We start from the raw sequence: 46781 nt of genomic DNA, 5'->3' as shown, positions 1-46781 counted from the left end.
GCTTCACCGCCTTGGCCAACTGGTTGGCCAAGGCGGTGAAAGGGTGTGACGCAAGGGGTCAACTGGGGGGGCAGGGTGCTGTCATCGAGGACGCACAGCAGCTGAAAAATCTTTTCCATAAGTCCACCGTTCAGCGGTGAACTGAAGGCTTCACTTTTGACGGCTTGCACAAAGCCGCAGTGAACGCCATAATCAGCTCACGTTATGTGTGTTGAACAGGTGATCCGCAACCAAACGGCCTGTTCAAGATTTTCCAAAAAGCCCCGCCGGCAAGCGGGGCTTTTTGGTTTCTGCGATTCGTGAATCTACATCGTCGCTTTCCTGCAAATAAAACTGTGCCGGATAGTAACATGGGGCCCTCGCTTTTCGCCCTACAAAATCCGCTGCTTTCAACGAGCTAGGACGCTTTCCTGGCCACCACCGGTCCTGCCGGGCTCGTTGTGCTCAACAGCCGTGGGTAAAGCCCGCGCCGGAACCGCTGAAAATCAGCCGCGTCAAGCCAGACGGCACTGGCCTCCCATGCGTCCGTAATCGCACCGTCGAGCCGATCCTGGCTGATCAGCAGAGACGCTTCGTCATTGCGGCCATTGTCGTTGCGGATAAATTCACAAAGGTGGTTTGTCATTGTTGTCATTCCTTGTACGCGTTTCAGTGCCAATAGCTGGATGCAAACTGCCAGACCTACAGCGCCCCACTGGAACATCCGCTCGGGGTTGGACGCAGTCGGCCCAGGACGCGCAGGATTTCGTTTTCTAAGGCAACTTTTGCTTCGAGGTCGCCCAGCTGCGTATGCCGTTCTGCCACGCACCTCAGCAAGCCAGGCAGGTGACCGTGCCGGGGCAACTCCTGGCCGTTCGTGACCCGATAGCCTTTGTGATACGCCGTCGCGATGTAACCCTGCGTCTCCAATGACCGCAGGGCTTCGCGCACCGGCATCCGGCTGACCTGGAAGGCATTGGCAATGGCTTGCTGCGTAAGCCGTTCACTCGGTTCAAGTCGTCCGTCCATGATGGCTGCGCGCAGCGCTTCTTCAATGGCCTCGCGGGGCAGCGCTATCGGCTGTGCCAGGCCGTGGGCCAGGCGTTCAAGCACCTGCTGAGCGTGCAGTTTTTGCGTTCTGTGGCTAATCATGTCCTTCACCTCTTTAACGGATGCGAACTGGCCCCTGCGCTGTAGCGCTGGGCTCAGCGCTGCACATGATTGAGGGGGTTGTGATGCGTATCAGGGATTGCTTGAGAGCCCCGAAGAGCGGAGCGGGTAGATCAGTCGATCATCAGGCTAGCTTTCTTGCCAGTGGCCGCATATTCCTACCAGTGCGCGATAGCCTGTGCCTGCTTATAGCGTGGGTAGCGAGTGCGAACATCGCCCTGTGCCGTGTGAAGAATGACTAGAAATGTCATTAGGTTGCCCTCAAGAATTAGATTCGACAGGGCAAAGTTAACCCTTATCGGTCAACTCATCAAGAGATAATTAACTTCTATCGGTAAAAAATTGATACGTCCTCGGCAAGGTTGCTGACCTTGTTAAAATCGGCCACCTTTCTGGATAGCAGTGATGGGGTGATGCTAAATTCGCGGCATAGCTCTATCTGCTTGCGGCCCTCGATAAGGTGACCGCGTAGTGCAGCGACGATTGCTTCACTGCGGATTCCGGTTAGGCGAAGCAACGCGGAAAAGTGGTCAGGGTCCACTTCACCAGGTACCAATTTGTGTTTTTCAGCCACCGCGAACCTCAATCAAAAGTTTACCTAATTTAGTTAAATATCCCATGAATGCGTGGACATGAACACCCTGCGCAAGCGAATGCAGTCCTAAAAAACCACCTCCAGGCAAGGAGGTGGTGTAGCCAGACGGCTCAGTCCATGCTCATGCCGTCTTCTTCATCAGGGGATGACAGCTCCGGTGTGCCCGCTGCTTCGGCCTGCCCCTTGGGCGTGGTCTCGGCCACTTCCCGTTCAGGCGCGACCGGCTGCGCTGACCATTCGCGGCGGTTGACCGTTTTGTCCGTGACAGTGCCGTCCTCTTCGATGACCTGCACAACGACAGGCTGGGTGCCCAGGTCTTGCAAACGTACCTGGTCGCCTTGCTTCAGATCTGCGTCGCTCATGGCCTCTTCCAGCCCTACGCCCCACACCGTGCGGGGCTTACCGCCCTCGGGCTTGAGCGTCACGAAATAGCTCATCTGGTTGTCGTCATTGTGCTGATACGGTGCTTCCCCATGCTCGATAAGCGTGCCCTCGATGATCTTGTTCCTGGACTCGGATGACGCTTGAGGGGCCGGGTACAAGCGGTCTTCCACCTCATTGACTATCTGGGCAGCCATCGCCGTCAGGTGGTCCAGGTCATCGACCAACTTAGGTGAGTTTTCGACTTGCTTGTAAGCATCGACAATGCTGGCTTTGAACGCTTCGCGGTAGCTATCGTTTTCCATGTAAGCCGTCAGCATGGCAGCGGCTTCCGGGGTCTTGTCATCCGCCGCAATAAGCCAGATGGCGTGGTCTTTACCTCGCAAGCCCATGACCGTATCAGAGGCTCTGACATCCGCTTCGGACATCGGGAAATCACGACGCCATTGTGCTTCAAGCCTGACCAGCTCGCTGGGGCTCTGCAGGTCCGGATCGTTGGCCCGACTGGTCTGCACTTCAGCTGTTGCTGCGAAATCGGCAGTCGATTGCGCACGCTGCGCCTGCCATTGCGCAAAGGCCTGATCGCCCTTGGGCTCACCACGTTTTGGAATGCCCAGCGTGGTCGCCACCAGTTCGACTAACGAAACGCGCATCCGCTCTGGCACGAAGTCCAGCTCTTTGGTCAGTACCTGGCTAACCTGCTCAGCGGTTTTTCCTTCTCTATATAGCGCCTCGATTGTCACTGTAACGCCCAACTTATCCACCAGGTCCCGTATCTCCCGTGAGGAGTCATCAACGTGCCGAGGCAGGTCGTTGGCATTAGCCGGCGTAGGCTTTGCGGCTTCCGGGTTCACTGGTGCCGGCGCTGGGCTTGTGCCAGCTGAAGTACTCACCGGCTCAGGCGTGCTGGTCTGTGCCTCAGACGTGGCCGGCGCGGTGGAATCCACATCAGGGTGAGCACGCTGTGCCTGCCATTGCGCAAAAGCCTGGTCGCCTTTGGGCTGACTGCGGTCAGGAATGCCCAGGGTGATCGCCACCGTCTCCACGAACGCAATGCGCTCCGGCTCGGGAACAGTGTCGAGCTGGGTGGCCAGCGCCTGGCTAACCTGGTCAGCCGTTTTTCCTTGGCCATACAGCGCTTCGATAGGCACGGTAACGCCTAGGCGATCCGCCTGGTCCCGCACGTCCCGTGTGGCGTCATCAACGTGCCGAGGCAAGTCGGTGGCAGGACCAATGCTCTGGCCATCACGTTCGATGTCCAGCTCTGCACGGCGGTCAGCCAGGCTTTGATTCATGGCCTTGTCGGTGAAATGCACGTCCAGGCCATTCTTGGCCACCGCCTCGATCACCAGCTTTTTGAATTCGGCAGTGCCGTTGATCGTCAGTGTGCTGCCAAACCTTTCCCGGGCCAGCTGGAGGGCTACGGACACCCCGGCTTCGGTGATGCCCGTGCGGCGCATGGAAATGGTGGTACCCGTGTCGACAAACAAAGTCTTGTCGGTCTGTTTGTCCAGGTAATGCACGTTCTGACTGAACTTGGCCTTGCGCGTGTAAAGATCCTTGGCGCTGAGGTCGCGGGCCCGCTCACTGGCGGCGACTGGATCAACCTGTTTGGCGAAGCGATCCATGACCCGCTTCACCCGTTCACGCACGCCTTCGGGGGCAGGTCCCCTCGCGCCGCTAATGCTGAAGCCTGGGTCTTCTTTTTCATCGTCTAAGAGATTGCGTATAGCTGCACTGCCCATGAGATTTACCTCGATGTTGGGTTTCGGGTTGTGGAACTGTTCACGCGCTTTGAGCCGCTCGAACGTCAGCACGGAAACCAGCTGCGCCTTGTCTTGGCGGGTTAAGCGTTGATCGGAGAACACGGCGCGCCTGAGCGCGAAATACTGCTGATCGATCCGGCGTATGGCCCGGCGGTTGGCCAGAGCGATCTGGTTGTGCTGCGCCTGCCGCGTGAAATACGCGGCCACCGTGGAGGCGTGTTTGTTAACGGTCAGGGCCTTGATGGAAGCCCGCTTGAAAACCAGCGCCTTATCTGCGGGTCGTTTGAGCGGATCGAACAGCATCCGGGCGCGCTGCTCGATGTCAGCCACCGTGGCGACCCGGTGGGGGTTCTTGGCGTAGGGCGGGACGACAGAGCCAGGCCGCCATTGGCGGGGAGGGCGAGGCTTGCCTGAAGTCCTGGGCCTACGACCGGCAGTGGAGCGTCCAGGCGTTGCTGTCACAGTCGCTGCCTTGGGCACCGACGTGACGGAAGGTGTTCGGTAGAACACCAGCGCGTTGTCAGAAGGCCGCTTGAGCGGGTCAAACAGGAGTCGGCCCCGCTCCTCGATGTCCGCGATGGTCGCAACGCGGTGCGGGTTCTTGGCATATGGCGGGACTACGCGTCCGGCTCGTACTCTGGCGTTTCGGGATTTTCCAGCTCCGGTCCGGCGTCGGCCTGCAGCGCCTGCTGGCGTTGCTGTTCCCGTTGCTTCCTGAGAAACGGCGGCAGGCCCGCTTCCTCCTCTTCCTCGCTCAGCTGTGGACCCGTTCCGTCTTCCTCGTCCTCCTGCTGGTACAGGTGGTCGCAATCCAGGATCTCCTCCTGGTTGCGACTGTCCCACGTGAACGTGTGCATCACTGGGCAGTAACACCGCACCGTCACGGCTTCGGGTCGGTCCGGCTTGCCGGTGATCTGCCACATGGCTGACGGACAGGTCTTGCACGCCATCGGCAGGCTCGGCAGTGCGTCGCCCTCTAGTTTCAGAAGGACTTCGCTGGTGATCTCTCTGTCGTTGCCCGGTCTGTACGTTGTCATAGGAATCTCCATAAGTTTGATAAAACTTCTGTTCACATTCGTTTAGGATTCGCACCCGATCTTCAGGCGATGACTCCACGTAAAATTTCCGAAAGTCAGGGCCTGCCTTACTGACATACTTAATTTCTTTGGCTCGTTGTGGCCATTCCAGCAAACGGTCACGAATAATATTTGGATCAAGCGGGGGTTTCTTCAATTCACGCCGGACGATGAAGTCATCTTGAAAAATCGTATCTTTAAGATTGGTAAATTTCGCATCGCCAGGCAGCTTGACGGCAATGTACTCATTTGCTTTGTCTTTGTTGCGCACGCGAGTTTCACCATGCTCGGCAACCAGTGCATAGAATCCGGATCGCGTTTGTACACCTTGCTCAATAACCTGCTTGACCAGGTCTTGCTTAAACTGCCGATTCTTTCCGTAAAAGTCATCGCCTTTATAGCGCGATAGAACACTGGCAGCGTCTTTTATATCGGCCCGTACATGCTCTCGCGGCGAAGAAAGGTTATACTTATGATTGACATACTCTTGAAAAGCTTCCAGATACTTTTCAGACTGCGCATAGTTTGAACCTACCGGATCAAAAATATTACCTGACAACAGGTTCCTTTTAGGAATGACAATATGAATGTGCGGCTTGCGCTCTATTTGCTCGCCTGTTCTTTTATCCGCGAGCGTTTTTATTTTGGGCAGATGCGCTTCTGCATAAAAGTTGAATTCCTCCTCCTTATAGGCGTACATCATGAACTGCTTGAATTCTTGCGTAATGTTATCAAGCACTTCATGCGGAATATGATCCTCACGAAACGCGAGGGTAATGGTCAAGTAGCGATCTTGGCCTTTGTCTTCAATGCTTTCGTACACCACGCGGGTCAGGTCAAGGTCGCCGTAGAGAATAACGCGATGATCGAGTTCATCACGGGTAAATTCACGGCCAGACTTTGTCCCTTCTTCCAAATATTCCTGAACACCAGCGTTGTAGCCTCTAACTCTTATCAGCACGGTCCACCCCAGCTAAAAGCAAGTCCCGAATAGACATGAGGGTATTTGAAATTTTCAGGTACAAACCTTCTGAAACAATGCCTCTGTGGTGGGCCTGGTGAACTCGCTTGGCAAGTTGGTTCAGGTTGTTACTGGACTTGTTGAAGATGAAAACCAGCCGCTCCTGGTCCACCGAAGCCGCTTTGAATACCGGAGTTTTGTTGAGCAGCAGCTCGCGGAAGAACACCGAGGACTTGGTGCCCGACTGCTGCATGATTTTTTCAAAGGGTGCGTACTGTTCTTCGGTCAGCCGAAAGGACACTACGCGATCCTTGTTGGGCTTTTTGGGCATGGCTTCACCTCTATCGACAACAACCGACAATGACAAGTGACCGACGACGCTGTACCGCTCTGCGGGGTTTCAAAGGGGTATCCCCTTTGGCACGGACGATGTTTTCAAAAAGGCGAAGCTCTTTTTGTAAACAATCGTCAACGTGCCTGTTTAGCGAATTCGAGATAGGGGGTCAGCAGGGTCAACCCACGGGTTACATCAGAATTGCATCAGAAATGCTCGGTATTACGTCAGTAATGCTTGGCATTGCGTTTTTCTACATCAGTGTTACGCTCGAATACGACAGATTTACATCACATTTACATCACTTTGAACGCAGCAAGGGGCAAATCGTGGCTCAAGAAACCAAAAACCGGCGTGAGGCGTTGGCAGAACTGGCCCAGGACAGCAAAGCCAGGTCCTACACTGCGCAAATCCGCGACCTGTATGACGTGATCGAAAACGCCTTGGACTCAGGTGTGAGCAGGACGGTGATTCATCAGAAACTGGTGGATACCGGGCTGACCATCAGCCTTCGTCACTTCGACCAGGCGCTGTACAGAATCCGTAAAAGCCATAAACGAGCCGGACAGGTTAAACACCCCCTACCTGAAAAAGGCGACAGCGCAGCGGTCAACAAACCCGCGTTGCTGGATGGCGATAAGACCACGCCAAGAGCCAACATCAGGCAAAGCATGAAGCAGATCAGGGAGGAGGTGGAAAACACGAATTGGGCTGAAGTCATCAGTGACGCGAACAGAACTTCCAAGCCATGACAGTGGTATGGTTGTTGGCTCAGTAGTTACTGCGCGAACTGTTTTTTAATGGCGGACGGTAGCGTATCAATGACAGCCTGCTGTTTTTTGTATTCGTGATAAAACCATCGATTGGTTTCATTCACGTCCTGAGCCTTTATCGCTACCCACCCCATTGCACACACCACCGCGATGCTCACGGCCACAAATCCCGACAGGACAATGTAATTGAACCGTGAGGCCTGGGTGTCACGGAAGTTACCGGATAAAGCACTAACCCGCTTTTCCAAGTCATTGATTTTGATCGCTGCGCGCTGCAAAGCAGGTTCAAACACTCGCTCTAAACTCTGGTGAATGGCCGTGGACATTTCCAAAGCAACGTCTACACCTGCTTTGGCAGCAGTCGCTTGAATGACTTCCTTTGTCGTTTCTTGCAAAAGCAACGCGGTGTCTTCCGCATCCTCTACAGCGTCGGCCACAATATCCAGTGAATCCCTCATCGATAGCTCAAGCAACTGCGGAATGCGTTTAACATCATCGTGCAAACGGCCTACGTCGCTCAACAGCTCAATGATCAGAGCATCACGCGCAGTAGTTGGGATAGTTTCATGTTCATTCATTTGATCACCTCAAGGCCAAACAGCGCTGTGAATACCCCATCAAGCTTGCGATTGACGCCTTTACACAAGAGCTTCAGTCCGTACATATCAGACCAACGATCACGCTCTTGTGCGCTGGCCTCTTTGTCCTTGAGAAGTGCTTTGTAGTCGGTGTCATCGTCCATGACGCTCTGCATTGAAATGCGGTGGATAGACAAAGCGTCAAACAATTCTGATTCGAACACGGCACATTCAGTATTCAACGTGAAGGCACTGGCGCGCTGGTGAAAAGCAAAAATAATCGGGAACTCTGTTTTCACGTCTTTTTTGACACGATTGAACAGTACAAGGATCTTTTCAGGGGGTACGCCAAGTGAGGCCAGGCTACTAATCATGCTGACCGTTTCTTTTTGCTCCTTGGTACCCGAGGTGACCGGAATCACGAAATAGTCAACTTCCTCATGGGCTTCATCAAACTCCTCCAGGTTGGCCATGAAATCTTCAACGTTGGACGCTCCAACGTCGATGATGGCGCGATCCTCCAGCATGAGTCGCTTGAACACCTCGCGGAATTCATCGCCGCGAAGTTTCTCAACATCCAAGCCAAGGTTCTCAGCCGTTTCGTTGATTGACTCAATGGCATAGAGCGGCGCGCCGCCCATACGTGGCCACAGCAGGTTTGCCGCGATAGTCGTTTTGCCAACGGTGCCGGTGTAATTGATGACCACGACTTTCTTTTTAATGAATTTCATTTGGGTAATCCTTGAATAGAGGGGTTCGCACCGGGTAAACACCACCCGGTGTGCTTGATCTGAAATTGTTGATGCCGGGCGGTTTGAACACCAAGGGCGCGGCCCTTGTCATCTCGCAACGGCCGCGTTGACCTCGGGAGCGCGGGGCGGTGAAGCTACCCCACACTCCCAAGGTGAGCCTTTTCTGAACGAGGTAGCGTCAAGTGTGCGCTGCGCCCGTGCTTCCGTTCGCCGCGACGATAGAGCGCGTCACGACGAGCCGGGAGCGCGGCACCTGACGTGTTCAAGTCCGAGAATGGGTATGGAACTGGATACTGCTGAGAGCGGTGATCAGCCCTGATGACTGTTCGCGTCGATGTCATCGGTGTTGAGCCGGGCCATCTCCCGTAGCGCGAGTGGAAGTGTCTGCAACTCCCAGTCCGCTTCAAGCGGTGGTACCAGGTGACGCTGTTCTGCGATACACAGGCATTGCAGCAGTGTGGCCAAGGACACGCCCAGGCTTGCCCCTGCATGACTGTCATGGAACTCGAACACTGCCGCCAGATCTGGCGGCAATAGGTGTGTCATTCGGGTATTGGACATTGAATCCCCCTCTTTGCAGCGATATCGTGAGCCAGTGCCAACAGCGTTTCATTACGCCAGGCTCGCTCAGGTGGCACATGGATCAGCGCTTCGAACCGATCAGGGTCAAAAACGATCTGTGTTTCATACACTTTCGGGGCCTTGGCTGGCTCGTTGAAGCGGGTGAAGTCTTGAACCCTCAGTTTCAGGGTTTCGATCAGGCTTCCATCCTCAGGATCGACCGCTACTCGGTGATGCAGACATTGCAGTTCGAGCTTGAAGAACTGCTTTTTTTTGTCACTGGTTAGTTGACCCTCTTCTGTCAGCATGGCCGCCGGGACCTTTGTACGAATCCCCTGCGCTAACTCTGCGTTGTTACCCACGTACTGACCGTATAGGCTTTGCGCGGGTCCAAAATACGCAATCATCCAGGGCAGGTTTCGCAAGTGCGCCCCGGTGTAAAGGTAGCCTTCCGAGTCCAACCACTGATCAAGCATCCGACCCGCAAATCTGTCCGAGAATGAAAAGCCAAAGTCTGTGCGCAGGATCAGCACAATCCGATCAAACTCAGTGATGGCCAGGTCGATGAGTTCCTGCGAAACCGGCCCCGGCGCACGGCGATTGCTTTTGCTGCGGGCAGATGCCTTGATCTTGTAGGGGCAGAATTCAAGGTCGAGTCGATTAAAGACAAATCCATCAACGGGCTCTCCAAGGTGACTGCCGTACCTTCGGGCGCGCTCTACCGCTTCCTTGTAAACACCCTTGAGCTGAATGGCGTTATCGCAGTAGGGGCAGACGGCATAGTGCCGATCTTCGCTCCGGTGTTTCCCGGGCCTGAACCACGGTGCGCGCCGCCCCAGCAGCTCTTCAACATTGTCCCTGTTGACCCTGTGGGCCGGAACGCGTCCTGGCGTGACCTTAAAATGTGCAACCATCGTATCTCTCCACCCGTGCCCACCAATGCTCTGACAACGGTGCCATGACAGCTTGCTGTTGAGCAAACCGAATCGCCTCCATCACTGAGCCGTAGGTTAGATTCAATTTCTGGCCGGCTGCACTTTCCAGCTCGAACACCAACGAACATGCACAGGCTTCGCCTTGCACCTCGGTAACCCCCACCAAACGGGCGATGGGTAGGCAGTCTTGCTGATTGAAGCTTTCTGTCTGGTCCATTTGCATACCTTGCAAGTAGGCCCGGCACAAGGGCGTGCCGAGCGTTGGTTATGGTCAGGGAGATTGCTGCGAGGGTGGGTCAGACCAGCATCCAGCTGAACCGGTAGGGGTCCATGAAGGGAATATCGTCATCTCCGGCTCCAAAATCCCCGGCGGGTTGCGGTGCAGGCGCTTTGGCCTGTGTCTGCTTGCCTGATGCACGTTGAGGTTTTGGTGCGGCTTTGCCTTTGCCGGACGATTTTTCCGATGCCGCCTGCTTAGGAGCTTGCTGCCGAGGGGCTTCTTGGTGATCGCTGTCACTGCTGCCGTGACCGTTCTGCCCTTGTTGGGAGTCGCCCTGTGGACGGCCACCCAGCAACTGCATCGTGCCCTGCATGTCCACGACGATTTCCGTGGTGTAGCGCTTGATACCGTCCTTTTCCCATTCACGGGTTTGCAGCTTGCCCTCGATGTACACCTGCGAACCCTTGCGCAGGTATTCACCGGCGATTTCGGCGACCTTGCCGAACAGCGACACGCGGTGCCATTCGGTCTTCTCGACCTTCTGCCCGCTCTGCTTGTCGGTCCATTGCTCGCTGGTAGCCAGGCTCAGGTTGGTTACCGCCGTGCCGTTGGGCAGGTAACGACAGTCCGGGTCTTGTCCGCAGGTGCCTACCAGGATCACTTTATTGATGCCACGCGCCATGATTGCGCTCCTTCTTCAATGAGTTTGTTAAGGGGTGTCTTCGTTTGGGTCAAACACGAATATCGTGCTCAGAAGCTCACGGCCACGGGCTGTGGACTGCTCAGCTGGGCCCAGCAACAATGCCGTTGAACCGTCTGCCGACAACTCAAACTCTGCAAAGCAGTTGTCGCAATCCACTGGACGCCAGGTCATTTCCCACGCTTTGACGTTGACGATATCCACGGTCGCGGGGGTTTCGCAGTTGGGGCAGTGCGCCGTCATCGTTTCACCGGCTGGCCACTGCGCCGCCTTGGGCTGTTGTTCCTCTGGCATAGCTAAAGCCTCCTTTGGAGAGAGGGGGTCACGCGCGCGTGGGCTTGCGGCTGAATACGAATTCCAGCTTGGCTTCGTGATTGAGCTTCAGGGCCGCTTCAAAGGACTTGCCGGTTTTCTTGCTGTGAAAACCCTTCAGTACGCCGGTCTTGCCATTCGTCAGCAGCGCCTCGATCTGGCCAGGCGACAACATCTTGCCGCTGACTTCCGGATGGAACTTGAAGGCGCAGGCGCGACATCCGATCACTCGCGGGGTAACAGCCAGTTCACCCCCACACATGGGGCACTGGGCGTTCAGGCTGTCGAGTACCGGCTTACCGTCGCCTTGCACGTTGCCCAGGTCGATGTTCTGCACCTGGTCTGCAATGAAGGCCTCCAGTTCGTCCAGGAACGCGTCCACGGTCAGTTCACCGGCCTCGATCATCTGTTGCTGTTCATGCCAGAGCGCGGTCATGTCCGGCGTGGTCGCAATCGCTGGCAACGCGGCGATGAACTCCAGACCCAACGCGGTAGGGATCAGTTTTTTCTTCTCTACCGCGTAGAAACCCCGCTCCTGAAGCTTGGCCAGCACTGCGCCACGGGTCGCCGGGGTGCCTATGCCGCCGTTCTCACCTTTCTTGCCCTGGTCACGGTCGATCAGCAACTGCTTGATGCGCGGGTCTTTCACATACTTGGCGACCCGCCGTAGGTCCTTTAGCAGCTCGGCTTCGGTGTAGAGCGGCAGGGGCTTGGTCTTTTCCTTGGCCACCGTGATGCCGTCGCACACTCCGGCGTCACCGACTTTCAGATCCGCCAGTGCATCGAAGGGGCTCGCGACCTCGGCGGCGTCCGACGCGTCTTCGTCTTGCTCGTTTTCTTCAGTGACCTGCGCCGTCCACCCTGGCTGTGTCACTTTGGTGGAGCGCGCAACGAAGGTGTGGCCATTCACGCCAAAACGCACTTCGGCACTGAGGTAGCGTTTTTCGGGCAAGAACTGCGCGACGTAGCGTTTGACGATGGCCAGGTAAACGGCGCGTTCATCGGCGCTCAGCTGGGCGATATCGATCTTTACCGCCGTTGGGATGATCGCGGTGTGCGCCGAGACCTTGCTGTCGTCGAAAGCCCGGCTTTTGCGTTCCGAATTCACCTCGGTGAACATCCCGGCCAAGTCGGGCAGGGCTTCGCTGAGCAGGCTCAAGGTCTGCGGAGCCTCGGCAAACTGCTCCTCGGACAGGTAACTGCAATCGGAACGGTTATAGGTGATGGCCTTGTATTTCTCGCGCAGCGCCTGGGTCAGGGCCAGGGTCTTTTCGGCATCAATGCTGTGGGTCTTGCTCATGTACACCTGGAGGTCGAGCAACGCGAACGGCAAGGGTGCCGGGGTTTGCTTCTCCTCCACACGGGCCTCGATCACGTCCGCAGGCTTCATTCGGCACGCGTCGGCTACCTGCGTGGCATACGCCTCGTCGATGATGCGGTTCTTGTCATCGATGGGGGCATCCGCGGCCACCACGAGGCGGCCCTGCGCACGACGGCTACCAAAGGCCAGGCTTGCCGCAACCGTGTAGTAAAACGCACTGGCGTGACCTTTGTTGGCCAGGTAACGATTAACGATCAGTCCCAAGATCGGGGTTTGCACGCGGCCCACTGACAACACGCTTTTGACGCCCTTGGCCCTACCGGCCAGGGTGCAGGCGCGGGTCATGTTGAAGCCGTACAACTGATCACCAATGCTGCGGGCCAGTGCCTTCTGGAACAGGCCGTAAAACTCGGTGTTGTCGCGCAGGCCGTCCAACGCTTTGCGGGCGGCATTGGCGTTCATGTCGTTGATCAAGATGCGTTTGACCGGCGCGGTGTTGCCGAAATGCACCAGGACCTCGTCGACCAGCAACTGGCCTTCGTCGTCCGGGTCACCGGCGTGGACGATTTGCGAGGCGCGACCGATCAGCTGCTGGACCACTTTGAGCTGGTCGCGAGTGCGCGCAATGGGCTGGTACTTGGCCGGGCGCAGCTTCAGGGGCAAGTCGGCCTGAACCCAGTTTTTATAATCGGGGTTGTGAACCTCGGGCGGGGCCAGTTCAAGCAGGTGGCCCACGCACCAGGTGACGATATCGTGGCTGCCGCACTCGAAATAGCCGTCCTTGCGTATGACGGTGCCCAGCGCCTCGGCAATGACCTGGCCCAAGGCGGGCTTTTCCGCAATGAATACTCGCATGGTGTTCTCCTTGTCAGGATCTGGGGCTTAGCCCCGGACCTTGCCGAACTTGTCGTTGATTTTTTGGGTGTAGCTCTGATCAGCACCGGGGCAGCTGTTGAGGTAGTCCTGGCGCGCCGTGGCGGTCTGGCTCCATTTGATGTTCCCGTGCTTCTTGACCAGGATGCTGAAGTAGTCCTGTTCGGCGCTGCGGCATTCGCTGCCACCGCTGTTGCCGGTGAATTTGCCGTAGAGGCACAGCACGGACTTGCACGGGTCACCGGCGAAGGCTGAGCCACTGCCCAGCAGGCACACTGCGAACAGTGCGCAGACCCGCGTTTTGCCGCGACCGGGCACGGCGTTGCCAGCGGCATGACCCTGGCGGTCAGCCGTTTTGCAGTAGGTATTCATGTTTTGCTCCTGCAGACGCATGGGTGCGCCGGTGGGGGGACTACATCGGTTCCGAGGTGTCGTCAGCCTGAAAAGGCTCTGGATCAGGCTCGACCTCAACTGGCTGTGCCTTATCCGCTTCGGCCTGAGCCACTTCGGACGCTTTGTCTTTGGGATTCCAGCGCTGTCGCTGTTCGGCCTGCATGGGCTTGGTGTCTGCCACTGCGACCTTGGATTCGATGGTGCGCACCGGCACGGTTAACGCGTCGATCTTGGAGGCGTCACCCACGGGTAAGGGCGGCGGCGGCAGCTTTTCTCGTGACTTGAACACCTCTTCCTCGTAGTAATAAATCTTGCGAGCCAAAATTTTCAGGGCCGGGGTGGTTTGGGTCCCCTGTACGAAGATCAACTGTTTGTCATAAGGCAGCTCGTTGACCTCTTGGGGCAGCATCAAGGGCCGGGGTTGTTCGCTGTAACTATCTGTTTGGCCTCGAGCACCTATCTCGTGCTTCTGCCTGTTCAATGACTGGTTATGGACGCGCACGGTGGTATTGCCCAAGCGCCTGCTGTACTCCTCGGCCAGCTTGATGTCGCCGGGGGCGAACACGATTTCGTTGTGAATCGCCTTCATGATGCCGTTGGCAGCTTCCTCGCCATAAATAGCGCGCAGCTGATCCTTGCCCTGGAAGATGAAGAAAAACCTCAGCCCCGCGCCTCGGGTCAATGCGGGCGCGGTCTCCAAGATTTCAATACGGCCCATGATGGCCAGCTCATCCATTAATAGGGCAAGCTGGTACTTGTACCGAAGCGTGCCGTCTGCACAGTGTCCGCCTTGCTCCGGTATGACTTTGGAATTGAGCCGTATTGCCTGAGTGAAGAACAGGTTCATCAGAGGGCCATACTTCTTCAGCGAACCCTCGGTGACGCTAAAGTACGCGGTCATCTTTTCTTCCCGGGCTTTAGACAGGTCGATGTCATCCCCTGACACTGCCCAGGCCACCGTCTTCTCGGCATACACCGACAACACGTCGCGCACGATGTCCACGGTGGTGGACCAACCGCTGCTCTTGTTTTTCGAGGCCTCGAATACACCATTAAGCTCGCGAAGGGCTTCAAAGGAGAGCGCATTAGGGCCGGTGCTGCGCAGCTCGATGATCTGCTGAGCCCACGTCCCCATCCCTGTCCCCAATGAGCCAATTTCGTAGGCCTGGGGCAACGTGAAGGGCATGTCCGGCGTTTCCATCAGGTACAGCAGCATGGCGGTGAAGACGTTGCCCGCCTTGTTGTACCACTCCTGGTTCTTGGGGTTGTCGGAGACAAACAGCACCCTGGCGATCGTGCGAATCTCCCCCAGCCGGTAGAGCGGATCGCGGTTGATTGCGCTCAGGGGGTTCCAGCGGTGCGTCTCCAGACGCTCAGGTGAAAAGCGATAGACCTTGTGCCCTGCAGCAGCCCGGAACCCCGAGGTGATTTCCCAGTTTTCAAATTTCGGATCGTTGACCACCATTGAGTCGGGGTAGCTGAGCAGGTTGGGGATCACAGCCCCGACCCCTTTCCCGGTGCCAGGTGGTGCGGCCAGCATCACGAACTGTTGCCCGTAGCTGGCCAGAAACGAATCCTCAGTGGGGTGCTTGCCCAAGAGGAAAGCGGGATGCTCCTCGATCCGTTTTTGAGGGTTGGTCGGGCTGATGGGTTTGGATTTAGCTCTGGCCATCAGCGGACACCTGCTCGACGCTCAATCGCCTGGGCGTCGAGGCGTTGTTGCAGGGCGATGGCCACCTGCTGATTGGCCTGGATCTGCCTAAGCGACTCACTGATCTCATCGAGCTGGGCGAGTGCGATACCAATCCCCAGCCAGGCTGCAATGGCGAAGACAACGCCCAGTGCAATGGGTAAGGGCAAACCCAGTAAGAGAAGGGGTTTCGATTCTTGTAAATTTTCCATTGGACTCTCCTGCAAGTTACTCCGGACACAGCTCGGCCCCAGTCGGCAATGAGCGACTGCGTGGCTGTGCATAAAGGGGTTTGTTAGTGCGTACTTGTAAACGCCAGACAGCTAATTGCCGACTGCGTAGCGGTGCATTGGGATGGTTTGAAAATGCGGGAGTATCAGACGGCGATGTTGGTGCAATGCCTACTTGCTGGTGTTCTTGTATTCGCCCTGGTACTCGAACTGGCGCAGCTCGCGGTTGTTGGCAAAGCGGGCATCACCGTGCAGCGAGGTTTTGGGCTTCAAGCGCACGAAAAGGGCCATCAGCGTGATGCCTACTGGCAAGAAGGTGAGGGCAGCCGTCACACACCAAGACCACGGCACGTACAGCATCCGCCGGTCGTTCCAGGCCAGCTTGCGGGTCTCCCATAGCGTGTCCCAGGCCAAACCCGCGAAGTGACCTTGGGTCAGGTGCAGATACATAGCCCCCCCTGCGTACAGCCCGATAACGAAGCACACAGCCATCATGAACACGATTGATAGCAAGATTTTCCACCACATGGCGTTCTCCTAGGCAGCTCGTTGACGCTGGCCATTGAGCAAGGCCAGCTTGTGTTCGGGTTCGTAATGCACTTCTTCGATGTAGGTGTTTTCCATGTACACGACCACGTCAAATGAGGTGCGCACCAGGCGCTCGATGTACGCGTAATCCAGACCGAGGCCGATTGGTGACTGCTTCACCAGGCCGCACACACGGGCGTAGCCTGCTTCACTGTCATTGGCGTGCGCAGTGGTCACGGTGCCCTTGGTGCCGGTGTTCAGAATCTCGATGTAGTGCCACACCTCGTCACCGGTCAGCTCGGCCAAAAACAGGTGGTCAGGCTTCATCCGCATCGCGCTGGCCACCAGGGCTTTGGGCGTCACCACATGGCCATAGAGCAAATGCACATGGTTAGGGTGGAAGGGCATGGGGTCCTCCAGTATTTCCTGGATCGTGATCATGCGGCGGTTAACCGGAAACATGTCGATCAGCGACTTGCCGTAAGTGGTTTTACCCGACCCTGGCCCGCCAAAAATGATGATGTTCTGGCGATTAGCGATGGCGATTTCCATGAATCGGTGCCACTCGCCGGCTGCGTGGGCTTCCTGCATGTCGCGCTGCCAGGCTTTCAGGGTCAGTATCGGTGAAGCGATGGCCCTGGCTCGGTCATAGCGGCCACTGTTGACGTAATCCATATGGGTGAAGCGATCCAAAGAGGGTTTTCGAAACGTCATCGACAAGGTGCCCTCTTCGCACGCCGGGGCCATGACGATCTGGCCCCGCTCCCCGCCAGGTAATTTCACAGTGTGAATAGGTGAGTGAGGAGCCAGTACGCGGTATCTCAGCGCACAGAGCGCATTGGCCAGCCGCCAGCACAGGTTGTAGGTGAGCCAAGGCGCTTCTTCGTGTTCCCAGCCGTTTGGACCGTCCACCCACAGCTCGTAAGGCCGGTTGATGGCCACGTCCTTGGTGCCCTGACGATTTAGGCGCTCGGTGGCACCTGCCTGGTCGAGGAAGTCCAGGACCAGCGTGTCTTCGGTAAGTCCTTGCTCTTCAGTCATGAATACTCCTTAGCGGTTCTCGAAAACCGATGAAAAGTCGATGTCGCGGGCCACGATGACAGTGATCACGGTGCCCGGCAGCAGGTGTGCGGTGTCCGGAATGTTGATGGTGCTGTCCAACGCCTTGTTGGCCATGCTCTCCACGTTCTGCTCGCTGTTGTTCACCGTGTAGCCTCCGGACCCCGAGCTTTTCTGCGTGGTGTTGGACGCGGCCTGAAGCGCGTCCTGGATGAACGACAACATCACTGCACCGCCAAAGCGCTGCATGTAGTGGCGATTGATCCAGGCTTCAGTACCGCTGGCTCCCATGGGGCCTGCACCGAGACTGTCCAGCTTGGCCCGCACTCCCGATTGGGTTTCAAGTTCTTGCCAGGTGGTAAACACGCTGGTTTCACCTGGCCCTACCTGAACTGTCTGCTCGCCGGTCAGCTTGTCCCCGGCCGCAGCAATCACTGTGGAGCCATCGGCGGAATACAGCGGATCGGTCAGACGACAATCCACCATCCCAGGGTGGGTACTGATGATTTCGGTGTACAGCGCGCAGCGCGTGTAGGTGTTGTGACTGACCAGGTACTTGCGGTTCGGTGCCAGGTACGCCTTGGCCGCGGTGAAGGTGGTGCCGCCCAGATTGCTCAGGCTGCTGCGTTTTCTGGTGGACGATTCACCACCCAGACCGCTGCTCGATCCGCCCTGAATGTCGCCCAGCATTGAAGGCGGCAGGGATGGCTGCTCGCCGGACGGCAGTTGCGGCTGAGTATTCCCGGTACCAGTACCCTGCGCGTCTTCCGAGGTGACCAACATTTCACGTCCCAGTTTGCGTTGCCGGGGGGTCTGTTCTACGGGCGGGTTCTGGCCGGGAGAGCCGGGTGGTGGCGGCGCACTACCGGCATGGTCCTGACCGGCTTTTCCGCGCTCGGCATCCTCTTTATCCTTTTGCTCCTTGGCCAATCGCTCCCTTTCCGCTCGGGCTCGCCTTTCCTCTTCGGCTTTGTCAGCGGCCAGTTTGGCTTCCCGTGCCTTTTTCATGCTGTCGTCACTGCCCAGATTCACGTCCAGGGTCGCGTCCTTCTTGACGTGGGTCTCATCGACCTCGGAGCCGGTGGTTTTCATCTGGGAAATGGTGAAGTACCAGAGTCCGCCAATCATCAGCAGCCCTACAAACACCAGCCCGGCCATGCCCAGGTAAAGCGTCTTCTTGTTTTGGGTATCGCCTGTGCGTTTGGCCCGCACATCAAAGGCCCCACGGGCCTGGGTGCTAGCGGGCTCGGAGGCCGGTGCCTGTTCCGGGGCTGCTGTGGTCGCTGCTGATTCGGGCGGCCCGATGCTGTCCGGCCCTGGGGTGCTCTCCGGAGTTTGGTCATTGTCATTGTTCTGCATGCTTGAGCTCCCGAATCTCGCCGGTGGTGGTCCCGTTGAAGTTGTACCCCGTGTTCACCTGAGCGGTAGGCCGGGCCTCTACAACCAAGCCGTTTAGGCGGAACCGAAACAACCGGCTGACCCCATGCACCACGACCACGTTCTGTTCGTTGTGCGCGTCGGCCACGGTTTCGGTGCCATCGGGCAGTACCTGGTACAGCACCGGGCGCGGCCCGTTACCGGTGAAGCGGAAGCAGGTCAGCATGCCGTTGTCCCAGCCCTCATACGGCCCTATCGACTTGCTCTCTGCGTTCGAGCGCTTTTGATAGGGGCCGTTTTGCACCGGGCCGTCGCAGGGGTTGCCGGGGTCACGGCGAGCCGCGACGGATTTTTTCGGCGGCTCGGGGTAGGTGAAGCGCAGCGCGTAGGTCATGTCCGCAGGCTCACTCACCAGTTTCAGCTCCAGCAGGTAGGTGTGCCGGTTGGTGTTGATCACCAGGTTGGTATTGGGCTCCTGATCGGTGATGGGTTTGATGGCCACCAGGTTACCGGCCTTGTTCGGGCCGATGGACCAGGCTTTCGGATCGCCAGACACCATCAGGCCTGACGCCTCGTTGATGGTCTCGTTGGCCGGAAGCTGAACCAGCGAGGTACGACCTATCGAGGCCTGGATGCGGTACACGTTGTCCGGGCTGTAAACAGCGGTCTGCACGCGCCGGTCCAGCGCAGAGCTGCTACCCATGCTCTCGGCTAAGACCGGCAGGCCGAACGTTAGGAGTAACAAGGTGGCGAAGCTGGAAACTGCTTTATTTCCCATTGGACACCCCCACTTCCTGGGTCATCGTATAGGCCCTGACCCCGAAGCCACGGGGGTTAAGCCACTGGTCACCGGCTTTTTTGGCCGGATTGTTGTAGTCGTAAGTCACTGTCGCAACCCACGTCACAGGGGCCAGCTGGGGATCGGGGGTGCCGTTGCGATCCAGCACGGTTTTGGTGATCCGCACCTGGGCGGTGCCTGCCCGGTCTTTACGCTCAAGGAAATTGATATTGTTGATGTCAGTACGAATCTGCCGGTTGGTCCCCAGCACTTCCAGATAGCCTTTAGAGGACAATTGGAAGTTGCGGTACTCGGTAAACGTCTCGTCATAAGACATCAACTTGACCATGCTGTAATTGGCATCGTTACTCGAAAAGTTGTAGCTCTCGCGAAAGCGCGCATAGGCAGAAAGCCAGAACTCGTCATCGATCTGCTCCTGTGGCTTGCCTTTGTCGTTGGCCCACACGACGTCCGTGTAGCCGGAGTTGTTATCGACCCGCACCAGCCCGAGCTGCACGGTCTTGAGCGGGGTCAGGCCCAGCACAGCGGCGATCGACATAAAGGTCAGCACACCGAAGAAGCCCGCCAGGCGACGGGCGTTTTTGGTCTTGGCCTTCTCTTCGGCGGCGATGTTCTTCTCGAAAAACCGCGCTGCGTGGGTAAAGGCCTGCTCAGCCAGGCTGATTTCTTGTGCGGTGGCCGCATCGATGCTGGTACGGGCGGCCAGTTGGCGCTCCTGGTCAATCACGTCCTGTTTGGATTTTCGTAGCTTTTTCATAAGTCACCTAAACCTGGACAAACACGTGCTGCGCGGATCAGTTCGCGGAGCATTTGGAATCGTTGGGCGGGGCCTCGGCAGGCTTTGCCGGGGACGCGCTTGCCGGACGCTTTGAAGGGGTGGTCTTGAGCGACTGGGCCTTGGGCGCAGGGCTCGCTGCTGGCAGCACCCGGCCAGGCGCGGGAGCAGGCGTTGCCGCGGGAGCAGCGCGAGGCGCAGGGGCATGGGTGAAGGGCATGTCTTCCCATTGCCCTTCCGGTTCGGACAGTTTGGGTGCAGAGCCACACCCTGAAAGCAAGGCAGCCGAAAGCAGCCCGCTCAAAGCAAGTTTGAAATTCATAGTGGAGTACCTAAGAGAATCGAGGGTGTTGCAAGTAAGGAGAGGGCGTAGCCGGTGAAGCGTTGTGTTATTTGATGTTGTTGCGTCCCCTCCGCAGTCTTGAAATGCCGGCAGCGACACCGCGTGTCATGCCTTTAGCTGCGCTAAACCCTGAAATACGGCTGACCATTCCGCCTCCGGAGGGGCCACCGCCCATGATGGAGGCAGCTTGCCCAGGCAGCTCGATGACAAGCGCTGTGAACGTGCAGAAGACAATCAGCATGGTGAGATTGCCCGCCAGACTGGTGTCCATGACGCCACTTTTAATCATCACGGTGTTGATAAAACCGATTTCGATAGCCAGCACGACCGATATCAGGACCTGAGCCAACATAAAACCACCGATGGCTGCAACCCAACCCCAAAAATACTGTTTGGTCTGGTCAAACAGTAAAAAGGCGATGAACAAAGGCCCTACGGCCACGATAGCCGTTGTCGATACTTTCAGGACGAAGAGCGTGGCGACGGCGGCAAGCAAGAACGGGATGCCTCCCAGCACATAAAACACCACTGCTTGAATCCCCAACCAAATATCAGCAAAACTGGCGTCGAAGATATCGAAGTTCATGGCTCCTATCAGGGCGTCTAGGTTTGAAGCGTAAGCAACGATCAGGCTGTCGATCTGGTTGATTTGCGTGCCCTCCTGACCGGACAAATTCCCCCCCATCCAATTGGGGAGGCCGGTGATAAAAGGCACAATCGTCTGGACATACCATTGCAGGTTGAATGCACAGCCTGCAATGAACGCCATTTTCGCGATTTCTTTGGCCACATCCTCAAAGGCAACGTTCATCCCACGGTACAGCCACTGCATGTTGCGAAGCGTGAAGTGGATCAACCACATGGTGCCGAAGAGCGCCCCAAGCCCCAGCATCACCTTGGCCATCCCGGTGACCAGGGCGCTTTGCAGAGCGGCATCAACGAAATCAAACAACGTCTTGGCTATGTTTCTGATGTCCATGCCGCCTCCGTTATTTTGCTCGGGTATAGGTGGTGCTGTCGTAATAGATGATGTCGCCTTCCAGGCGCATGCTTACAAGACCGCCACGCATACTAAGTACCGTATCCGACTCCGCCTTGGCTTCTAAAAGCTTCATGCTTTTTCGTTTTTCTCCAAGACCCAAAGTATCATTCGTGGTTTCAAGGTTTACGTGGAAGATTTCTCCGTCTTTTGAGATATCCATGACAAAGGTTGGTTTACCCATCCTTTTCATGTTTTCTCCAGTCCATCGCCCCACAAATCCATCCCCTTTGCTTTCAAAGCAACCCGACAGCGCCAGTGCAAACAACACCAAGCAAGAAAAAGCCGTCATTTTTTTAAACATAGGTCACATTCCCTTTTTGAAGTTATTGGTTAATCACTCATAGCTAGGCCGCACACTCGTTTTACCCCTCATGTAGTCACGGAACGCTTGTGCCCGTTTTTCGTTTTCCATTTTCTCTTGCTGCTGCTGAAGCATCTGCATGTTGGCCAGCCGCATCTGCTGGTTTTGCTGCTCGATCAGCTCCTGCTGGTAACGCAGCTGTAAATCCTCCTTCTGCTGTGGGGTCTGCACCTCGTTTAACCGGGCCCTTAGCAGCTCGGCGTTCTTGACCCGTTCAGTGCTGGCGTTGTAATTGCGCTCCAGCGCATCGGCAGCCGACATCATCTGATCGAATTTCGCCTGCACGCTGGCATTATCCGAAGTTAAGCCGTAGCGGTCACGCAAACTGGCGATATCCCGTCCAGTGCTATACACATCGGCCCAGTCCCCCAGAGGCATGACCTTGTTCAAGGCGGGATCGTTCAGGAACCCACCCAACATGTCGTTGCCGGTGATGATGCTTTTGTAGTGGTTGTATTGCTGCGCGGTCTGTGTGATCGCGTCTTTGGCCGTGCTCAGCGCGTCCATCGCCTGCTTGGCCTGGGCCAACGCATTCGCCTTCAGCGCGAGCAGGTTAGACGGATCCAGGACCGGAACGCCTGGTACTGCCGCATGCGCAGCAGGCAGGACTGTGGTCAACATGAGCGCGCTAAGCGCGTAAGCCATCACGTGATTTTTCATGGCTAAACCTCTATTTCATTCTGTTCCTGAAGGGCTTTCCAGGCTTTTTGAAAGGCTGGCATCCAGCGCTGTGCTTCCCGCGTGTTCATGGACTGGCGCAAGCCCTCGGCATAGTCGAACGCAGGCAGCCACACGGCGGGATCGTCGGTGTTCAACCATTGGCGCACGGCCTCGGCCACCAGGAACGCATCGACCCACACCGTGGGATCGGTCGTGCCCAGGTGTTGCCGAATACGCTCAGCGACCGCCAGGTTCTTTTTTGTAGCTGATAACAGCGGCAGCCAATACTTGAGCGGGCCGTCCAGCTCCATCTTCAGCTTCACCGACTGGTTACCCTGCTGCACCACCATTTCCCGGCTCAACGGCCCCATATCACGCACGGCCTCGAACAACTTGCCCGTGACGCCGAACTTCGCGTAACTGTCAGCCTGGGCATTTTTGTTTGGCAGCCAGATGGGGGTCGTCACTTGCTGAATGACTGCCGCAGCGTAAGGCGTTGCCAGCGCTTGCTCGGGGTACTGGGTGTCCATGATCAGGATTTCCCCGCGCATGCGTCCGCTCTGCAGGACCTCCTTGATTGCATCCGCTGTGCTTTTGAACGACAACGGTGCCCAGTACTCGGCCACTACGTTCAGCAGCAGGTTGCCGGGTCGGGCCTGATGCATTTCGCGCTTCATGTAGAACAGCGTGTTCAGAAACGCTTCCATGACTTCCGGGTGCTTATCGGCATAGTCGTTCTTGAGAAGCTGCGTGCAGTCAAAGGCCAGACGCCGGTAGGTTTGCGCATTGAACTGGTTGATGGGCGAGTCCAGAACCCAGGCGTACTGACCTTCGCGGCCTTCACCGGCCAGACGGCACCATTTCGATAGCCGGGTGTGCAGGCAATTGCCACCCCGAAGAGGGATGTTTTGCAGCAGCAGCGACATGCCCCGAAGACGCACATTGGTGTGCGACATGACCGCTTCGACCGAATCCTTGATCGTGCGCTGGTCGGCTTCATCGGTCTTCGCAGGACCACCGGCGCAGCACAGCACCAGGTCATTCAGCATTTGCCGCAACCCAGGACTGTCGTGAAACTGAAACGGGTTGATGCCGGTGAAGTGCCCAGGCTGCACGGTGTAATACTCGGCCCCTAATGCACACAGCAGGTGTTTCAGCGACTCGTTGTAGTCGATACCGAAAATCAGCGGATCGAAGCGGCTGAGAAAGGTCAACAGGATGGCCTCATTGGTGGTTTTACCGACCCCTGTTTGGCCTGTGTAAACCGCATGACCTGGCAACATTTCACCGAGGTTGTTCTGGCCGGGCGGGCTGTCATGCACGTTGAGGACATATAACGCCTTGTTGGCCGTCAGCACGGGCATCAACCCTGTGCCATCGCCAATGGGGTTGCCCTTGACCTTGCCCGTAGGGGTGGAGTGCAGTGAAAAGCTGTCCGCCAGGTTCTCGGTCGATTTCATCATGGGGTACATGGCCTCGGTCACACCTGGGAACTGCGTGTACCAGGTATCGACGTTGCTCATGGTCGAACGCACAAAGGTCGCGTCACGCACCGTAAACACCGACGCCATTTTCGTGCCGTTCTCGATGGCCTGGTCCGGGGTCTTGCCGTAGACGATCAGAGAGGCGTGATAACGACCGAACGCCTTGTCACCCAGGGTGATGTCTTCGATGGCTTTTTCAAGCTCCTTGATTTGATGGGAGTCGTTTTCGACGGAGCCCAGATCCGCCTTGTGTTTCTGGAATTTGTCCTTGGCCTTGTTGCGGTCCTCGAACAGAAACGTTTGCACCAGGGTGAACTCGAATTGCTGCTCGTTGGCTTCATCCCACATGCCCGGGTAAGTCCCACCACTGGGGTAGTCGCGCAGGTCAAAGGTGGTCGCGAAACGCTGACCGCCTCGGTTGGGCCGGTTCTCCACAAAATCGTAGTTTTCAAAGTTGGTGACGCTATCAATGATCGCGTCGCCCAGACGGGTATCACTGACCAGCACGTCTTTTTCGTGCCCGTTGATCAGCAGGCTGTAGTAGCGCCCGATCTGCGAGAACAATGCGCCGTGTTCGTTCTCCTCCAGGCCCATGATCGCTGGGTCATATTCGGCCAGTAGGGTTCTGGTCAGTGACAACAGGTCGTTCATGCGCTGGATTCCGTCATCCAGCTCGCGGTACTTGAGAACCAGGGCAAGGCCGTAGCCCACCTGGTAGAAGGTGCCGTTGCGAAACGGTTCGGTATAAGCGTCCACGAAGTCCTGCAGGGCAGGCAGTGGCATCGTGTACTGCGTATCCAGCTCGATGCCTGTCTTGGTGGTGTAGGTGTGCACCAACAGGTTTTTTCCTTCTTTCTTGCCCAACGCCAGAAAGTAGCGGTTGCGGGTCTCGCACAGGCGGATCAGTTCTTCATCACTGCGGGTCTCTGGGGAGACCCCCTTGAGCTGGATCAGGCTCACCAGGCGATTGCCTGACAGGGTTGTCATGAGCTCGTCTACCGGATAGCCCATCAGCGGCACTTTGTCCTCCGCTGGCATAACGCTTTTGTGAAAATCGTGCGCCATAGAATTTGCTCCATTGCGGATTAATGGGGGTCAGCAACAACGGTTTGCCGTACTTGAGGTTCAGCCGGAGACGCCGCAGTGCAAAGCGGACGCGGCGTAAATATTGAGGATCGATCAGGCCAACAACCCTCAAGGCGATAAGGGCAATCAGGAATGGAGAGGCAACGACCAGGCCCCACACCCAGGACAGCAGAAACGTCGCGGCAACACCGAAGATCAAGCCGCCCATCAGCAATCCCACCATCGGCATGATGGGGATGTTCCAGAACATCGCGGGCCGACTCATCGCGTTGTAGCTTGGGGAAACCTCTTTTTTGAGCACTTCGTTACCGGCCATAAGCGCTCCTGGTCAACCCGGCACGCCGGTGCCGAATACCTGCCAAGCCGCTGTGCCGAGGAGCACAGATCCACCAACGACCAGCAGCACACCTACCTGCTCTAGGTAGTCCATGAAGGTGTGCGAGCGGTCGCCCGTGGAGCGAGCAATCAGCCATTGGGCACCTGACCAGATCAGGCAAATCAGGCCCAGGGTGCCCGCCAGGGTGTAGAGGCCCAGGCGGATATTGCTGCCCCACTGGTTTAACGTGGTCAGCCAGTCAGCGGAGGCGATACCGGGCAGGCAGGCCAAGGCCACTAATAAAATGCCCAGCTCGCCTTTGTTGGGCACAAGGGTACGTTTGATCATCATTGATCCTCTTTGGGGGGAGTTGAGGCTTCTTCAGGGGATGCAGCTGGTGGAGCTGGGGAAGCCGGTGGAGCAGAAACAGACGGTGGTGCAGGTGGCAGATAGCGCGGGTACTGGCGCAGCACGTCCCAGCTTTCATAGGTCGGCTCAACGGCGGACGCCGGGGCCTGAGCGCGCTGGAGCTTGTTCGGTTCGGGTGATCCGCCTTCCAGCGCGGGGACCGTCACGGTGGCCGTGCCTGCGTTGGCCAACACACGTTGCACATGGCTGCTGCCGCCAAAAGCTGCCTCAGCCTTGAATCCGCCTTTGGGGTTGCCGCTGTAGTAGCAGGAAATAGCCTTATGCAGCGCGGCCTGCCGGTTAGGCTCCTTGGCGCTGACCACTGCATAGCACTGTTCAAGAACAGCAGCGGACATGCGCAGGTTGGTGCAGGGTTCGAACACGGGTTCGGGTCGGCTGACATCGAAATGCTGCCGGTTGATCTGGCCCAGGCCAATGCTGAAGTCAGCGCCCTCTGCGACCAGCTTTTTCACCGCCAATACGGCTTCATCCAGGCTTTGCGGTTGACGCGGCAACACTCTGCCGACCACGCCAATGGCATAAGGATTGAAGGAGGATTCTGTCTTGACGATGGGAGTCAGCGTGTCTGGGTGTATCGAGGGAGCGCATTGCATAGCCAGGGCCAGAAAGGCACTGGTGGTGAGCATTACAGGTTCCTTTTAATCTGGGGCCGTAAGAGGTTTGCCGGGTACCGTTTTTTTGGAATCTTCAATCAGCTGCCCAACGGCCATTTCAAGAAAGTTATCGATCAGATACCGGGCAAGCTCCGAGGGTGAAATCTGCCTGGAGCTTTGGGTTTCATAGCTCACCCGTATCGCAGCTTTATTCAGCGCCTCCACCCTGACCGCTCGGATATAAACGCTTACTGTCTTGGTGGTTGCTTCATCTTCGGATGACGCCATGGGAACTCCTAAGGGCTGTGAGAACGCAAAAAAACACCGCCTGGCTAGACCAGACGGTGAAATGGGAAATCGTGGGAAGTGGTAAAAGCCTAGGCAGCATTTACCATCGAGTAGCAAAGGGTTCCGGATCGTCTAACAAGGCGCTCCAGCGCTGCGTCCTGAGCCAGGAGCGCTAAGAACGCTGCTCGGCGCGCAGCTTCAGATTTCATGTCGATGATCAAGCGCAGCGTCTTTTCCAGCTCAGTCGGCAAATTACGAAACTCGATGCAATCAAGCGCTCGGTTGGCACGAACCAAAGCCGCCGCCTTCAAGCCCTCTACTGTGCTGTCCTGCATGACACACGCTTGACCGCCAAACTCACAGGTTTGACCGCCGAAATGAACGAACCCATGAGCACCATTCAACGCTGTGATGGTGGTGGTATGCGTCACTTGGGGATCGAAGCGCAGCAGCAGATACCCCGGAAACAAGCGCACCTCTTTCTCTACCGATGAGGGACGATCCGTGCGTTTGCGAGAGGTTTTTCTGGTGGGGGAAAACACCTCTACATCCAATCGCTCGATCGACGTGATAAGTGACTGATAAACAGAAGAATTGTGCATCAAAACACGCCAATTTTTCATATTCAGATCCTTTTGATCAGGCGCTCTTTCGAATTCCCAAACCGCTGAGCGCAGGGGCGAGTGATTTGCTGATGGAAAATCAGCTCCGTCTATGACTGGGCCGAGATGGCCAACAGGTGACGGATTTGTAGTGAACAAAATAGAGCAAGCAGAAAAAAAAGTAAACAGAATTCTATCTATTAGATAGACATCTTTCTTTTATGAAAGCCAACCTCATGAAATCATGGAGTTTTATGGGTAGAAAATGGACACGCTTCGAACCTTCGTAGGAGCAAAAATCAAGGCTCTTCGTAAATTGTCAGGAATGAGCCAAGCCGCTCTGGCTGAGAAAATAGGCTGTGATGCGCCACTGGTAGGTTGCTATGAAAGGGGTATTTACCTCCCCGGTGTCGAGCAGTTGATAAAAATTTCATTGGCATTTGACGTAGCGCCTGGGGAACTGCTACCAGGCGGCCAAGACGTACTGAGGACGCGCCTGATATCGCTTAGACAGGCAATCGCTGACAAAGCAATAGAAGTTGATTCGCCAGAATCTCTAGAAGAGATTCTGGCATTCATGAACAAATTCACGACCTGCAACAAGTCAGGTGAAAAAATATAAAACCTCAATTCAACCCGTATTTACGAGAAATTTCCATAATTCTAAAACGACGTTGATAGTTGAATTCAACTGCCTCATCATCTATAGGAAAAACACCATCAGACAATAAAGACAAAAATCTTTCGTCTAAGCGTATCAGCTCGATCAATTCTTTAATTTCTCTCACTTCATCTTTTTTGATTATCATTATTTTTCTCCACATACTGTGCACACAGAGCCTATGAAAAACATGAAAAAGGGAGCCTTTCTTCAGTTTTTGTAGGTGGAACACTTGCCACCTTGATCGAATGCGCTAGCCACTATTAACAAAACTGCTGATAAAATTAAAATTAACACTACACCATCTGTTGAGTGCGTCGGAGAACTAGAAACTAGCGTTAACGCTCCAAGTGGGGCTAGGCCTCCAGCAATTGCAGTACCAATCTCACGACCTGTACCTACACCTGATGACCTTGTATTTGTAGGAAATTGACGACTTAGAAAAGAGCCTTGTGGGGCAAACATCATCGGAGCAAGTACACCAGTTGCAAAACCGATACCTACATAGATCCACAAATTCTGGCCTGTTTCTAACAGCTGCATGAAAGAGTACGCAAAAACTGCCGAAAAAGCCCCCCCTGCCATCAACACTTTTTTACTGCTCCAACGATCACATAAAGCACCAAAGCAAGGTACCGCGAAGATGGCTATTAGACTAGCAATGGTCACAGCAAGAGACGTGGTGTTTGCAGACACCCCCTTGTACAAGGTGAGATAGGCAAGTGAAAAAGTCTTAAATATATAACTTAATGCGTTGTACCCGATTGCTACAAGAAGCACGACGATGAGACCTTTAAAGTCTTTCTTAAGCAAAGTCAGCAAAGGCGCTTTTTCTATCCCGGAGTTGGAGGTGGCCTGTGATTTGTTCTCTTCACTAATCTCCTGGAATGCAATCGTTTCAGGAATGCTTCTGCGCACCCACAATCCCACCATCACCAGAACGATACTGGCTATAAATGGTATTCTCCATCCTCCAGCAAGCAAGAACTCTTCACCTTGCATCGTCAGAAGATAGACCGTCAGCGACGATAAAAGCAGACCCAGATTCAACCCCAGAGCGGGCCACGCGCCCTGGCTTCCGCGCTTGTTCTCTTCTGCATGCTCATACGCCGTCACAGCTGCTGCGGCGAGCTCAGCGCCTGCACCCAACCCCTGGAGGATGCGGATGAATACCAACGTTATTGGTGCCCAGATACCCAGGGTGGTATAGCCAGGAATTAGACCGATAAGAGTGGTACAAACCCCCATGAGACAAAAGGTTACTATCAACATTCTTTTGCGACCAAATTTGTCCCCTAAGTGTCCGAACAAAACCCCTCCAAAAGGGCGAGCTATAAAGCCTATTGCAAATGTCGAGAACGATAATAGCGTGGCATTTTGCGCATCCACTGGATTAAAGAAAACTTTGGAGAATACCGTGGCAGCCATCAATGCATATAAATAAAAATCGTACCACTCCAGCATGGAGCCTACAATGGTTGCCGCAGCAACTTTTCGCAATCGAACTTTTCGCTGTGCTGGGCTTTCATCACCCATAAACTTAGTATTTTTATTCATGGTCGCGTCCATTCATTTTAGTCTGATTTGTATCAATTAGATTCCAGTACCGCTTAACTTGGAAACTATCATTTCGGCAATCGGCATAGCAGATGTTGCAGCAGGTGATGGCGCATTACAAACATGTAGCATTCTTGGAGTTTGTACAAACAAAAAGTCTTGTACAAAATTTCCTTTTTTAGTTACTGCCTGTGCACGTATTCCAGCCTCTAATGGCTGCAAGTCCTCAAGAGTGAGCGAAGGATAATAACGACGACATTGCTCTAAATAGCTTTTTTTGCAAACAGTGTTTCTAATCTCACTTAAGCCAGAGCTTAAGTTCTTACCGAGAAGCTTCCAAAATCCCGAGTATGCCCCATACTGCAAGACATCCCGCGCATTGAATGCAAGCTTCGCATAACCCTCACGGGACAATCCCAGTACAGCATTGGGACCTACAGTAACTCCTCCGTCTATCATTCGAGTCAAATGAATGCCAAGAAAAGGTAGCCCCACCTCTGGCACTGGGTAAATTAGGTGGTTGATGCTAATGTTTTTTTCTGGCGGTAGACGGAAGTATTCGCCACGAAAAGGTATAATTTGGAAGTCAACATTTAGACCCGCCAAAGCTGCCAAGCGATCTGATTGCAAGCCTGCACATACAACTAGTTTCTTCGCGCTCCATGTTGTTTTATCCGAAGAAATTGATACATGACTTGCATGCTCTTGTATGGCAATTATCTTTTGTTCAAGTTCTAGCTTCCCACCTTTCTTTTCTATCAGATTAGCCATGACACTGGAAACTATTCGATAGTCTACAATACCGGTACTGTCTACAAATAGTGCACCTAAACCTGTGATATTGGGTTCGCGCCTACTGAGCTCCGAAGCATCAAGTCTTGCAACATTAAGACCATTTTTTCGAGCCCTTTCTTCCAACTTACTGAGCAGTGAATATTGCCGAGTGTTAGATGCGACCAGCATTTTTCCGCAGACTTCAAACGGAATCTTATGTTCTGTACAGAATGATTTCGTCAGCTCTGCGCCTCGCTTGCACAGTGTGGCTTTTAAGCTGCCGGGATCGTAGTAGACCCCAGCATGGATGACGCCGCTATTGTGGCCAGTCTGGTGCTTAGCTATAGCGGTCTCTTTCTCTATAAGCACGAGCGACGCGCCAGGGTGAATCTCAAGCAGTTGCAAGGCTGTGGCCAGTCCTACAATCCCCCCCCCGATCACGCAGAAATCGTAAATCATAAATGCCCTATATGTCAGGTTGTCTGACAACTAATTGGAGTTGCAAATGATGTACTCATTGCCCTACTCCGCCACGTCAATATTGAGCCGAAGTGCGGCAGCCTTCAAATGCAAACGAGCACAGTGGGCAGCTTCAGCCGAGTTTCGTTTTTCGATTGCATGATAGATTTCACGGTGCTCACGGATAGCACCGCTTGGCCCAACAGCAAGCCTTGAAGAGTTTTCCCAAGCCAAGAAACGGGCCTGGACTAACTGACTGCCTAGGAAATCATGGAATGCTGCTAGGTACTCATTTTTGCACGCGGCTACGATGGCACTGTGAAAATCCACATCCGCTTGAGAAGAGATGGTGAAATCGCCTGCTTTACTTTCCATCAACGACATTGCGTCTGACAGCCGCTCCAGATCTGGGGTTGTACGCCGCTGCGCAGCTATTGAAGCTGCTTGTATCTCAACCCATGAACGCAGCTCAAAAAGTTTAGCCAAATCCGCCGGATGACTCTCGTTGCTTGGCAGCCGAAAAACGGTTCCACACGGTGTTTGAGAAACATATGAACCACTGCCTCGGCGAATCACTAATATGCCATCAGCCTTGAGCTGCGAAATAGCTTCTCGCACTACTGACCGACTCACACTGAACTGATCAGCTAACTCATGCTCGGTGGGCAACTTCGTGTCTGCTGGTAGCGCCCCGCTCGCAATTTCTCTGCGAATTGCAGAGACAACGCTTTCAACGAGCGAATGAGGGCGTGAAATATTAAACATAGATGCATGGGTCCGGTTGTCTGACAATCAGGCTAGTGAAAACAGGATCCAATTACTATCCTAGCCGACGAATGGTCACCGATTCATGTCCCTGATTAACCGGGCACAACAGGCCAACAATTACAAAATAACTGGTGATAAAATACGTTATCACCACTTATTTCGGATTTTTCAGGGTCGTGTACGCTGCTGGGCATTGGCGTATTTTTGGTGAGCGAAATGACGATTCGTGTTCGTCGATGATCCAAAAGGGGGGTTACACATGCAGGAAGTGACAAAAATAGTCTCCGACGACCACCGCAGGCTAACGGCGGTCGAATTTCAGCAGCTGGCCAGAGTCCCGTCAGCGGTCGAGTGGTTTGCCAACCTGGACAACCCGCGCACACGCCGTGCTTATCAAAATGACCTGACGGATTTCTCTTCCTTTATAGGGCTCGCCAGCGCCGATGATTTTCGCCAGGTCACCCGGGCGCATGTATTGGCCTGGCGCGCCGATCTGGAACAACGCGGCCTGGCCGGGGCCACCATCCGACGCAAACTGGCCGCGCTGGCCAGCCTCTTCGATCACCTCCTGGAAAACAATGCCGTCGCCGGGGGCAACCCGGTGCACGGGGTCAAACGACCGAGGATAGAAAGCAACGAAGGCAAGACACCTGCGTTGGGTGATCACCAGGCAAAAGCCCTGCTCGAGGCACCGGATGAAAGCACGCTGAAGGGACTGCGTGATCGGGCCATGCTGGCCGTGCTGCTCTACCATGGCCTGCGCCGCGAAGAGGCCGCGCAGTTGCAGGTCAGCGACATCCAGGAGAGGCGCGGTATCCAGCACCTGAAAATCCACGGTAAAGGCGGGAAGGTGCGGTTTTTACCGCTGCACCCCGTCGCGGCCGGACGCATCCATCTCTATCTGGAACGTTCGGGTCATCACCTGGACGACAAGAAGGTCCCACTGTTTATATCGCTACGAGGCAAATCGACCGGTGCCGGCGTTTCGGCCAACGGCATCTATACCGTGGTCGAAGCCTACGCCAAGAAGGCCGGGATTGAGGTGGCCGGGCTGGGCGTGCATGGCCTGCGGGCCACAGCCGCGACCAATGCCTTGGAGCACGAGGCCGATATCGCCAAGGTCCAGGCCTGGCTCGGACATGCCAATATCAGCACGACCAAGATCTATGATCGGCGTGAGAATCGGCCTGAGGATTCACCGACATATAAGGTGAAATATTGAATTTGCGGTTAGGAATCAACCTAATGATTATAATTCGATAAAAAGAAGTTCAACGTAACCCGGGGCGATTCAAGCCTTGACCTTCCCTTCAGTCTCGGCTTTGAAGAGGACAATTCCTGCGCTGGCCTTGGCCCCGGCTTCACCACCCACGGTGCCCTTGAATTCTGTCGAAGTAGTTCGTTCGGCCTCGCCGCCAGCGCTGGCTAAGACTCTCGTCCACAATTCAAGTGCGTTCTTCAGGCCGGACGCAGATATCCGTATGTATCTACGAGCCTCCGCCTTGGTATCAACGAAAACCGTTTTGCCGGACTTGGATGGCCCTACGACCCTGATCAGGGTGCCTCCTTCTTCGATGGCGTCATCGAATGAGATGCTGGCTGCCGGTGCCACTGGCTCTCGGACTAGGGTGTGGGTGGGAATGCCCTTTGGTTTAAATACGTCTGTGGCGCGCAATTGTCTTAATCTTCCATGTTGAGTGTCGCCGGGTTATCTCATATTGCATGCCACTGAGCCAGTCTCCGTCTTCCTTCTGGGCCATGAGGTCGTGACGTAACCCTAGCTGGAATCAACAGGATGGCGTCTAAATGAGTAATCAACCTTGAAATAACACTCAGGCAGGTCAAAGACCGAGGGTCTGTGGCCCATGCAACTGGCAGGCTGCCAGTGACAATGCAACGCGGATCAGATGCTTGAATTGCCCAGGGCGAAGCGAAGTAGCGCGGCGGGTGGTCATACGGCCTCTCTGTCAGGATTTACGGGAATCGTGCTAAATCTTGAGAGAGTCGGGGCGGGGCCTCCTGACAAGGGTATCAGCAGGCTCCAGCTGTTGTTCATGGAAAATGCTACCGCGCATCACTATTTGACTTGAGAGTCCCTTTCTTCGAGCGCGTCTAAGGCCAAGCTCACTAGATCACCAAGGACTCTGATACCGCGTCTTTCGGCCATCTCATAGAAACGATCATGACAAGCTTCTGTCACCTTGATGTTGAGCTGTTTTTTTGGCGAACTGGAGTTAAACCGTGCACGCTTTGCAGGCTTGGCTTCCGGCGCCGCCCGCGAAGGAAAATTGTTATCTTTAGATATCTTTTCGATAACCTCAACGTCTGCCGGACGCTGCTCCTCCCCTTTCGGCTTGAAATTACCCAAGTTCGCAAAAGGGTCGATTCGTTTATCAGTCATCACTTACCTCCCCCACCGGTTGGAGTTTTGATACGAGTTCTGCAGCGAATGCATCAGCGTTAGCGACAGCCTTATCGATGCCTGGTACCTCAGAAGCATTCAAGTCACCCAAAGGCTGTTGAAAGGAGAACATCGCTCGAAAGGCTTCACGCTCTGTCATTACCGTTTCGAACATAGGAATCTGCTTCTCCACAAGACTCCTACGTAGATTGGACATAGTTCGGGTTTGGTAGGCAGGGGGTGTGCGTGTCAGCAGAATTGAGAATGGCAGGCTATAGCCTGGCAGATGCCTTCTCATAGCTAGCTCTTGATCGTGTATCAGAGAAACCGCCCTGCCCGCCTGCTCTGCGTCCAGTAAAGACCCTTGCATCGGCACAACGACAAAATCTGCCTCCTGTAACGCTAGCACCACAATTTTGGCGGCAGTACCTTCCAGGTCGACAATTACGAACGGATCGAGATTTGCAGCTTCACGAATTTTGCTCGCGATGTTGTTTTCCGTCACTCCGGAGATAACTGTCATATTGGAAGGACAATGCCCACCCGCCGCCCATTTGGCGATCGGGTAGTTAGGGTCAGCGTCGATTACTGTCACACCTACTCCTCTGGCGGCTAGCTGGGTAGCTAGAGCTAGGCATGAGGTGGTTTTACCTACCCCACCCTTGGGGCTGATAAAAGGGATTGTTGGCATATCGATATCTCCGGATACCTATGGCTATCAAAAGCTATCTAATGATAGATATTCAACTAAACATAACAAGGTACCTTTAAAGTATCAACAGATATCTCATGATATCCGAAAAATATCCTAAGATAGCAAGAGATATCAAGACGTATTACTTAGCTAACTGAGCGTAGTGGACTACCGAGGGCTGGGAGCAACGGAGCAAATACCAACGTAAACGCCATGGCTGATAAGCTCGGCCCGTTTAGGTATACCAAAATGGGCCATATGATGACGACTCTCAATGTTGCGCGGGTGTACCTGCGTGTCAGTACAGAAGACCAGGACTTGCAGCGCCAGGAAGCGATCATTGGCAATGCGCGAGCATCGGGCTACTACGTGGCCGCGGTCTATCGCGAAAAAGCATCGGGCGCTCGATCAGACCGTCCCGAGCTGTTGCGCATGATCGAGGACCTGCAACCAGGTGAAGTCGTCATCGCTGAGAAGATCGACCAAATCAGCCGTCTTCCCTTGGTCGAAGCAGAAAGGCTTACGGACGCGATCAAGGCTAAGGGCGCACGCTTGGCGGTGCCCGGCATCGTCGATCTATCGGAATTGGCCGAAGCATCCAGCGGCGTCACCAAGGTGGTGTTACAAGGCGCGGCGTACAAGACATTCTGTTGCGTGTGGCCTAACAAATAGCGCGTGACGACTTCGAGGACCGGCGAGAGCGACAAGGCATAGACTTGGCCAAGGATGCAGGTCAATACCTTGGTCGTAAGCCGGATACCAAAATGCATGAACGAGTCATCGCGCTTAAAAGCGGTGGATGCAGCATTGCGGAGACTGCTCGGCTGGCCGGGGTCAGTGTCAGCCAGGTCAAGCGTGTGTGGGCACAGAACCAAGCCAAAGCGAAGTTATGAACGTAGCAATAACCATTATTTTTACGCCCGGTCTTCCGTGCGTCGCACGTTTGCTGTTCCGTCGCCCACACACAACATTTCGCGCTTTAGCTACATCGATTTAGACTCCGACTCTAAAGCCCTCGTCGGACATGACGTGCAGGACGCATGATTTTGCAACACACAAAGGAACCTCGTGGCCTAGACTTGATTACAATAAGCCATCATTCAAGCAAGGAGCAGTATCGATGGCCATTGAAGACATTAAGCAACTGCGTACTGTCAACGGGCAGCAGCAAGCTCAGACGCTGCTGGATGACGGCTGGGTAATTTTGGCGGTGTGTGTGATGCAAGATGGCACCAGTCAGTACGCCGAGTACCATTTGGGCCGGCCCCATACCGCAGCTTCCCCCAAGGGCGCCGCAGGTGTGCTGCTGCCCAAGCGTCTACGCCCAGAGGTTGCTGAAGGCGGGGATCACTGAGCTTTACATGACCAAAGGAGCGTTAAGGATGGCGGATTTTTTTATAAGCAACGTTAAGCAGGTGCGCGAGCTGGAGCTGGAGCACGAAGTGAACCGGCACCTGCAAGACGGCTGGGTACTGTTGTTGGTGCGGCCCGGTGTGAGCCATGAACGCAATCTCGAAACCGGTCAATGGGAAAGTCTGCCCAGCACCGAGTATGTGCTCGGCTGGATTGGTGAGACCGAGCCGAAGACTATCGCGCAGTACGATCAGGAGGCTTACTGATGCAGCTGCATGAGGTCGACGAAATCCAAGAGCTGTTTGACACGGGAGAGGTCAACGAGGCGCTGGCAACGGGCTGGCGCATCGTGGCGGTCGTGTCATCGGTGCAGCCGCGCGGTGATCTGCCGGTGGCCTGCTACGTGCTGGGCCGTTACGTGAAAAAGGACCGGGCGTTGCCAACGGCAACTGATATAGCGCGGGCCAACGGCCTAGGCTGACACGTACCCCCGGAACGAGCCTAACGAAACCCGCAGCCTGGATCTGAATGCTTTTGGCCACCCATCAAGGAGCTGTCAATAACGAGGCTGTATTCAATCGGCCCCCTCGCTTTCAGCAGGCAAGGGGGCTTTTTTACGTTCTGAAAACTAGTCCCCCAAAGTAAATAAACTGCCAATCGACCGTTCGTCACCGATCCGCAAGTCCAATCGATCTTGCCTGTCGTTTGGATCCTAAAAGTTATTTTTTCTGATAAAATATATCTGTCAGCCATTCATTTGGCGGACAACGGATTTGCCGACTGCACCACAGAGAGCAAGTCAGGAAGAGTTTGCCGGTCGACCGGTGTAACTTTTTCAACCCCAACCCAAAGAGGAAGTATCGATGAAACCTTTCCTGAATCCCCTAACATCTATCTGGAGGGACCCACACCGTGGCCCACAAAAAACGCGACATCAACGAAAACACCCGTAAACCACTGAACATCCGTTTCTTCCCTGAAAAAGCAGTTGTGAAGGAGATGAAAAAGTTACCCGATAGGGAACGAGACCGCTTCCTCATCAACATCAACCTCAAGGCAGCAAACGAAGACCTAACCTGTGATTCAAGCCCGTTGAGCTCTTTAGGGCATGGTGTTTACGAGCTTTGCATCAACGGGAGCCCCGCTTGGCGATGCATCTATTACACGGGCGTATCAGGGCAGCTTGTTGTGTTACATGTCTGTGAAAAAACCACGAATGGACAAGATCGGCAGATCAAAAATGTGGTTGGAAAGCGCCTAAAAGCTTTGGGGAGCGAACCCAAAGCTGCTTGAGCGTGAGGATAGCGATGCTTTAGAGCATCGCTTTTTTCAGATTCATGACTAGCGGCTGGGTTTTATTTTCGGGATCGAAGTCCGCGTCAATCTTATAGCCGATCCGCACCAGCATCTGTAGCAGAGCATCAATTGAAAACTTTTCCAAATATCCCTTGAACAGGTTACTCATGCGAGGCTTTGTGATATTCAGCTCTTGAGCTGCTGTGGCTTGATTCCAACCCTTCTGACGGATCAAAGCAATCAATACCATGAAAAGCTGAGTTTTCAGGTGCTTCATGTTGAATTCCACAGGATCGTCTGTGAACAGTTCGAAAATATTTTGGCTCATGGTTGACCCTCCTATGCGAAATGGAGGCTAGGTCTCACTGGTATGAAAATTCAGGGTTAGCATTACGGTCGGGGTTGGGGGCAATCGAAAGTTGACATGCGTGTCAACCGATTACGCGATTATTCGACCTTACGCATACTATTATCTTTTCTGGTAACAATGCAACAGCATAATTATTCCAGCTTTGCGTTTAGACATCTGAGTAGGTAGCCGTTTAGCCATACGTTCGAGGCCATTTCTCAGCGTTTGGCGTTTGTATTCAGCAGATTAGACGCTTCCTAAAAATCTCTTCAGCAACGGCAGAACTACCCGGTGATCCGACGAACAGCCGTCTGCGCCAGCCACTTGCACCCAGTAGGTATTCATTTTTTACAGGCCCCCCCCCCAACTATGGAAATACACCGCTGATGAAGCTCGACAAAGACCTAGTGCGAGAAATCCTGCTGGCTATCGAAGCATACGCTGAGCCAGAAGGGCTCATCGTGCTGGAAATCGACGATCGACCTTCCGAAGAGGTCTCCTATCACGTTCGGCTCTTGGATGAAGCAGGTCTGCTGGCGGCTCTAAATACTGGCGGAATGGACCGATTCAGGTGGCAACCTCAGCGGCTGACTTACAAGGGGCATGAGTTCCTCGACACTATTCGCGATGGCGAGGTGTGGCGGCGCACCAAGGCCGGTGCAGAAAAGGCAGGTGTTGCAGGCCTAGGGGTATTGCTGGAGCTCGGGAAGGCTTATGGCAAGGAAGTGCTCAAGGAGAAGCTGGGCATCGAGCTACCATGAACATATCCCATTCTTACGAATAGTACAGCCGCAGTGGGTATCCAAGGCAGTCATCAGTCGATCTGAACTCACCGGCTGGCTGGCTGCGAACAGGTCATCGGTAAACTCGCCTGGCTGACAAATATCCATCAGCAGCACTTCCGCTTTGCTGTACCTGGAACCTGGTCGAAAAATCCGCGAAACCGCCTCGGTCGCATATTTGGTCATCAGCCGCACATAGTTAGTGGGGTAGGGGAGCTGGACCAGTGCGCCGTTCGCATACTTGGCCTCATCAGGGTTGAAGGGGGGAATAGAGAAAACGGACAAAATCGTACGCTAAGCATTCTACATGCCAGGTTGAAACCATAAAGATAGACGCCTCGGCGTCAGAAAATGCAGAAAACGGCCCTAGTCTGACGCGGTGCCAGTGAGTAGCCTGACGCCGGGTTGAGGTGTACTTCAAACGAACACGCATAAAGACCATAACTCTTTGAAAAGTATTGTGATCTTGCTAAAAGTCTGACCGAAAACGATGGCCTAACATACGATTTTGTCCGAATTCTTCGGGCTCCCCCATTCTATCTCTACGCTGGAGCTAACCTCACGTTGGCGGATACGGACAGCGCAAGGACGGCTTACATGAAAATATTTGCTGTAGTGATGATAACAGTTGGAATGCTGTGTAGCGGTGCTGCGATGGCTGTAACGGGAACCGAGCTTTCCGAGCAATGCCAGGCTTTAATCAAAGACCCAACACCTCCATCCAAATATTTTGCATCAGGTGTGTGCGCGGGGTACATAAATGGAATGATAGACGGAATCCGCATAGCTAAGGTACTTAGCCCTGATAGAGTGAATGTCTGTTTTCCTGATGATGGCTTTACCAGTTTTCAGGCTGTAAAGGTGGTTCAACGATACCTCGACACCCACCCCGAAAAGCTGAATGAGGACGCGATGGTCCTGACCTCAATTGCCTTCAAACAAGCGTTCCCATGCCAGTGAGAGCTACGAAGACGGAAAAAATTGTACGCTAGCGTGAATCCTGTCAGGTTGGGGTGCTAGAAGCTGACTGCTACCCGTGAGGATGATGCTGGTTTGCCCAGCTTCTAGGCTCGCGCATCTATCAACCGCACCGTCAATTGGACTGTACTTTATTCGGACACAGCCCAAGCTGCACGAGGGCTTGCCTCCTGCCGACGTTGCTTACCGTACGATTTTTTCCGTATTCTGTAGGCTCTCCTATATACGAGAGGGCCTTGAGCAGAGGCTACCTTGATTTCGACCTGGTGACCAACGAGCGCCGCCGCTTATGAGTGATGGCCGGACCGTGCTTGCGGTCGCTCACTTCGCAAACCTCGACGAAATCCGGAGCTTCAATCTGGATACGCACAGCCCCCTCTGAAACGCTTAGGACTTGGACCTGAATTGCATCGCCAATCATAATGTTTTCACCTTCGCGGCGAGTGAGAAGGAGCATACGATTTTCCTTTTTACTAGGACAACTGGGCCAACACTCTATTACCTTGGGTGCTCATGGCTCACTTCATGAACGGCTGCGGTACCCGTGATTGTCACATAGAGAAATCCACCGTTGCCAAAGACGCCGATAGCGGTTGTCACCTGTACACCGAAAAGGATTGTTGTCCCACGGGGTGCACTGGCCATGAATGACTCATACGCTTCCGACCACTCGTTGCGGTTTCGATCCATGAACGATTGAATCAAGCCTTTTTGAGTGATCTGGATCGTGCTAGTCACGGAAATCACACCAAGATTTTCGACAAGCCTGTAGCCCAAGGGGAGGGGGGTAGTCAGTAATTCCATGGTAATTCTCTTCATCTGATGATGGAGCAATGGTCACTGTGTCTCTATAGAACTGAGTTCAACACGCGAGAATTCCAGAGTGGTGCCGGTTGAAAACTTGTAGTTCTCATTCGTTCCAATACCCTGGCCAACCGCCAAGGCGTTGCCGACAACGTTATCTTCCGAATCATACAATTTGAAAGTCAACGCAACGAAGCCCAAAGGGGCCCCGCTCACGTTGTGCGCTGTGCCCTGGATATAGTGAATTTTTCCGGACGCGGTGTCTGTCACTGTCAGGTTGGATACTTCCACCTTATCAGCCGCATTAGCGCCAACCATGATGGCCAATGTAAACACCCCAAGGATCGGGTACCATTTCATAAATTGCTCCCTTATTGTCGTGTGATAACTTCGTTCAATCCTGACAACGGTTTTATACCGTCACTTAGCATGAATACCTTGTCGGGCTCGCTCAGAAACCAAGCGAATGAGCCCCAAGCAAGACCGCTAATGGTCTTCTTAAAACCTTGTGTCTGACGGTCCGCGTAGGCCGTGACGAATGCTACGCTCGATCGTTTGAACCCACCTTTGTCCGTGAGCGAAAATAAAGCCTCTTGTCTGCGTTCTGTAATCGCACCGTCGGTGGCCACCACCTCGACGAACACGATCAGCGGATGAACCGGTTCCAAGTCAACCAGGATCAAGTCAGGTAAGTTTTTTTGCGCTTCGATATCCAGGCCTATGCTGGAAGCCATGCGTAAATCCTGCATAGCCACTTTGTTGCTGGACTCGCTCAGCCAAAGGACAACAGGCTTCGCCAGGAATTGCTTTGCGAAGACCTCTACCACCGCCCGGGATATCTCCGAACTGGGGCCAGGGGCTAACGTACGGGTCTCCCCATTGGGAAAACGGACCAGAACCCCCTCCTTGTCAGCTCCTCCAAGGCGCATCAGAGCAATCCTTGCAAGCGCCCCTTTGTTCAGGTGCTCCTCTTGCCAACGCAGGATGGCGGATGCCAACTCGTCCCCTTTCAATGATGGAGAAAACAGCGCAGCGAGCCCATTTCTGAGCGCATAACGCGGAGCGCCCGCAGTCGTGGAAACGGTCTTGTCCTCGATGACTGCACCAACGGCGATCAGCCCCTCGCGCAAGGTCTCATCCCGAATGGGTTCGCGCGTGTTGTCGGCGTACCATCGCTTCCCAGGAATGGTGAAATTGCGCTTTCGCAAATTCGACCTGTAGTTGTGACGCGCTTCGTCACTGCCATCCGCTGCCTGCTGATCCGTCATTCGATAAACGTGCACCGGCCCCAATAGAACGCCAGATCCCTCCACTGCTCCGATGTAGAGCATTGTGAATACAGTGCTGGCCGCCAGTTCGCGCGTGCAATACGTTCTATTGGGCGTCCCTTCCGGGAAAATTAGCGGTAGACGTTCGGCAACCAAGTCCCTTGCTACATACGGTGGCAGCACTACCTATCCCCTTCAAACAATTTAGTGCAAGCGGCTTCGATTGCTTGACGATCAGCCCCTGCATTTACCAAACGAGTCAGTTCGCCCAGGTCGTCTGGTGCAGGCAACGGTAGCGATTCCAGCTCGTAGGCCGAAACAGCCACCGAGCCGCTGACGCAGCGAAATGCGCGATCAGCTGCCCCACTGTTAATAAAGGCCGCCAATACCTCTGCACTGACCTCCGGCACCTCGCTGATCGGCCGGATCATATTGATATGGTTTTCGATAACGACACCTCCGTGTGTCTTCAAGAACTCGGCAGGCAACGCGGCAGCGATTAGTCGCCGGCTCTGCTCTTTGGCGGTGGTCCGCTGCAAGATCACGCATGGTTTGGTCGTCACCATCCACCCGTCATTGGCTTGCAGTTCGAAGTAAGGCGCGTGATTTCGCTTTTCAGCACGAAATACGAAATGGCCATCCGCAGTAATTGCTTCGGCCCAAATGAGCGGTAACCGCTTGCTGCTTGGACGGTGTGCCAGCTGGCTCTTGTATCGATTCCATACAAGCGGACCGGTGCTCACCGTATAGCCCCAATCGGCCAAGCGGTGCGGCATTTGCGTCAAACGCTTCACCAATGCGCCTTGTTGGGCAGTACGGGGCAAAAGCCATGGCAACGAAGGATCAGCAGGAAAATCAATCACACCGGTTTGTTGGATCGCCAAGCCGTCTGTTACCGGTGAAATTTCTGCCACCACCACCGGTGCACCAGCAGCACCGCGCCGGTAAGTGGCCAATGCTGTTTCCTGCAGCACATCATCGAACATGCCTTTGCGCACAGTGACAAAATCGATGGATAACGGTGGGGCCGATCGGCCAAGCAAAGCCCGTAGGTTTTTAAAATAGACACCAGCAAGAAAGGAGGTCGGCGTAACGTAGGCGATAACCCCACCCAGTTTGGTATGACGCAACGCTAAATCCGTAAACAGTCCGTAGAGGTTGGCGTGGCCATAGAGCGAACGTTTATAACGATCGCGCGTTTCTGTATCAAGTTTTGCTCGGCCATAGGGAGGATTCCCTATTACCAGGTCAAAACGATCTCTCACAGGGCTTCGACGCAACGAATCACAGACGGTGACCATCACCGGAAGCCGTCTGCCTGCGATGCGGCTCACCGGGAGTACCACCGCGTCCAACGTAACCTGCGTAAGCCACGCACCGAAAGGATCAATCTCGTAACCGCGTAGACGGTTACCTATGCTTTGCATCAGCAGCTTTGGACTACAGGTCTTCGCCTCATTGATAATTCGCTGGGCGATGGGCACGAGAAAAGCGCCCCCCCCGCAGGCCGGATCAAGCACACGGCACGTTGCCCAGTCTATGCCAGCTGTGGTCACTTTCTCGATCAATCGGGCTGTCAAAACGGGGGGCGTGTAAAAAACACCGTATGTCCCGCGGTGTTCCGCAGGAAGCATCCCCGTGTAGGTGAGTCCTATTTGATAGGCGGCTGTCTCAGCATCAAAGCTCGCGGCAATACGACCAATAGTCTCCGCCAGTGCAGCAGCGGCTTGAGGGAGCACTTCCACAGTGAAAGGCTGGAGCGGCGCTCTAAGGTCTGGAGAAACGATGTCGATGCTGGTCAGTTCATCCCACCAACTCTCTATTAGACGAACACCGAAAGCCCGTGCCAAAGCTAACTGGTGCTCAATCGGAAACGTACTGGCTAATGCACGGGCCATAATGCGTGCAGAGGCCAGCATCTGACTCGGAGACTCCGTCGCCGTAAGGCCTATCTGCCGTATAAGTTTTGCCTGTGCCATATGAGCGATGTCTCCCTGTTTGCGCGGCGTAGAGTCTATATTACTTGGGGAAGCCATAGATTTCGGAAAAAATCGTACGACAAACACTGCTGACCGGAGTCAGCCCCTCATGTCCGCCTATACTTTTTCCGGTTGGAGTACACCTCAAGATTGATCATGTGTTTACTTAGCCTTTACAACCCACAGCTGATCAAGCCGCGTCGTGTAGCTCTGACTCATCTGCTCACGGCGCATGCCCCAATCTGGAACGACCGGCACTGATCCTGTACGCAGCGTTCCGCGTCCCCACTTGCCATTGATCAAGTCCAAAGCAGCCATCAGCCTATCTGAACTAATCGGCTGGCTGGTTGCGAACAGGTCATCGGTAAACTCGCCTGGCTGGCATATATCCATCAACAGCACTTCCGCTTTGCTGTACCTGAAGCCTGGTCGAAAAATCCGCGAAACCGCCTCGGTCGCGTACTGAGTCATTAGCCGCACATCGTTTGTGGGGTAGGGGAGCTGCACTAGTGCGCCGTTTGCGTACTTGGCCTCGTCTGGGTTGAACATGCCGGTACGAATGCTGACCCTGATCTTTTTGCACACCGAACCCTGGGCTCGCAGCTTTTCAGAGGCGCGCATCGTGTAGGTGGCCACCGCCTCTTTAATCGGACCCAGCTCGGTCAGTCGCTTGCCGAACATTCTGCTGCAACAAATCTCCTGGCGTGGCGGTTCGACTTCGTCCAGCTCCAGGCACGCAGTACCCGCCAGCTCGCGTGCCGTTTTCTCGATCACGACGCTGAACATTTTGCGCAGCATCCAGGGATCGGCCATGGCCAGGTCCTTGGCCGACAGGATCTGCATGCCCTCCAGATGCGCTTTCATTTTTCGACCGATGCCCCAGACCTCCCCAACAGAAGTATTGCGCAGCACCCAATCGCGTTTCTCAGGGTCACAGATGTCCACGACGCCGCCCGTGTGCGCTTGCAGCCGTTTGGCGGTGTGGTTGGCCAGCTTGGCCAGCGTTTTGGTGGGTGCGATTCCCACACCCACCGGGATACCGGTGCAGCGGTAGACTTTTGATCGAATCGATCTTCCAAGCTCGGTCAAATTGCCAGGCATGCCGGAGAGGTCTGCGAACGCTTCATCGATGCTGTAAACCTCAACCGCAGGGACCATGGATTCTATGATGGCCATCACGCGCTGGCTTAAGTCGCCATAAAGCGCAAAATTGCTGCTGAACGACTGGATGCCGTGACGACGCAGCACGTCTTTGATCTGGAAATAAGGCGCGCCCATCTTCACGTAAGGTTTTGCATCGTAGCTGCGGGCAATAACACAGCCATCGTTGTTGCTGAGAACTACGATAGGGACCTTAGCCAGGTCAGGTCGAAATACGCGCTCACAGCTCGCGTAAAACGAGTTGCAATCGACCAGGCCAAACACCGGCGTGGGCTTCTTATTCAAAACTAGTCACGCCATGTCTCACAACGCCCCATATCGACAGTTCTTCGCCCTCCAGGACATGCCGAGGCGGATAGGCGGGATTGGCTGACTTCAGCACGACATGATCACCCTGCAGGATGAGAATCTTACACAGCGGCTCGTTGTTGAGGGCCGCAATCACGATGCTGCCACTGGACGGCTTTCGGGATCGATCCACCACGACCAGGCTGTCATGAAAAATCTTCGCACCCTCCATGCTGTCGCCGTCGATCTTGGCCACGTAGATATGCGGCGCACGCAAATCCATCAACCGGTCGAATGAAAAGTCCTGCTCGATGTGGTCCGCCGCTGGATTGGGAAAACCGGCAGGGATTTTAAAGGTGTAGAGGGGTGTGACCTTTCCGGACCCGCACAACCGACCGAGTATTTTGACGTTCATGATGCAAACCTGGCTGGAAACAGAGTTAACTGTATGGACGTACAGTTAACGTCTCACAGACTCAGCACGTCAATTCAGGCCGACCAACAGCACGCAAGGAAGTCGCTGCACGCACTGAGTTTGTATGCCCACTCCCCATCATGAACCATCCTCATGTTCTTTTTTAAAGGGCAGTCCGGCTTGCGGCCCCTGCGGGACCGCAGATATCTGATGTACACCATGTTGCACACTTAAGACGGAGCCATCAGCAGGCTGACCTACAGGGGCCTGAACGGGTGGCGTCGAGGGTGAACGATCTTGCCTAGGTGGTACGGACACAGCCTTACGGCTGCCCCTGAGAACGCTCACAGTGGCCGGTTGGGAGACTTCAGTGAGAATGTGCGTGTAGCTGGACACCGTTCTTACCGAAACGCCGGCGAGTGTTGCAATGGCAGAACGTGCCAACGCCTTTCCCTGGTCTTGAAGCTGCCGGCACGCGGCCCGGATCTTCGATTCTGTGGCTTTGTGCCGCAGTTCATGAGTGCGCTTGGCCGCCAGGCTCTGCCGTTCGGTGAGGGACAAGCTGCTATCGAGCTGCATGGCCCCTCGGTGGCAACGGCGATCACCGGTGTAGCGATCCCACGTCCAGCGGCCTACGGATTTGACCGTGGCGCGTATCGACGACAGCGGCAGGTTTTCGGAAAAACCCTGCTTTAGAAAGCTGTTGTGGTTGTAGGCATACGCATCAAGCGAGCGCATGAACGACTCGAACGACCCCAGCTCGCGCTCACGATTGACGATGCTGTACGCAAAATAACGCAGCTGCTCGAACAGGATGCAGTGCCGCGAATGGCTGACCTGGTCAAGCCTGGGGCCGGTGGCCCACGGTTTGACAGTCAACTCCACCGCGCTCGCCAGTTCGCCCAGTTCATACACGTGGCTGTGGAACTCGGTCGTCTCCCACCAAGGGTGACCCGGTGTTTTGGCGACAGGGCCACCGTGATAGTCCACGTCCGCGTCGAGGCGAGCGGCAAACGCGGCATAGATCGCTTTCATGTACTGGATCGGCTTGGCCCGTGCGTTCTCGGTGGTGCACACAGACGGCACGGCGTAGAACAGCTGGGAATGACCGCTTTTGCGGTTACGCACCATCAGGTTCGGCGCAGGTAAACCGGCATCGTCCCAGGCCAAGGCGTTGGCATGGTCCAGGTCGAACACCAGCCAGGACACCATGCCAGGACGATTGACCTGCATGTAGGGGTAACGCAGCGCGTATTCACGAGGACGAACGCGGGTCGCGGTTTTGTCGTCGCTGCACCGCGCCAGGTACGGCGCTTCCAGCAATAACCGATTGAGCGCGGTGCCGTCTTCGAAAAACCGCGCTGGCGGAAGGTGAGTGCTGCTGGCCAGCGGATCGGCGTTGGCCGTGGGTGAGGTCGCGCGGGCAAGACTGATCGCGTTGTCGTGGCTCAT

At 55.0% G+C, this 46781-nt stretch carries 58 protein-coding genes and 2 pseudogenes; 12 read left to right on the top strand and 48 right to left on the bottom strand.

Annotated features, from left to right (window positions below; translation table 11 throughout):
• Nucleotides 1–397 precede the first annotated feature (397 nt).
• The 5 genes from MME58_RS27420 to MME58_RS27400 all read right to left on the bottom strand — a co-directional run bounded on the left by MME58_RS27420 (nucleotide 398) and on the right by MME58_RS27400 (nucleotide 4928).
• Nucleotides 398–625 (bottom strand): hypothetical protein, encoded by a 228-nt coding sequence (locus tag MME58_RS27420; protein ID WP_055007031.1) that lies wholly within the window; start codon nucleotides 623–625, stop codon nucleotides 398–400.
• A 56-nt stretch (nucleotides 626–681) separates the two neighbouring features.
• Nucleotides 682–1131, bottom strand: a complete 450-nt coding sequence (locus MME58_RS27415; protein ID WP_055007030.1) for a GntR family transcriptional regulator — start codon at nucleotides 1129–1131, stop codon at nucleotides 682–684.
• Nucleotides 1132–1477: 346 nt separating this feature from the next.
• Nucleotides 1478–1690, bottom strand: coding sequence for an adhesin biosynthesis transcription regulatory family protein (locus MME58_RS27410; RefSeq protein ID WP_233590997.1), 213 nt, complete (start codon nucleotides 1688–1690; stop codon nucleotides 1478–1480).
• Between the two features lie 164 nt (nucleotides 1691–1854).
• Nucleotides 1855–3753 carry an LPD7 domain-containing protein gene (locus MME58_RS27405; RefSeq protein WP_325052491.1) on the bottom strand — a complete coding sequence of 633 codons (1899 nt, stop codon included), beginning with the start codon at nucleotides 3751–3753 and terminating at the stop codon, nucleotides 1855–1857.
• Between the two features lie 755 nt (nucleotides 3754–4508).
• Nucleotides 4509–4928, bottom strand: a complete 420-nt coding sequence (locus MME58_RS27400; RefSeq protein ID WP_055007028.1) for a hypothetical protein — start codon at nucleotides 4926–4928, stop codon at nucleotides 4509–4511.
• 220 nt (nucleotides 4929–5148) lie between these two features.
• On the opposite strand from MME58_RS27400, the gene MME58_RS27395 reads away from it, so the two are divergent.
• Nucleotides 5149–5376, top strand: a complete 228-nt coding sequence (locus MME58_RS27395; RefSeq protein ID WP_147479857.1) for a hypothetical protein — start codon at nucleotides 5149–5151, stop codon at nucleotides 5374–5376.
• Between the two features lie 174 nt (nucleotides 5377–5550).
• Nucleotides 5551–5961 carry a hypothetical protein gene (locus MME58_RS27390; protein ID WP_055007026.1) on the top strand — a complete coding sequence of 137 codons (411 nt, stop codon included), beginning with the start codon at nucleotides 5551–5553 and terminating at the stop codon, nucleotides 5959–5961.
• Here the strand turns inward: MME58_RS27390 and MME58_RS27385 are convergent.
• A complete protein-coding gene (locus tag MME58_RS27385) occupies nucleotides 5912–6259 on the bottom strand; it encodes a plasmid mobilization protein (protein WP_024690819.1) in 348 nt (115 codons plus the stop codon). The two genes, MME58_RS27390 and MME58_RS27385, sit on opposite strands and share 50 nt — an antisense overlap.
• A 215-nt stretch (nucleotides 6260–6474) precedes the next feature.
• Here MME58_RS27385 and MME58_RS27380 point away from each other — a divergent pair, with 215 nt between their 5' ends.
• On the top strand, nucleotides 6475–7014 hold the full coding sequence (locus MME58_RS27380; RefSeq protein ID WP_055007025.1) for a hypothetical protein: 540 nt from the start codon (nucleotides 6475–6477) through the stop codon (nucleotides 7012–7014).
• Nucleotides 7015–7040: 26 nt separating this feature from the next.
• Here MME58_RS27380 and MME58_RS27375 read toward each other — a convergent pair whose 3' ends face one another.
• From MME58_RS27375 to MME58_RS27250, 26 genes are all read right to left on the bottom strand, one after another.
• A complete protein-coding gene (locus MME58_RS27375; protein ID WP_055007024.1) occupies nucleotides 7041–7613 on the bottom strand; it encodes a hypothetical protein in 573 nt (190 codons plus the stop codon).
• The gene (gene stbB, locus MME58_RS27370; protein ID WP_024690816.1) at nucleotides 7610–8344 is read right to left on the bottom strand and encodes a StbB family protein; all 735 of its coding nucleotides are present in this window, start codon (nucleotides 8342–8344) and stop codon (nucleotides 7610–7612) included. The genes MME58_RS27375 and stbB overlap by 4 nt, the downstream gene beginning before the upstream one ends.
• Before the next feature lie 330 nt (nucleotides 8345–8674).
• The gene (locus MME58_RS27365; protein WP_055007441.1) at nucleotides 8675–8926 is read right to left on the bottom strand and encodes a hypothetical protein; all 252 of its coding nucleotides are present in this window, start codon (nucleotides 8924–8926) and stop codon (nucleotides 8675–8677) included.
• Nucleotides 8908–9840, bottom strand: a complete 933-nt coding sequence (locus tag MME58_RS27360; RefSeq protein WP_060409508.1) for a hypothetical protein — start codon at nucleotides 9838–9840, stop codon at nucleotides 8908–8910. The genes MME58_RS27365 and MME58_RS27360 overlap by 19 nt, the downstream gene beginning before the upstream one ends.
• Nucleotides 9824–10078 (bottom strand): hypothetical protein, encoded by a 255-nt coding sequence (locus MME58_RS27355; RefSeq protein ID WP_055007022.1) that lies wholly within the window; start codon nucleotides 10076–10078, stop codon nucleotides 9824–9826. The genes MME58_RS27360 and MME58_RS27355 overlap by 17 nt, the downstream gene beginning before the upstream one ends.
• A gap of 79 nt (nucleotides 10079–10157) precedes the next feature.
• Complete coding sequence (locus MME58_RS27350) at nucleotides 10158–10763, bottom strand: single-stranded DNA-binding protein (protein ID WP_053480973.1); 606 nt, start codon at nucleotides 10761–10763, stop codon at nucleotides 10158–10160.
• 27 nt (nucleotides 10764–10790) lie between these two features.
• Nucleotides 10791–11075 carry a hypothetical protein gene (locus MME58_RS27345; protein WP_031598159.1) on the bottom strand — a complete coding sequence of 95 codons (285 nt, stop codon included), beginning with the start codon at nucleotides 11073–11075 and terminating at the stop codon, nucleotides 10791–10793.
• Nucleotides 11076–11103: 28 nt separating this feature from the next.
• Complete coding sequence (locus MME58_RS27340; RefSeq protein ID WP_055007021.1) at nucleotides 11104–13269, bottom strand: type IA DNA topoisomerase; 2166 nt, start codon at nucleotides 13267–13269, stop codon at nucleotides 11104–11106.
• A gap of 27 nt (nucleotides 13270–13296) precedes the next feature.
• On the bottom strand, nucleotides 13297–13659 hold the full coding sequence (locus MME58_RS27335; protein WP_055007020.1) for a TrbM/KikA/MpfK family conjugal transfer protein: 363 nt from the start codon (nucleotides 13657–13659) through the stop codon (nucleotides 13297–13299).
• Nucleotides 13660–13699: 40 nt separating this feature from the next.
• Nucleotides 13700–15352, bottom strand: a complete 1653-nt coding sequence (locus MME58_RS27330; protein WP_055007019.1) for a type IV secretory system conjugative DNA transfer family protein — start codon at nucleotides 15350–15352, stop codon at nucleotides 13700–13702.
• Complete coding sequence (locus MME58_RS27325; RefSeq protein ID WP_055007018.1) at nucleotides 15352–15582, bottom strand: hypothetical protein; 231 nt, start codon at nucleotides 15580–15582, stop codon at nucleotides 15352–15354. The genes MME58_RS27330 and MME58_RS27325 overlap by 1 nt, the downstream gene beginning before the upstream one ends.
• A gap of 189 nt (nucleotides 15583–15771) precedes the next feature.
• Complete coding sequence (locus tag MME58_RS27320) at nucleotides 15772–16128, bottom strand: hypothetical protein (protein ID WP_010217013.1); 357 nt, start codon at nucleotides 16126–16128, stop codon at nucleotides 15772–15774.
• Between the two features lie 9 nt (nucleotides 16129–16137).
• Nucleotides 16138–17169, bottom strand: coding sequence for a P-type DNA transfer ATPase VirB11 (gene virB11 / locus MME58_RS27315; protein WP_003436829.1), 1032 nt, complete (start codon nucleotides 17167–17169; stop codon nucleotides 16138–16140).
• A 9-nt stretch (nucleotides 17170–17178) separates the two neighbouring features.
• The gene (locus tag MME58_RS27310) at nucleotides 17179–18546 is read right to left on the bottom strand and encodes a TrbI/VirB10 family protein (protein WP_055007054.1); all 1368 of its coding nucleotides are present in this window, start codon (nucleotides 18544–18546) and stop codon (nucleotides 17179–17181) included.
• Nucleotides 18533–19342: a TrbG/VirB9 family P-type conjugative transfer protein gene (locus tag MME58_RS27305; RefSeq protein WP_055007053.1), complete on the bottom strand. Its 810-nt coding sequence runs from the start codon at nucleotides 19340–19342 to the stop codon at nucleotides 18533–18535. The genes MME58_RS27310 and MME58_RS27305 overlap by 14 nt, the downstream gene beginning before the upstream one ends.
• Complete coding sequence (locus tag MME58_RS27300; RefSeq protein ID WP_011152912.1) at nucleotides 19332–20120, bottom strand: VirB8 family type IV secretion system protein; 789 nt, start codon at nucleotides 20118–20120, stop codon at nucleotides 19332–19334. Before MME58_RS27300 ends, MME58_RS27305 begins: the two co-directional genes overlap by 11 nt.
• Nucleotides 20121–20157: 37 nt before the next feature.
• Complete coding sequence (locus MME58_RS27295; protein WP_011152911.1) at nucleotides 20158–20460, bottom strand: hypothetical protein; 303 nt, start codon at nucleotides 20458–20460, stop codon at nucleotides 20158–20160.
• Nucleotides 20461–20527: 67 nt separating this feature from the next.
• The gene (locus MME58_RS27290; protein WP_011152910.1) at nucleotides 20528–21460 is read right to left on the bottom strand and encodes a TrbL/VirB6 family protein; all 933 of its coding nucleotides are present in this window, start codon (nucleotides 21458–21460) and stop codon (nucleotides 20528–20530) included.
• Between the two features lie 10 nt (nucleotides 21461–21470).
• A complete protein-coding gene (locus MME58_RS27285; RefSeq protein WP_054081656.1) occupies nucleotides 21471–21824 on the bottom strand; it encodes a hypothetical protein in 354 nt (117 codons plus the stop codon).
• 33 nt (nucleotides 21825–21857) lie between these two features.
• Nucleotides 21858–22544: a P-type DNA transfer protein VirB5 gene (virB5, locus tag MME58_RS27280; RefSeq protein WP_011152909.1), complete on the bottom strand. Its 687-nt coding sequence runs from the start codon at nucleotides 22542–22544 to the stop codon at nucleotides 21858–21860.
• 2 nt (nucleotides 22545–22546) lie between these two features.
• The gene (locus MME58_RS27275; RefSeq protein WP_228409383.1) at nucleotides 22547–25039 is read right to left on the bottom strand and encodes a VirB4 family type IV secretion system protein; all 2493 of its coding nucleotides are present in this window, start codon (nucleotides 25037–25039) and stop codon (nucleotides 22547–22549) included.
• Entirely contained in the window at nucleotides 24942–25430 is a 489-nt protein-coding gene (locus MME58_RS27270) for a VirB3 family type IV secretion system protein (protein ID WP_080434040.1), read from the bottom strand. The genes MME58_RS27275 and MME58_RS27270 overlap by 98 nt, the downstream gene beginning before the upstream one ends.
• A 12-nt stretch (nucleotides 25431–25442) precedes the next feature.
• Nucleotides 25443–25778, bottom strand: coding sequence for a hypothetical protein (locus tag MME58_RS27265; protein ID WP_054081668.1), 336 nt, complete (start codon nucleotides 25776–25778; stop codon nucleotides 25443–25445).
• Nucleotides 25778–26485, bottom strand: coding sequence for a lytic transglycosylase domain-containing protein (locus MME58_RS27260; protein WP_055007052.1), 708 nt, complete (start codon nucleotides 26483–26485; stop codon nucleotides 25778–25780). Before MME58_RS27260 ends, MME58_RS27265 begins: the two co-directional genes overlap by 1 nt.
• Nucleotides 26486–26497: 12 nt before the next feature.
• Nucleotides 26498–26740 (bottom strand): hypothetical protein, encoded by a 243-nt coding sequence (locus tag MME58_RS27255; RefSeq protein WP_054073137.1) that lies wholly within the window; start codon nucleotides 26738–26740, stop codon nucleotides 26498–26500.
• Between the two features lie 89 nt (nucleotides 26741–26829).
• A complete protein-coding gene (locus MME58_RS27250; RefSeq protein WP_055007051.1) occupies nucleotides 26830–27363 on the bottom strand; it encodes a transcription termination/antitermination NusG family protein in 534 nt (177 codons plus the stop codon).
• Nucleotides 27364–27607: 244 nt separating this feature from the next.
• Between MME58_RS27250 and MME58_RS27245 the strand changes: the two genes are divergently transcribed.
• The gene (locus MME58_RS27245) at nucleotides 27608–27964 is read left to right on the top strand and encodes a helix-turn-helix domain-containing protein (protein ID WP_054073135.1); all 357 of its coding nucleotides are present in this window, start codon (nucleotides 27608–27610) and stop codon (nucleotides 27962–27964) included.
• Nucleotides 27965–27968: 4 nt separating this feature from the next.
• Here the strand turns inward: MME58_RS27245 and MME58_RS27240 are convergent, their stop codons facing one another.
• The 4 genes from MME58_RS27240 to MME58_RS27225 form a co-directional block, all read right to left on the bottom strand.
• Nucleotides 27969–28151 (bottom strand): hypothetical protein, encoded by a 183-nt coding sequence (locus MME58_RS27240; protein ID WP_052810478.1) that lies wholly within the window; start codon nucleotides 28149–28151, stop codon nucleotides 27969–27971.
• A 62-nt stretch (nucleotides 28152–28213) separates the two neighbouring features.
• Nucleotides 28214–29560, bottom strand: a complete 1347-nt coding sequence (locus MME58_RS27235) for an MFS transporter (RefSeq protein WP_080434044.1) — start codon at nucleotides 29558–29560, stop codon at nucleotides 28214–28216.
• Between the two features lie 36 nt (nucleotides 29561–29596).
• Nucleotides 29597–30793 (bottom strand): L-2-hydroxyglutarate oxidase, encoded by a 1197-nt coding sequence (lhgO, locus tag MME58_RS27230; protein WP_055007066.1) that lies wholly within the window; start codon nucleotides 30791–30793, stop codon nucleotides 29597–29599.
• A 63-nt stretch (nucleotides 30794–30856) separates the two neighbouring features.
• On the bottom strand, nucleotides 30857–31558 hold the full coding sequence (locus MME58_RS27225; protein ID WP_054073083.1) for a FadR/GntR family transcriptional regulator: 702 nt from the start codon (nucleotides 31556–31558) through the stop codon (nucleotides 30857–30859).
• A gap of 262 nt (nucleotides 31559–31820) precedes the next feature.
• Here MME58_RS27225 and MME58_RS27220 point away from each other — a divergent pair, with 262 nt between their 5' ends.
• The gene (locus MME58_RS27220; protein WP_055007049.1) at nucleotides 31821–32783 is read left to right on the top strand and encodes a tyrosine-type recombinase/integrase; all 963 of its coding nucleotides are present in this window, start codon (nucleotides 31821–31823) and stop codon (nucleotides 32781–32783) included.
• Nucleotides 32784–33638: 855 nt separating this feature from the next.
• On the opposite strand, the gene MME58_RS27215 is transcribed toward MME58_RS27220, so the two are convergent.
• The gene (locus MME58_RS27215) at nucleotides 33639–33962 is read right to left on the bottom strand and encodes a hypothetical protein (protein ID WP_007253135.1); all 324 of its coding nucleotides are present in this window, start codon (nucleotides 33960–33962) and stop codon (nucleotides 33639–33641) included.
• Nucleotides 33955–34653, bottom strand: coding sequence for a ParA family protein (locus MME58_RS27210; protein ID WP_005734862.1), 699 nt, complete (start codon nucleotides 34651–34653; stop codon nucleotides 33955–33957). The genes MME58_RS27215 and MME58_RS27210 overlap by 8 nt, the downstream gene beginning before the upstream one ends.
• 264 nt (nucleotides 34654–34917) lie before the next feature.
• Here MME58_RS27210 and MME58_RS27205 point away from each other — a divergent pair.
• The 5 genes and pseudogenes from MME58_RS27205 (at nucleotide 34918) to MME58_RS27185 (ending at nucleotide 37302) form a co-directional block, all read left to right on the top strand.
• Nucleotides 34918–35549, top strand: a pseudogene (locus MME58_RS27205) (recombinase family protein).
• A 227-nt stretch (nucleotides 35550–35776) separates the two neighbouring features.
• Entirely contained in the window at nucleotides 35777–36010 is a 234-nt protein-coding gene (locus MME58_RS27200; RefSeq protein ID WP_055007047.1) for a hypothetical protein, read from the top strand.
• Nucleotides 36011–36038: 28 nt separating this feature from the next.
• Nucleotides 36039–36275 carry a hypothetical protein gene (locus MME58_RS27195; RefSeq protein WP_055007046.1) on the top strand — a complete coding sequence of 79 codons (237 nt, stop codon included), beginning with the start codon at nucleotides 36039–36041 and terminating at the stop codon, nucleotides 36273–36275.
• A complete protein-coding gene (locus MME58_RS27190) occupies nucleotides 36275–36490 on the top strand; it encodes a hypothetical protein (RefSeq protein WP_055007045.1) in 216 nt (71 codons plus the stop codon). Before MME58_RS27195 ends, MME58_RS27190 begins: the two co-directional genes overlap by 1 nt.
• Nucleotides 36491–36921: 431 nt before the next feature.
• Complete coding sequence (locus MME58_RS27185) at nucleotides 36922–37302, top strand: type II toxin-antitoxin system RelE/ParE family toxin (RefSeq protein WP_055007044.1); 381 nt, start codon at nucleotides 36922–36924, stop codon at nucleotides 37300–37302.
• A 19-nt stretch (nucleotides 37303–37321) separates the two neighbouring features.
• Here the strand turns inward: MME58_RS27185 and MME58_RS27180 are convergent, their stop codons facing one another.
• Nucleotides 37322–37633: a helix-turn-helix domain-containing protein gene (locus MME58_RS27180; RefSeq protein ID WP_055007043.1), complete on the bottom strand. Its 312-nt coding sequence runs from the start codon at nucleotides 37631–37633 to the stop codon at nucleotides 37322–37324.
• A 407-nt stretch (nucleotides 37634–38040) separates the two neighbouring features.
• On the opposite strand from MME58_RS27180, the gene MME58_RS27175 reads away from it, so the two are divergent.
• The gene (locus tag MME58_RS27175; protein ID WP_055007042.1) at nucleotides 38041–38415 is read left to right on the top strand and encodes a DUF2513 domain-containing protein; all 375 of its coding nucleotides are present in this window, start codon (nucleotides 38041–38043) and stop codon (nucleotides 38413–38415) included.
• 39 nt (nucleotides 38416–38454) lie between these two features.
• Here MME58_RS27175 and MME58_RS27510 read toward each other — a convergent pair.
• A pseudogene (locus MME58_RS27510) lies at nucleotides 38455–38697 on the bottom strand (DNA polymerase V subunit UmuC); the annotation flags it as partial.
• Nucleotides 38698–39033: 336 nt separating this feature from the next.
• On the opposite strand from MME58_RS27510, the gene MME58_RS27170 reads away from it, so the two are divergent.
• Nucleotides 39034–39396: a Rap1a/Tai family immunity protein gene (locus MME58_RS27170; RefSeq protein ID WP_055007040.1), complete on the top strand. Its 363-nt coding sequence runs from the start codon at nucleotides 39034–39036 to the stop codon at nucleotides 39394–39396.
• A 265-nt stretch (nucleotides 39397–39661) separates the two neighbouring features.
• Here MME58_RS27170 and MME58_RS27165 read toward each other — a convergent pair whose 3' ends face one another.
• From MME58_RS27165 to MME58_RS27130, 8 genes are all read right to left on the bottom strand, one after another.
• Nucleotides 39662–39871, bottom strand: a complete 210-nt coding sequence (locus tag MME58_RS27165; protein WP_055007039.1) for a carbon storage regulator — start codon at nucleotides 39869–39871, stop codon at nucleotides 39662–39664.
• 41 nt (nucleotides 39872–39912) lie between these two features.
• Nucleotides 39913–40218 (bottom strand): hypothetical protein, encoded by a 306-nt coding sequence (locus tag MME58_RS27160; protein ID WP_103360329.1) that lies wholly within the window; start codon nucleotides 40216–40218, stop codon nucleotides 39913–39915.
• 33 nt (nucleotides 40219–40251) lie between these two features.
• The gene (locus MME58_RS27155) at nucleotides 40252–40578 is read right to left on the bottom strand and encodes an FxLYD domain-containing protein (protein ID WP_055007037.1); all 327 of its coding nucleotides are present in this window, start codon (nucleotides 40576–40578) and stop codon (nucleotides 40252–40254) included.
• 11 nt (nucleotides 40579–40589) lie between these two features.
• On the bottom strand, nucleotides 40590–41669 hold the full coding sequence (locus tag MME58_RS27150) for a BsuBI/PstI family type II restriction endonuclease (RefSeq protein ID WP_055007036.1): 1080 nt from the start codon (nucleotides 41667–41669) through the stop codon (nucleotides 40590–40592).
• Nucleotides 41669–43465: an HsdM family class I SAM-dependent methyltransferase gene (locus MME58_RS27145; RefSeq protein ID WP_055007035.1), complete on the bottom strand. Its 1797-nt coding sequence runs from the start codon at nucleotides 43463–43465 to the stop codon at nucleotides 41669–41671. The genes MME58_RS27150 and MME58_RS27145 overlap by 1 nt, the downstream gene beginning before the upstream one ends.
• Before the next feature lie 162 nt (nucleotides 43466–43627).
• Nucleotides 43628–44911, bottom strand: coding sequence for a Y-family DNA polymerase (locus tag MME58_RS27140; protein ID WP_055007034.1), 1284 nt, complete (start codon nucleotides 44909–44911; stop codon nucleotides 43628–43630).
• Nucleotides 44904–45329, bottom strand: coding sequence for a LexA family protein (locus MME58_RS27135; protein WP_055007033.1), 426 nt, complete (start codon nucleotides 45327–45329; stop codon nucleotides 44904–44906). The genes MME58_RS27140 and MME58_RS27135 overlap by 8 nt, the downstream gene beginning before the upstream one ends.
• Before the next feature lie 138 nt (nucleotides 45330–45467).
• The gene (locus MME58_RS27130; protein WP_055007032.1) at nucleotides 45468–46781 is read right to left on the bottom strand and encodes a replication initiation protein; all 1314 of its coding nucleotides are present in this window, start codon (nucleotides 46779–46781) and stop codon (nucleotides 45468–45470) included.

This window comes from Pseudomonas syringae pv. tagetis (assembly GCF_022557255.1).
Lineage (GTDB): Bacteria > Pseudomonadota > Gammaproteobacteria > Pseudomonadales > Pseudomonadaceae > Aquipseudomonas > Aquipseudomonas caricapapayae.
Note: the sequence above shows the minus strand (reverse complement) of the source record. Positions and strands in the feature narration are given on the sequence as shown.

Excerpts from the sequence above, each read along its gene's own strand:
- MME58_RS27160 (WP_103360329.1), bottom strand. The coding sequence starts at position 40,218 with ATGGAATTACTGACTACCCCCCTCCCCTTGGGCTACAGGCTTGTCGAA.
- virB11 (WP_003436829.1), bottom strand. The coding sequence starts at position 17,169 with ATGACTGAAGAGCAAGGACTTACCGAAGACACGCTGGTCCTGGACTTC.
- MME58_RS27145 (WP_055007035.1), bottom strand. The coding sequence starts at position 43,465 with ATGGCACAGGCAAAACTTATACGGCAGATAGGCCTTACGGCGACGGAG.
- MME58_RS27135 (WP_055007033.1), bottom strand. The coding sequence starts at position 45,329 with ATGAACGTCAAAATACTCGGTCGGTTGTGCGGGTCCGGAAAGGTCACA.
- MME58_RS27360 (WP_060409508.1), bottom strand. The coding sequence starts at position 9,840 with ATGGTTGCACATTTTAAGGTCACGCCAGGACGCGTTCCGGCCCACAGG.
- MME58_RS27350 (WP_053480973.1), bottom strand. The coding sequence starts at position 10,763 with ATGGCGCGTGGCATCAATAAAGTGATCCTGGTAGGCACCTGCGGACAA.
- MME58_RS27200 (WP_055007047.1), top strand. The coding sequence starts at position 35,777 with ATGGCCATTGAAGACATTAAGCAACTGCGTACTGTCAACGGGCAGCAG.
- MME58_RS27365 (WP_055007441.1), bottom strand. The coding sequence starts at position 8,926 with ATGTCCAATACCCGAATGACACACCTATTGCCGCCAGATCTGGCGGCA.
- MME58_RS27195 (WP_055007046.1), top strand. The coding sequence starts at position 36,039 with ATGGCGGATTTTTTTATAAGCAACGTTAAGCAGGTGCGCGAGCTGGAG.
- MME58_RS27385 (WP_024690819.1), bottom strand. The coding sequence starts at position 6,259 with ATGCCCAAAAAGCCCAACAAGGATCGCGTAGTGTCCTTTCGGCTGACC.
- MME58_RS27300 (WP_011152912.1), bottom strand. The coding sequence starts at position 20,120 with ATGAAAAAGCTACGAAAATCCAAACAGGACGTGATTGACCAGGAGCGC.
- MME58_RS27310 (WP_055007054.1), bottom strand. The coding sequence starts at position 18,546 with ATGCAGAACAATGACAATGACCAAACTCCGGAGAGCACCCCAGGGCCG.
- MME58_RS27285 (WP_054081656.1), bottom strand. The coding sequence starts at position 21,824 with ATGTTTAAAAAAATGACGGCTTTTTCTTGCTTGGTGTTGTTTGCACTG.
- MME58_RS27220 (WP_055007049.1), top strand. The coding sequence starts at position 31,821 with ATGCAGGAAGTGACAAAAATAGTCTCCGACGACCACCGCAGGCTAACG.
- MME58_RS27390 (WP_055007026.1), top strand. The coding sequence starts at position 5,551 with ATGAATGTGCGGCTTGCGCTCTATTTGCTCGCCTGTTCTTTTATCCGC.
- virB5 (WP_011152909.1), bottom strand. The coding sequence starts at position 22,544 with ATGAAAAATCACGTGATGGCTTACGCGCTTAGCGCGCTCATGTTGACC.
- MME58_RS27345 (WP_031598159.1), bottom strand. The coding sequence starts at position 11,075 with ATGCCAGAGGAACAACAGCCCAAGGCGGCGCAGTGGCCAGCCGGTGAA.
- MME58_RS27290 (WP_011152910.1), bottom strand. The coding sequence starts at position 21,460 with ATGGACATCAGAAACATAGCCAAGACGTTGTTTGATTTCGTTGATGCC.
- MME58_RS27255 (WP_054073137.1), bottom strand. The coding sequence starts at position 26,740 with ATGGCGTCATCCGAAGATGAAGCAACCACCAAGACAGTAAGCGTTTAT.
- MME58_RS27170 (WP_055007040.1), top strand. The coding sequence starts at position 39,034 with ATGAAAATATTTGCTGTAGTGATGATAACAGTTGGAATGCTGTGTAGC.
- lhgO (WP_055007066.1), bottom strand. The coding sequence starts at position 30,793 with ATGATTTACGATTTCTGCGTGATCGGGGGGGGGATTGTAGGACTGGCC.
- MME58_RS27180 (WP_055007043.1), bottom strand. The coding sequence starts at position 37,633 with ATGAGCCAAAATATTTTCGAACTGTTCACAGACGATCCTGTGGAATTC.
- MME58_RS27240 (WP_052810478.1), bottom strand. The coding sequence starts at position 28,151 with ATGATAATCAAAAAAGATGAAGTGAGAGAAATTAAAGAATTGATCGAG.
- MME58_RS27250 (WP_055007051.1), bottom strand. The coding sequence starts at position 27,363 with ATGAAAAATTGGCGTGTTTTGATGCACAATTCTTCTGTTTATCAGTCA.
- MME58_RS27415 (WP_055007030.1), bottom strand. The coding sequence starts at position 1,131 with ATGATTAGCCACAGAACGCAAAAACTGCACGCTCAGCAGGTGCTTGAA.
- MME58_RS27305 (WP_055007053.1), bottom strand. The coding sequence starts at position 19,342 with ATGGGAAATAAAGCAGTTTCCAGCTTCGCCACCTTGTTACTCCTAACG.
- MME58_RS27265 (WP_054081668.1), bottom strand. The coding sequence starts at position 25,778 with ATGATCAAACGTACCCTTGTGCCCAACAAAGGCGAGCTGGGCATTTTA.
- MME58_RS27165 (WP_055007039.1), bottom strand. The coding sequence starts at position 39,871 with ATGCTCCTTCTCACTCGCCGCGAAGGTGAAAACATTATGATTGGCGAT.
- MME58_RS27225 (WP_054073083.1), bottom strand. The coding sequence starts at position 31,558 with ATGTTTAATATTTCACGCCCTCATTCGCTCGTTGAAAGCGTTGTCTCT.
- MME58_RS27420 (WP_055007031.1), bottom strand. The coding sequence starts at position 625 with ATGACAAACCACCTTTGTGAATTTATCCGCAACGACAATGGCCGCAAT.
- MME58_RS27155 (WP_055007037.1), bottom strand. The coding sequence starts at position 40,578 with ATGAAATGGTACCCGATCCTTGGGGTGTTTACATTGGCCATCATGGTT.
- MME58_RS27335 (WP_055007020.1), bottom strand. The coding sequence starts at position 13,659 with ATGAATACCTACTGCAAAACGGCTGACCGCCAGGGTCATGCCGCTGGC.
- MME58_RS27235 (WP_080434044.1), bottom strand. The coding sequence starts at position 29,560 with ATGAATAAAAATACTAAGTTTATGGGTGATGAAAGCCCAGCACAGCGA.
- MME58_RS27270 (WP_080434040.1), bottom strand. The coding sequence starts at position 25,430 with ATGGCCGGTAACGAAGTGCTCAAAAAAGAGGTTTCCCCAAGCTACAAC.
- MME58_RS27130 (WP_055007032.1), bottom strand. The coding sequence starts at position 46,781 with ATGAGCCACGACAACGCGATCAGTCTTGCCCGCGCGACCTCACCCACG.
- MME58_RS27340 (WP_055007021.1), bottom strand. The coding sequence starts at position 13,269 with ATGCGAGTATTCATTGCGGAAAAGCCCGCCTTGGGCCAGGTCATTGCC.
- MME58_RS27380 (WP_055007025.1), top strand. The coding sequence starts at position 6,475 with ATGCTCGGTATTACGTCAGTAATGCTTGGCATTGCGTTTTTCTACATC.
- MME58_RS27355 (WP_055007022.1), bottom strand. The coding sequence starts at position 10,078 with ATGGACCAGACAGAAAGCTTCAATCAGCAAGACTGCCTACCCATCGCC.
- MME58_RS27400 (WP_055007028.1), bottom strand. The coding sequence starts at position 4,928 with ATGACAACGTACAGACCGGGCAACGACAGAGAGATCACCAGCGAAGTC.
- MME58_RS27190 (WP_055007045.1), top strand. The coding sequence starts at position 36,275 with ATGCAGCTGCATGAGGTCGACGAAATCCAAGAGCTGTTTGACACGGGA.
- MME58_RS27210 (WP_005734862.1), bottom strand. The coding sequence starts at position 34,653 with ATGCCAACAATCCCTTTTATCAGCCCCAAGGGTGGGGTAGGTAAAACC.
- MME58_RS27175 (WP_055007042.1), top strand. The coding sequence starts at position 38,041 with ATGAAGCTCGACAAAGACCTAGTGCGAGAAATCCTGCTGGCTATCGAA.
- stbB (WP_024690816.1), bottom strand. The coding sequence starts at position 8,344 with ATGAAATTCATTAAAAAGAAAGTCGTGGTCATCAATTACACCGGCACC.
- MME58_RS27330 (WP_055007019.1), bottom strand. The coding sequence starts at position 15,352 with ATGGCCAGAGCTAAATCCAAACCCATCAGCCCGACCAACCCTCAAAAA.
- MME58_RS27320 (WP_010217013.1), bottom strand. The coding sequence starts at position 16,128 with ATGTGGTGGAAAATCTTGCTATCAATCGTGTTCATGATGGCTGTGTGC.
- MME58_RS27215 (WP_007253135.1), bottom strand. The coding sequence starts at position 33,962 with ATGACTGATAAACGAATCGACCCTTTTGCGAACTTGGGTAATTTCAAG.
- MME58_RS27245 (WP_054073135.1), top strand. The coding sequence starts at position 27,608 with ATGGACACGCTTCGAACCTTCGTAGGAGCAAAAATCAAGGCTCTTCGT.
- MME58_RS27295 (WP_011152911.1), bottom strand. The coding sequence starts at position 20,460 with ATGAATTTCAAACTTGCTTTGAGCGGGCTGCTTTCGGCTGCCTTGCTT.
- MME58_RS27260 (WP_055007052.1), bottom strand. The coding sequence starts at position 26,485 with ATGCTCACCACCAGTGCCTTTCTGGCCCTGGCTATGCAATGCGCTCCC.
- MME58_RS27325 (WP_055007018.1), bottom strand. The coding sequence starts at position 15,582 with ATGGAAAATTTACAAGAATCGAAACCCCTTCTCTTACTGGGTTTGCCC.
- MME58_RS27375 (WP_055007024.1), bottom strand. The coding sequence starts at position 7,613 with ATGAATGAACATGAAACTATCCCAACTACTGCGCGTGATGCTCTGATC.
- MME58_RS27275 (WP_228409383.1), bottom strand. The coding sequence starts at position 25,039 with ATGGGCTATCCGGTAGACGAGCTCATGACAACCCTGTCAGGCAATCGC.
- MME58_RS27405 (WP_325052491.1), bottom strand. The coding sequence starts at position 3,753 with ATGGATCGCTTCGCCAAACAGGTTGATCCAGTCGCCGCCAGTGAGCGG.